The organism is Streptomyces sp. NPDC019443, assembly GCF_044389785.1.
In the GTDB taxonomy this organism is placed as follows: domain Bacteria; phylum Actinomycetota; class Actinomycetes; order Streptomycetales; family Streptomycetaceae; genus Streptomyces.
In genome coordinates this window covers 1,252,684-1,310,095 of the sequence record NZ_JBIRYJ010000001.1, presented here as the reverse complement: position 1 = coordinate 1,310,095, position 57,412 = coordinate 1,252,684, and the positions used below count along the sequence as shown (strand labels likewise).

The following is a 57,412-nucleotide window of genomic DNA, read 5'->3' as shown; positions in this document are numbered from 1 at the left end:
GCCGAGATCGCCGAGTGCGTACGGCGTTTCGGAGCCCGCCCACCCGGAGCCGGGCCGCCACCCCTGGCCGCCGGCCCGGTGCCGGAGCGGCCTTCCGCCGGGCACGCACCCGCGTCGGTACGGGCCGTGGGCGTGGACGTCGTCGACGTCCCGCGTCTGGCGCGTCTGGGCCGGCGATGGGGCGACTCCCTCCTCGCCCACCTGTTCACCGAGGAGGAGCGGCGGGCCGCCCAAGGCGGCAGCGACCGCTACCGCTGGGAGTCGCTGGGCGGCCGGCTCGCTGCCAAGGAGGCGGTGAAGAAGGTGCTCGGATCTCAGGGCGAGGCCGCCGCGTGGCGGGACCTGGAGATCCTCAAGGGGCGCCACGGCCAACCGGTGCTGGCCCTGCACAACGGCGCGGCCGTGGCTGTCGAGCACGCCGGATGCACCCACGTCCACCTCAGCATCACCCACGAGGCCCAGCTGGCCGTCGCCGTCGCCGTAGGCGTGTGAAGAGGTCCGCCCCGGACCGCGACGGCACCGACCGTACTGATTCCTACCGCTTGTTACCGCCGATCCCGACCGCAGCACCCCCCGAAGGAGGACCCATGTCCATCCGCGACGACGTGGTGAAAATCATGAGCGACCTGGAGTTCGACCAGGGCAACCTTTCGGACCTCGCCCGGTTGCGGGAGGACCTGGGCGTGGACTCCACCGAGCTGGTGGAGGTGATCGTGGCGCTGGAGAACCACTTCGCCATCCGACTGGACCCGTCGGACTTCGACGGGCTGCTTACGCTGGGCGACGTGGTCGCCCACCTCGAGCGGGCCCTGGCCGACGGCTCCTCCGCCGGTGAGGTGAACCATGCCGCGCATTGAGAACGGGGTCCTCGTCCGAGAGACCCCGGTCAAGGTCTTCGCGCTGACCAACGATGTCAGCCGCTGGCCGGAGTTGTTCGCCGACTACACCGAAGCCCGGGTGCTGAGCGAGGAACCGGCCGGCCGCTTCACCAAAGTCGTCTTCGAGCTGCGTAACGAGGCCGGGCAGGCCTGGCGGTCCTGGCGTCTGCTGGACCACCAGGAGCTGACCGCGATCGCCGAACGGGAGGACCCGCTCTACCCGTTCCGGTACATGCATCTGAAGTGGACCTATCGGGCCGTGCCCGAGGGCACGTCGATGGTCTGGACCCAGGACTTCGAGGTCGACGAGCGCGTGGACATCTCCCTCGAGGAGGTGGTTCGGCGGATGAACGCGCACACCGTGGAGAACCAGCAGCGGATCAAGGAAACCATCGAAAGTCTGAGGGCACGGGAGCGCGAGTTGTCCAGGGAGGGCACGTGAGCGCCAGACGACTGCGCCTCGGCCCCCTGCTGATTCCCGTCGTGGTGGCCGGGCTGATCCCCGCGGCACTGCGCCTGCTGCTCCCAGGCGCCACGTGGCCGCTGCCGGTGGAGGTCCGCCTGGCAGCGGGTACGCCGATCGCCTCACTGGGCCTGTGGCTGCTGGCCGACTCGGTCGACCGGGTCTACCTCCGGCAGGCGACGCCGCTGGGGGACAAGCCACCGGAGTACCTCGTACGGGAAGGCTGGTACCGGCGCGTCCGCAACCCCATGGCCCTGGGCATGCTCGCCGCGCTGACCGGTGAGTCGCTGTTCATCGACTCCAGTGCCCTGCTCGGCTGGGCGCTCGTGGTGCTCCTGGTGGCCCGGCACGCGGCGGTCAAGATCGAAGAGCCCAGCCTCGCCCGTGCCTTTCCCCACGAGTACGAGGCCTACCGCCTGCGGACTCCCCGGTGGATCCCCACGCTGATCCGGCCGGGCACGCACGCGGCCTCCGCGCGTTCCGTACGACGTCCCTGAGAGGAACCTGATGTACGTCGACCTGAGCCTTCCGGTCCATCGGCACGCACCGGGCGTGGAGTTCGCGCAGTGGAGGCACGAGGACGGCGCGCGCCGTCTGTCCCGCAACACCCGTGCGCTGCCTGGTGACGGCCTCGGCCGCAGGATCGCCAACTACGGGCGGTGGCTCGCCGGATCCCGGCGCATTCGCCGCCGGGATCTGCCCGAGGGGTGCTTTCTGTCCAACGAGTTCTACCGGATGTCGGTCCACCAGGGCACCCATGTGGATGCACCGTTCCACTACGGACCGCGGTGCGAGGGCAGGCCTGCGAAGAAGATCACCGATGTGCCACTGGACTGGCTGACCGGTCCGGCCCTGATCCTCGACGTGCGGGACTGCGGGGGGACCGTCACGGCCGAGACGGTCCGCGCGGGGCTCAAGGCAGCGCTGGCGGAGACCGGAGCCGATCCCGGCCCGGGGTGGGTCGTGCTCTTCCGCACCGACTCCGACCTCAGGGTCGGCACCCCCGCCTACTTCACCCGCAGTACGGGCGTGGACGTCGGAGCCGTCGACGAACTCCTCGACCGGGGCGTCAAGGTGATGGGGACGGACTGTTGGAGCCTCGACGCACGGCCGGCGGAGATGGTGGAGCGCTTTCACCGCACCGGAGACGGCTCCGCCCTGTGGCCGACCCACATGCACGGAAGGCGGCGCGAGTTCATCGCCGTCGAGGGGCTCGCCCGCCTTCGCGACGTACCGGCCGGACCGTTCCGGTTCTCCGGCTTCCCCATCGCCCTGGCCGACGCCGGGGCCGCCTGGTGCCGGGCCGTGGCCAAGGTCGAGGACTGATGAAGGGCGGTATCGAGCGATGAGGACAGCGTCTGGACGGATGGTCCTTCGGTCGGAGGACGTCATCGCCGGCCACTACCCGTTGCTGCGGCAGATCGTGGGCCGGGTCCTTCAGCGGTGGCCGGAGCACAGCGGATTCCTTCGATCCCGCTTCGCCGAGGAGGAACCGGCTGCGCTGGACTGGTCCGAGACGGTGGCGAGGACGGTGTGGCCGCTGGTCGCGCAGGACCTGGACGGCGCGGTGGATGCCTATCGATGGCTGGGGGAGACGTTCTTCGCGGAAGACCTGCACTTCCAGCGGTACGGCAGGTATCGCAACTCCTCCTTCGCCGAGGTGGAGGCCGAGATCTACGCCGACAGCGGCTATATGACGCGCTACATGAAGGGGCTGCTCATGACGCAACTCCTGTGGACCAACCACGCACGGGTGCTGCACACGTACGCGCACGCGTTCCTCGCCTGCCGCGGCCATCGGGAGCACCTGCTGGAAGTCGGCCCCGGCCACGGGCTGTTCCTGGCCCTGGCAGCGGCGGCGGGCGTCCGCGACCTCACCGGTTGGGACATCAGCGAAGGCAGCCTGGAGTTCACCCGGGCGAGCCTGGAACGCCTGGGCCGTAACCGGGTTTCCCTCGCCCGGCGGGACGTCACCGACCGCTGTGCCGACGGCACATACGACCTGGTCGTGGCCAGCGAGATCCTGGAACACCTGGAGGATCCCGCCTTGGTGCTCGCCGCCCTGCGTGACCGGCTGGCCCCGGACGGGCTGATCTTCCTCAACGTGCCCGTGAACAGCCCCGCGCCGGACCACATCTACCTGTGGCGCAGCCCCGAGGAGTTCTTCGGCTTCGTCGCCGACTGCGGGATCCGGCCGGTGCGGACCTGGGCGTTCCCCATGACCGGATACACCGAGGAGCGGGCACGGCGCCGCAATCGCACCCTGTCCTGCGTCGTGGTGGGCTCGGCGGCCCCCCGAGAGCAAGGTGGCTGAAGCCATGGCGTCCGAGCCGGCCGACTTCGGCCGATGGATCCTGCGGCCCCGCCGGCCGGAGCGGGTGTCCGTGCAGCTGGTCTGCGCACCGTACGCGGGCGGTGGACCGGCCGCCTACCACGGGTGGGCCACGGGGCTGCCGGAGACCGTGGATGTGTGGCTGCTCCGCCTGGCGGGACGAGGCCGACGCAGGCGCGAACCGCTGCCGACCGACCTCGACGCCGTCGTGCGAGAGACAGCCGCGGCGTGCGCGCAGCGACTGCGCGAGCCCTTCGTCCTCTTCGGACACAGCCTGGGCGCCTTCACCGCCTACGAGCTGGCCAAGGAGCTGGCCCTGCGCCACGGTCTGCACGCGGCGCACCTTGTCGTGGCCGCCCGGCCAGCGCCCCACGTGGTGCCGCGTCACCCCCCGGTCCACACCCTGCCGACCGCGGAGTTCCTCAAGGCCCTGGACGCCCGCTATCAGGGAGTTCCCGACGCGCTGCGCGAGGATCCCGCGCTGGAACACCTGTATCTGCCGGTCCTGCGCGCCGATATGGCTCTCCTGGAGACCTACCGGTACCGCCCCGCCGAGCCGTTGGACTGCCCCATCTCGGTGTTCGGGGGTCGGCACGACCACCAGTCGCCCCAGAAGGACCTGGCCGCCTGGCGCGTGCACACACGGGCCGACTTCACCTTGCGGATGTTCCCGGGAAACCACTTCTTCGTGCAGTCACAGCGGACCCTGGTGCTCCAGGCGTTGACCGAGGGCGCACTCCGGCCCCATGTCGCCTGTCCGGCCGCCCCATGACGACGCAGTCGCACGGACGAAGTCACCGACGAAAGTCACCGACGAAAGTCACCGACGAATGGATGGAGGGGCGCATGTCCCGCTACGGGCGGACCAGTCGGGTGAGCGCGTCCGCGGAACTGGTCGATGCCTTCCGCCGGGCGAGCGGCGATGCCAGCCCGCTGCACGTCGACGCCTCCTACGCACGCCGCACCCCCTTCGGCCACCCCGTGGCGCACGGGGTGCTCGGGCTGCTCATCGCACTGGCGGGACTGGAGGACCGGCCCGGGATGCGGCTGGCCCGCCTCAGCGCCCGCTTCCCCGGTCCGATCTTCCCCGGCCAGGAGTACACGAGGGTGATCGAGCAGGACGCTGCAGACCGCGTGGAGGTGCGGATCGTTGACGGCTCCAGGCCCTTGCTGGAAGTGCGCGCCGCATTCACCCCCGCCGCCGCCCTCGCGCCAGCGGGAGACGTCCTCCCGCACCGTGCCGGGACACCCCCGGCGTTGCCCCGGGAGACGGAGGGACCCGTGTTCCCTGAGGACGGGCCCGTACGGGACCTGGCCATCGACGACATAGTGGTCGGCGAGTCGTTCGGCGCCGGATACGAGCCCCGATGGGCCAGGCTGCGGACCTTGGTCGACGATCTGGGGCTGCGCGGCAAGGGCATCGATGCGGAGGGCGTGGCGGTGCTGGCCTGGGCCAGCTGGCTCACGGGGATGGAGGTGCCGGGGCGTTCGGCTCTTCTGTCCAGGGTCACGGTGGACTTCACCCCCCGTCAGCCCTCGCAGAGCGGTCCGCAGTCCCAGTTCGACGCTCACGCGGAGGTCACCAGGAGGGTTCCCCGCTTCGGCCTGGTCCGCCTGAAGGGAACCGTGCGGACAGCTGTCTCCGGTGCGCAGGTGTCGATCAGCGCGTTCGCCCGGGCCCGATCCCGGCCCGCGTCCAGGCAGTGGCTGACACAGCTGTCGCCGACCGCTGAGAGGCTGACCGGCAGGGTCGCCTTCGTGGTGGGCGGCAGCCGGGGTCTGGGAGCTGCGATCAGCCAGGCGCTGGCCCTGCAGGGCTGCACTGTCTACGTCGGCTTCCAGCACAGTTTCCCCGAGGTGGGAGCCATGCGGGATGCCCTCGGCCCTGCCGGGGGCCGAGTGCATTCGATCGCTGGGGACGCTGCCGATCCTGCGTGGAGCCGCCAAGCCCGCGAGCACATCGTGGGAGAGAGCGGCCGACTGGACTTCCTCGTGCTGAGCGCCTGTCCGCCGCTGCAGCCACTCGGCCTCGACAGCGCGGCCACCGAGCGTGCGGCGGACTACGTGGCACACAGCCTGAAACTCGTTCACGGCCCCTTCAGTGCCTGCGCCGCGGACCTGGCTGCCGCCGCCGGGCAGGTGGTTCTCCTCTCCTCAGCGGTGGTCGACCGGCCTGTTGTGGGCTGGTCGCACTACATCAGCGCCAAGCACGCGGTGGAGGGCCTCGCCCACGCCGCGGCGGAGGAGTATCCGGCCGTCTCCTTCCTGACCGTCCGTCCGGAGCGGCTGGCGACCGACTTCGCCGCCACACCCACCTCCACTGCCTCGGCACGGCCCGTTGAGCCGGTGGCCGCCGCGATCGTCCAGAGCATGGCCACCGGTAGCCGGCCCGGCCACGTCGCTGTGCTCGACCGGTTCCCCCACGCCACGGAGCGGGCCGAGGCGCCCAGCGGGGAGGAGGCGAAGACCGCCGCTGAGCGCCGCCCCGGCACAGCGCTCGACCGGGCCGCTGCGGACACCGCGCCCTGCCCACCGGACCGGCGCGGCCGTACCACGGCACCCGCCGCCCCGGAGCCGGCAACCAGCCCGGAGAACCGGCACAACCGCGGGGTCATCGCCCTGGCGGCGACCTTCACCGCCAGCGCGCAGCGCGAGGTCCTGACCTACTGGAACACGGCTCTCGCCCTCGGTCTGGACGTCGTCCTGACCTCGTACGGACAGGTCTTCCAGGCCCTGCTCGACCCCGTCGGAGAGTTCGGCACCAACCAGCACGGCTGCAACGTCGTCCTGCTCCGGCTGGAGGACTGGCCGGTCGGCGAGGACGGTGAACGCACCGTCGACGAGTTCGGCAGGGCCGTGGTCACCCATACCTCCCGGGCCCGGGTTCCGCTCCTGGTCTGTTTCTGCCCGCCCTCTCCACCCGTACTGGCCCAGCCCCGACGGGCCAGGGAGCTGGCCCGGTTCGAGAACCGGCTGGTCAACTCGCTCGCCGGCACCCGCGGCCTGCACATGGTGCGCAGCGACCAGTGGAGCGACGGCTACCGCGTCGACCAGTACCACGACGCCCGGCGGGAGGAACTGGCGCACATCCCTTACACGCCTCTTGCCTCGACAGCCCTGGGCACCACGGTGATGCGCTGGGTGCACGGCCTGCTGGCCGCCTCCGCCAAGGTCCTGGTGCTCGACTGCGACAACACCCTGTGGCGGGGGGTGTGCGGCGAGGACGGCCCCCACGGCGTACGCGTGGACCAGGCCGCCCGGAGCGTGCAGCAATGGGCGGCGGATCTGCAGGCCCGTGGCGTGCTGATCTGCCTGTGCAGCAAGAACAAGGAAGCCGATGTGGACGCGGTGTTCCGGGAACGGCCGGACATGGTGCTGCGCCCCGAGCACCTCACCGCACGGCGGATCAACTGGGATTCCAAGGCGGACAACCTCCGCGCGCTCGCGGCCGAACTGTCCCTCTCCCTGGAGGCGTTCGTCTTCCTCGACGACAACCCCGTGGAGGTGGCCGAAGTGGCGGCCGCCTGCCCCGGAGTGCTCGCGCTGCTGCTGCCCCCCGACGCGGCCGAGGTCCCCGCCTTCCTGGACCGGGTGTGGGCCTTCCCCACCGCCGAGGTCACCGCGGAGGACCGGCAGCGAACCGAGTTCTACCGCAGTCGTCTCGCCCGCAACAGGCTTCGCAGCTCGGCGACCACGTTCGCCGACTTCATCCACGGTCTCGGTCTGGATGTGCACGTCAGCGAGGCGGTACCGGCGCAGCTGGCCCGGGCCGCACAACTCACCCACCGTACGAACCAGTTCAACCTGTCCACCGTGCGGCGCACCGAGAGCGAGCTGCGGGCCCTGCTCGACGACAGGCACACGCGCTGCTGGGTGGCGCGGGCCCGCGACCGGTTCGGGGACCACGGTCTGATCGGGGTGGGCATCGCTCGGCTCGAGAACGAGGTCGCCAACCTGGACACCTTCCTGCTCAGCTGCCGCGTCCTGGGGCGCGGCGTCGAGCACGAGTTCCTGGCGCACCTGGGGCGGTCCCTCGTGGCGGACGGCGCACGCACGGTGGAGGCGACGTACCGGCCCACGGCCAAGAACACCCCGGTCAAGCAGTTCTTCGATGCTGTGGCCGCCCCCTATGCCGATCCGCATCCGGGCGAAGAGGGCCAAGTCGTCGTGTACCGCATCCCGGCAGAACGCATGGCGCGGATCGTCTTCCGCCCCGAGGAGGTCGACAAACACCACGAGGTCCAGCAGCCGACGGCTCAGGCGGTCCCCTTGGCATCCGGAGCAGTTGCGCGCCGGGTGACCACGCTCGCCCGGATCGCCCATGAACTGGACAGCGTCGAAATGATCGACCGCCTGATCAGGGGAGGTGAGAGCTGAACCGGCCGTCGAGGCTGCCGCTGCCTGCCGCGACGACCCTCCTACCACTCCAACACCCCTGTGGCATACCCCAGATGGGAGAACTCCCGTGCCCCGCCGCCTGTTCACCTCGGAGTCCGTCACCGAGGGCCACCCCGACAAGATCGCTGACCGGATCAGCGACACGATCCTCGACGCTCTCCTGACGGACGACCCGGCCTCGCGGGTCGCCGTGGAGACGCTGATCACCACCGGCCTGGTGCACGTGGCCGGCGAAGTGACCACGAAGGCGTACGTCGACATCGCGACACTCGTGCGCAACACGATCCTCGAGATCGGTTACGACTCCTCGAAGAAAGGCTTCGACGGCGCTTCCTGCGGCGTCTCGGTGTCGATCGGCACACAGTCCCCGGACATCGCCCAGGGCGTCGACGCGGCGTACGAACAGCGGGCCGGCGGTGCCACCGCAGGAGAGCCGGGGGACGAGGTGGACGCGCAGGGCGCCGGCGACCAGGGCCTGATGTTCGGCTACGCCTGCGACGAGACGCCGGAGCTGATGCCCCTGCCGATCGAGCTGGCCCACCGGCTCTCCCGGTGTCTGTCGGAGGTCCGCCGCAACGGGACCGTGCCGTACCTTCGCCCGGACGGCAAGACGCAGGTGACCGTCGAGTACGACGGCGACAAGGCCGTACGGCTGGACACCGTGGTGGTCTCCTCGCAGCACGCGAGCGACATCGACCTTCACTCGCTGCTCACGCCCGACATCCGCGAATTCGTCGTGACGCATGTGCTGGGCCGGCTCTCCGAGGACGGCATCAAGCTCGACACCGACGGCTACCGGCTGCTGGTCAACCCCACCGGGCGGTTCGAGATCGGCGGGCCGATGGGCGACGCGGGTCTGACCGGCCGGAAGATCATTATCGACACATACGGTGGTATGGGGCGGCACGGCGGCGGTGCCTTCTCAGGCAAGGATCCGTCCAAGGTGGACCGCTCGGCTGCGTACGCGATGCGCTGGGTCGCCAAGAACATCGTCGCGGCCGGCCTGGCCACCCGGTGCGAAGTCCAGGTCGCCTACGCGATCGGCACGGCCCGGCCGGTGGGTCTGTTCGTGGAGACCTTCGGGACCGAAACCGTGCCAGTCACCCGGATTCAGAGCGCTGTGACCGAGGTCTTCGACCTGCGCCCCGCCGCCATCATCCGCGACCTGGACCTGCTGCGGCCCATCTACGCCGAGACCGCAGCGTACGGCCACTTCGGGCGCACTCTGCCGGAGTTCACCTGGGAGCGCACCGACCGGGTGGACGCCCTGCGGACGGCCGTGGCCGCGCACCCGGCCACCCCCGTGCGCGGTGAGGCCGCTCATCCGGAGCGTGTGGGGTGGAGGCGTCCATGAGCATCGTCGGCGGCACAGGGGTGACCGAACACCTGCTCACGGTGGAGGCCATCGGCCCCTCGCGGGCCGCGCGCAAGCGCCGGGAGGAGGCCGCCGCACACGGCCCTCAGACCCGGCAGCGGGTCGCGGAGCTGGCCAGGCTGAGGCAGCACGTGGAGTGCGGCCCGGATCCGCGGGCCACCGAAGCCCAGTACGCCAAGGGAAAGCTGACGGCCCGTGAGCGCATCGGACTGCTCTTCGACCAGGACACCTTCACCGAGGTGGAGGCGCTGCGCCGGCACCGGGCCACGGGCTTCGGCCTGGAGGACCGCAGGCCGCACACCGACGGCGTGGTGACGGGCTGGGGCCTGGTCGACGGCCGGACCGTCTTCGTGTACGCCCATGACTTCCGGATCTTCGGGGGCGCGCTGGGCGAGGCGCACGCCGAGAAGATCCACAAGATCATGGACATGGCCGAGGCCGCCGGGGCTCCGATCGTCGGCCTGTGCGACGGGGCCGGGGCGCGCATCCAGGAGGGCGTCACCGCGCTGGCCGGCTATGGCGGGATCTTCCGGCGCAACGTCCGCAATTCCGGGGTGATCCCGCAGATCAGCGTGATCATGGGGCCTTGCGCGGGTGGGGCCGCGTACTCCCCGGCGCTCACCGACTTCGTGTTCATGGTGCAGGGCACCTCGCAGCTCTTCCTGACCGGACCTGACGTGATACAGGCGGTCACCGGTGAGAAGATCAGCCACGAGGGGCTCGGCGGGGCGGACGCGCATGCCTCGGCCTCCGGGGTCGCGGCGTTCACCTACGACGACGAGCACGCGTGCCTGGCCGACGTCCGTTTCCTGTTGTCCCTGATGCCCTCCAACAACCGTGAGCAGGCCCCGGCGGCGGCGGCGGACGATCCCGTCGCGCGCCGTACCGAGGCGCTGGTGGACCTCGTGCCGGCGGATCCCCAACGCTCCTACGACATGGCGCAGGTGATCGAGGAGATCGTCGATGACGGGGAGTTCCTCCCGGTGCACGAGCGCTGGGCACCGAACATCGTGTGCGCACTGGCGCGGATGGGCGGACACGTCGTCGGCATCGTCGCCAACCAGCCCGCTCACATGGCCGGGGTGCTGGACATCAGCGCTTCGGAGAAGGCTGCGCGGTTCGTCCAGCTGTGCGACGCCTTCAACATCCCCCTGGTGACCCTGGTGGACGTGCCCGGTTTCCTGCCAGGCGTGGACCAGGAGCACGGGGGGATCATCCGGCACGGCGCCAAGCTGCTGTTCTCCTACTGCAACGCCACCGTGCCGCGTGTCCAGCTGATCCTGCGGAAGGCCTACGGCGGCGCCTACATCGTCATGGATTCGCGCTCCATCGGAGCCGACCTGTCCTTGGCCTGGCCCATCAACGAGATCGCGGTCATGGGCGCCGAGGGCGCGGCGAACGTGGTCTACCGGCGCGAGATCGCCGCCGCCGACGACCCTGAGGCCGTACGCGCCCAGCGCATCAAGGAGTACCGGGAGGAGCTCATGCACCCGTACTACGCCGCGGAGCGCGGCCTGGTCGACGACGTCATCGATCCCGCCGAGACGCGGTCCCGGTTGATCGGGGCGCTGTCCATGCTGCGGACGAAATACGCCGCGCTACCCAGCCGCAAGCACGGAAACCAGCCTCTGTGACCGCCGGCGAGGCCGCACCCGGCGTGATCCGGATCCTTCGCGGCGGTGACCTTCGCCCCGAGGAGGTGGCTGCGCTGACCGCATGCCTGCTGACGGCTGTGGCGCGCTCTGCGAGCGCAGCGGCAGTCGGGCGCGAGCAGCCGGCGCAGTGGGCGCGAGGGCACACGGGTCACGGCTGGACAGGAGCCTGGAGGGCTGCCGCCTTCCCGGCCTGGCGGCCTTGGACCTCGCTGCTGCGCTGATGGACTCCCGTGCGTGATTCCCATGAGCGGCTTGGTGCCCGTGCGCGGCGGCGCCACGGCAGCCCGCCGGACCTGGGTGGCCTGTGCCGCCTCGGTCTCCCCGCCGACACCAGGATTGAGGAGGAAGTTTCGTGCGTATCGCGGTGACCGGCTCGATCGCCACCGATCATCTGATGGTCTTCCGGGGGCGCTTCGCCGACCAGTTGATCAACAGCAAGCTCGACCGAGTGTCGCTGTCCTTCCTCGCCGACCACCTTGAGATACGCCGTGGAGGTGCGGCCGCCAACATCACCTTCGGGCTGGGGAAGCTGGGGCAGCGGCCGGTCCTGGTCGGCGCAGCCGGGACGGACTTCGCCGACCACCGGGAATGGCTGCACGCGGCCGGAGTGGACACCGAGTCGGTGCTGGTCAGCCGCACGCGCCACACTGCTCGGTTCGTCTGCACTTCCGACGCCGAGCAGAACCAGATCGCCACCTTCTACGCCGGGGCGATGGCCGAGGCGCGGGAGATCGCCCTGGCTCCGGTGATCCGACGGGTGGGCGGCCTCGACCTGGTGGTGATCGCCCCCAACGACCCGCAGGCGATGCTGCGGCACACCAGCGAGTGCCATGACCTGGGCATCGCATTCGCGGCCGATCCCTCGCAGCAGTTGGCGTGCCTGGAGAGTGGGGAGATCCGGTGCCTGCTGGAGGGGGCGCGCCTGCTGTTCACCAACGAGTACGAGGCGGCCCTGCTGATGGAGCGGACTGGACTGACGGAACGTCAGGTACTGAGACTGGTGGAGACATGGGTGACCACGCTGGGAGCCGACGGCGCGGCCATCGCCCGCGCGCACGAAGCACCCGTGCGGGTGGCTGCCGTGCCGCCGGGCCGGGCGGTGGATCCCACGGGACTGGGCGACGCGTTCCGGGCCGGATTCCTGGCCGGCCTTTCCTGGGGGTGTACGCCCGAGCGAGCGGCCCAACTGGGATGCGCTCTCGCCGCGGTGGTGCTGGAGTCGGCCGGCGCCGAGGAGTACGAGTTCACAGCGGCAGACCTGGCCGCAAGGGTCGACCGCGTGCACGGCCGTGCGGCGGCCCGGGAGCTCGAAGCGCTCATCGCCGAAGTGTCACGAATCCCCATTGCAGGCGGCCGAGTTGGAGCATCTCGGGGGCGCACAGAGTGCACTTCCTCGAACCCCCTCACCTCCGCACGCCGGGACGACGGCGTGGACGGGGAGTCAGGGGAGGAGTACCTTCAGGAGCGTGTTGAATGAACGCTCAGTCAATTCCTTGTCCGGTGGCCGCCGCGAACAGGCCCATCAGCGCCGCGAGGAACTCATGGACGCCGCCCTGAAGGTTTTTGCGGACAAGGGGCTGGACCGGGCGACCGTCAAGGACGTGGCCGCCGCCGCTGGAGTGGCGCCCGGCCTCCTCTACCACTACTTCGACAGCAAGGAGATGCTGGTCGTCGCGATCGTGGAGGAGAGGGGATTCCTGCCCCGGCTGCGGCAGCTGCTCGGCGAGGCGGGGGACCGCAATGCGCGGCAGGTGCTGACCGACCTCGTCACCCAGTTCCAGACGCTGCTCAGTGAGAACGCCCCGTTGATGAGCCTGTTCTTCAGCGCGAGTCGCCACCCGGAGGTGGGGGGAGCTCTGCGGGCCTTCGTCGAGGAGGGTCAGGGGCTGCTGGCCGGATACCTGCACGAGCGGGTCGCCGCCGGCGAACTCCGTCCGCACGACACGCGCTCGGCGGCGCAGATGGTGCTGGCGTCCGTCGTCATCGGCCAGCTGACGCGCACCGGCGTGGAGCCGAAGACGGTGGTCGAGCTGCTGATGACCGAACTACCCGTGAAACCACCGTCAGAGCAACGCTGTTCCGATCCCGACTGACTGCCGCCCACGTCATCGGCAGGGGCGATTCGACAGGAGAACTCCCATGAAAACCGAGTTCGCAGACTGCTGCATAGCCGGGGGCGGACCCGCAGGGGTGATGCTCGGATACCTACTGGCCCGGCAGGGCCTGGATGTGATGGTCCTGGAGAAACACGGGGATTTCCTCCGCGACTTCCGTGGTGACACCGTTCATCCCGCCACGATGACGATCATGCAGGACCTGGGGATACTCGAGCAGTTCCTCAAGCTCCCCCACCGTCGGCTTTCCCAGGTCACCATGGAAGTGGAAGGTGAGGAGATCACCTTCGCCGACTTCAGCAAGCTGCGGGTCCCCTTCCCGTACATCGCCTTCATGCCGCAGTGGGACTTCCTGAGCTTCCTCGCCGAGGCAGGATCGGTCTTCCCCGGCTTCCGCCTGATGAAGCATGCCGAGGTCACCGGGCTCATCACCGAGGAAGGGCAGACGGTCGGCGTCAGAGCCATGACGGCACAGGGCTCCATGGAAGCACGGGCGCGCCTGGTCGTGGCCGCCGATGGACGCCGCTCCACCGTCCGGGCCGCTGCCTCTCTGGAACCGGTCGCCTACTCCGCGCCCATGGACGTGCTGTGGTTCCGGCTGTCGCGGCTGCCCGACGAGAACCTGGCGTTCTTCCGCGAAGGACCAGGCTTCGCTCTGGGCTGCATCGACCGGGGCGAGTACTGGCAGATGGGGTACGTCATCCCGAAGGCGGACTACGAGGTCGTCCGCGAAGAGGGCCTTGAGAGCATGCGTCGCAACATCTCCGGCGTCCTGCCCGAGTTCACCGAGCGGCTGCATTCCGAGATCCGCGACTGGGACCATGTCAGCCTGCTCAGCGTCAGCGTCGACCGGCTGCCCTGCTGGTACCGCAACGGGCTGCTGTGCATCGGCGACGCGGCGCACACCATGTCCCCGGCCGGCGGTGTGGGCATCAACCTGGCCATCCAGGACGCCGTGGCGACCTCGAACCTTCTCGGTCCGATGCTCGTTGCCGGACTGACCCCCACTCCTGCGGACCTGCGGCGAGTCCAGCGCAGGCGGCAGCTGCCCACCCGCCTCATCCAGGCCGCCCAGGTGCGCATTCTGGCGGATCTGTATCCCAAGAAGGCCGGGAGGCCGCAGAAGCGGAAGAAGCCGCCGGCGGTGGCCCGGTTGGCCAGGTCCGTGCCCGCCGTGCGTCACCTGATGGCGTACGGGATCGGCATGGGTATCCGTCCGGAGCGCGTGCGGCCGTGACCGGCAGATGCCCACCCCCACGCAACCGCGCAGCCGCGGAACAGCCAGGATCCCGCGGTCTCGACCGACTCGGCCTGTCCCCCGCCCGTGCTCGATCCGGGCAGGCGTGACCGCGCCTTTCGGAACCCCGGAACGCGCCGACGCGCCGCCCGCGCCCAGGCCGCAGCACCAGCCGCACACGCACGATGTCCCATCCCCCGACACCTCTGTGGAGTACCTATGACGTCCACCACCGCGAACACCGCCCGCCCGGCGACGCGCCACCGCTACCGCGCCCTGACGGTGCTGATCGCCGCCGCCGCCGCCCTCCTGGTATGGGTGGTGGCCGTCCCAATCGTCGGTCATGAACTGCTCGTGCCGCAGAGCGGCGACCAAAAGGCCTCCGAAATCACCGCTCCGTACGTGCTCGTGATGTCCCTGGCCGCCTCCCTCGCCGGCTGGCTTCTGCTGGTGATCCTCGAGCGGCACACAGCTCGCCCCCATGCCATCTGGACGGTCATTGCCTCCGTCACCTTGCTGGTCTCGTTCACTCCGCTCCTGACCCTGGAGCTGGCGACGGCAACCCGCATCTGGCTGGCACTGATGCATCTGGCCGTCGCCGCGATCCTGATCCCGGCCCTGCCCCGCAGCGCAGCGGGCCCACCCCCCTCCGCGTGACGTCTGCTCCCGCCGGTCATGCGGCGGACAGGCCCGGCGACGCCTGCCCGCCGTATGACCACTGCCGCGAAGGCCCCACCGGGCGCGGGACGTCCACCGCCGCCGGGCCGTGCCGACCCGCCGGAACGCGCGGCCGGACGCGGGCAAAGACGCGGGTGAATCAACCCTGCGGCAGGAGGCATTGAGCCAAGGACGAGACTCCTGCGACCTGGGTAGCTTGTCGTTTCTCTCGCGAAAGGAGTCGCAGGTCAACGGCCTCGCCCCGCCCCTGGCCGACCAGTTGGACAGTTCCTGACCAGCTACCCCAACGGGTGGTCCAACCACGGCCAGGCACTCCTCGGCATCCACGCCACCACCAGTCGTTCCCGCTTCTCAACCGAGGTGCGGCCCCTGTGCCGCCATCAGACGAAGAGCCTGCTGGTGTTGTACCTCCCGATATGGCTCGGCCTCTTCCAGGCCACCAGAGAAGGGTCCTGACCTGGGAGCTGGAGTACTAGGCGGAGGTGTCGTCCGCGCCCGCGAGCGTGCGCAACTCGAGCGCGGAGTGCGTGGCTGGGTCCGGCCTGTCACTCCCCAGCACCGATCCCAGCCATCCCAGGAGGAGGCCCAGGGGGGCAGAGACGATGGTCGGGTACTGCAACGGGAACAGGCTGAAGTCCATGTCCGGGAACAGCGCGGTCGGACCTCCCGAAACCGCCGGGGACAGCACGGCCAGGACCACCGAGGAGACCAGTCCGCCGTAGATGCTCCACAGCGCCCCAGTGGTGGTGAAGCCCCGCCAGTACAGGCCGTACAGCAGCGCGGGAAGAATCGCCGAAGCCGCGATGCAGAAAGCCAGCCCGGCGGCGAAGGAGACATTGAGGCGCTCGGCGAGCAGGGACAGGCCCACCGCCGCACAACCGATCAGCACGACCGCCCAGCGGGCGACCAGCAGTTCCTTCTCCTCGGTCGCGCGTCCCCGCTTGAGCACCGCACCGTAGATGTCGTGCGCCACGGACGTCGCGGCGGCGAGGGCGATGCCCGCCACCACGGCCAGGATCGTGGCGAACGCCACGCAAGCCATGACGGTGAGCATCCACGACCCGCCCAGGGAGTGGGCGAGCAGCAGGGTGGCCGTGTTCCCCGAGGGGCTCCCGGCGAGGATGGTCTCCGGGCCGAGCACCGCCGCGGCGCCGAATCCCAAAACCCCCGCGGTCACGCAGAACACGCACGTCAGAACCGCCGTCCACTGCACCGAACGCCGGGCAGCGCGCGCGGAGGGCACCACACACATACGCATCAGGATGTGCGGGAGTCCAGCGGCTCCGAACAGGGCTCCGAGCTGGAGGCTCAGTCTGTCCAGCGTTTCCATGCCGGTCCCCTGGGCGCGGGCGCCGGGGGCGAGGAAGTTCTCCCCAACGCCGCTGCGGCGGGCCGCGGTTCCCAGCAGGTCACTCGGGTTCCAATCGAACTTCGCCAGCACCAGCACCGCCAGGAAGATGCTCGCGACCAGGAGGACGGCCGCCTTGAGCAGTTGTACGAGCGTCGCGCCGTGCATACCGCTGATGGCCACATAGATGATCATCAGGACGCCGAGGAAGACCATCAGGCAGTTCTGGGCCGCCTCGCCGGATATGCCCAGCAGAGGTGCCGCGAGCGCACCGGCACCCACAAGTTGGGCGGTGAGGTAGAACAGCGAGATCACCAGCGTGGCGAGGCCCATGGCCAGATGGACGGGCCGCGGCCGCAGCCGGCGCGCCAGCGCGGCGCCCACCGTATAACTGCCGGTGTTGTGGAACGGCTCCGCGATCACCAGCAGAATGACGGCCCAGACCACGACGGGCCCCACCAGATACGGGATGCCGTCGAAACCGGCCAGCGCGATGAGCCCCGGAGTGCCGAGAAGCGTCGCCGCGGAGATGAAGTCGCCGAACAGGGCGATTCCGTTGCGCGCGGAGGGCAGTTCGCGGCCGCTGACGAAGAAGCGGCGGGGGGTGTCGCTGTCCGCCGCACCCCACAAGGCGATGAGGATGACGCAGACGACGAAGACCGCAAAGACGATCAGGGTTGTTCCGTTGTGCGCGATCTGGGTGGAAAACTGAGAGGCGCTCACCGACGGCTCCCCCTCGGTGCGAGCCCTGCCCGCACCCTCTCGGCCAGCGGATCCAGGGTGGTGCGGGCGTAACGCGCGTACCAGCGGCACACCACGAGCGTGGTGGCGCATTGCAGGAGCGCGAGGGCGAGCCCGATGTTCAGGTGGCCGACCAGCCTCACAGCCATCAGTTCGCCGGCCACGTTGGCCAGAAGGGCGTTGAGCAGATAGAAGCCGACCACGGCAGCGACAACGGGAAAGACCCTGGAACGGCGCTCCGTGTGCAACCGTTCGACGTCCGTCGGGACGTCCGGCTCCGCGTTGGGGGTGTGCGCGTAGGGGCTACGGACGTACGACGGTGGTCGTTGGAACGGCTCAAAGGGACTGGTCATGACGACATCAACTCCTCTTGGCTGCATGCCGCGGCGAGGGCGAGGCGTCACCGCAAGGGCAGTCGACCGGGTCGGTGTCTGCCAGGGCACGACTCGGTGTCCGAGCCGTGACGCAGTGACGTGCTCAGCCCTTGTGGGTCCTGATCTCCTCGATCAGCGAGGGATGTCGACCACGATCCTCAGGCTCACGGGCGGCCGCCGTGAAACCAGGCGAACAAGCGAAGGACACGCCGCGCGGCACCGACAATGCCGAACGACGTTCGGTTCGGGAGCTTAGAGGTGCCCAGCGTGCAGGACAAGACGTCGTCGGCGAGTCACGCTCCGCGTCCGCCCGAGGTCCGCTGCCGCGTTCCGCGCGGCGATCAGGAACCGGCCGGCTTCTGTGGTGCAGTGACGCGGGCGTGCAGAGCGGTGAGGCCGTCGAGGAACATCTCCAGGGCGAGTTCGAAGCTGTCCCGGTCGATCACGCCTGCGCGGCCGCGCAGGCGGTGGGCCCCCGCGAGGTGCGGATAGCGCTCGACGTAGACCTGGATGTCGTCCTCGAACCCCCCGGCGAACGAACTCATCGCGGACCCGACCACCAGGTACTTGGTCGAGGCACCGATCAATGTGGCATAGCGCGGCGGCCAGCCGGCGCCCACGAGGCCGCCATGAATGGCGTCGGCGCGCCGTAGGGAGGCTTCACGGCGGGCGGGGCCGTAGGCCAGGAACGGGACGATCTGGGGATGGGCAGCCAGCGCGGCGCGGTAGGACCGGGCCCAGGAGGCCACACCGTGTCGCCAGTCGCCGGTCTCGAAGCCGGAGACGTCCACGTCCTCCATGATGGTGTTGGCGACTTCGTGGAGGACATCGTCCTTGGTCTTGACGTGCTCGTAGAGCGAGGAGACCTGAACCCCGAGTTCCCGTGCGAGCCTGCGCATCGACAGTTCGGTGAGCCCGTCCCGGTCCACGATCGTCAGCGCCGTGGCGCAGATGCGCCCGCGGCTGAGAATCGGCTTGGTCGGTCGGCCCACCGATGCACCCCCACACCGTGAGGCGCCGCAGTCAGCAGCGCCCTGCTTCTGGCTTCACCTTACACGCACCCTCAATAACCGAACATCGTTCGGAAAGTCTTTACCCTGCGCGGATCGCCAGCGGTGGCGCGCCGGTCACCCGGGAGGTTTCGACAAGTGCGCCAGGATGCCGCAGACTTCCTCGATGATTTCCTGGGCCTCGGCCATGTCCGCGCAGTCGCTCAGCTCAATGGCGGCACCCCCGATCACCGTGGTCAGCACGACGCCCCTGACACGGCCGGTGCGCCGCGTCTCATCCACCTCGAGCAGTCTGGCGTTGCGCCGTACCCACGCGCGGTCCCACTGGCGCCGCAGTGCGTCGAACCCAGGAGGGCCGTCCTCCTGCTGCAGCAGCCTGCCGATGCGCCAGCGTACCCAGGCGCCCTCAAGATAGGCCCGCGCCCCCGTGAGGAACAGCGCGACCGGGTCGGTCACGCCCTGGCCGCGCGCCGCGGCGACTCCCGCCGCGGTCCGCTGCTCCTGCTCTTCCTGGAACTCCTCCCACAACGCCAGATACAAGCCCCTCTTGCCCCCGTAGTGGTGAAAGAGGCTGCCGACGGGGATGCCCGAACGCGCCGCGATCTCCGTCACGCTCGCGTTGGTGTAGCCGCGCTCGGTGAACACATCGAGCGCTGCGTCCAGCAACGCGCGTCGCGCCGAGACGTCCGCGGCGGCCGCGGCCTCTGCAGGAGTGCGCGCCGTCGTCTCCGCCGCGGCCTCCACCCCCTCCACCACGGTCTTCGCCGACGCTTCCGGTGAGTCGGCCGTCGGCTCCGGATGGATCTGGCTCACTGCACGTCCTCCGTTCCCCCGGCCGCGTCGCGGATGGCGAGAGCGACCAGCAGTTCCAGCAGATCGGCGATCCGGCGCGGGTTACGCCCGGTGCGTTCCTCGATGCGGCGCAACCGGTAGTGCGCCGTGTTGTGGTGCACCTGCAGCCGCTCCGCCGCCAGCCTCAGGTTCAGATCCGCCTCGGCGAACGCCCGTACGGTGGCCGCGAGCGCACCCCCGCGCCGGACGTCGTCATCCAGCAGGGCGCTGACCCGCGGGTCGACCAGCTGGCGGGCGATGGCATCCGCGCGCAGGGCGAGGTACTGGAACGGAGACAGCCGCGGTAGCGCCGCCACCCCTCCCCCGCTGGGTACCAACTCCAGGGCGGCTCTGGCCTCCTGGTAGGCCCGCGGCAGCTCCGCCGCGCCCCGGGCCACCGTGCTGATCCCCATCGCCAGGACCGTTCCGTCCCTGGCCAGGTGCCGCTGCACCTCTTCGAAGCGCGCGCATATCTCGTCCGGCTCGGTGCCCGTACGCAGCACCGGCACGGCCACGACCTCGCCGTGCCGCACGACCACCAGGACTCTGGCGGCACGCACGCCGGCGGCGGAGATCGCCGCGCTGGTGATGTATCCGCTCTCGGCGGCCGTACCCGCGCCCCCGGGCCGGGCGCCGTCGACGCAGACCGCCGCGACCACCATCATCGGCACCTGCGCGCCGAGGCCGTAGGCCTGTGCCGCGGCCATGAGAGGTCCCCGGGTCGGCATGTGGCCCGCGAGCAGTTGCTCGAGCAGGTCCCTGCGCTCGCGGTCCGCGTCGGCCACGACATGCTGCTGAAACTCCAGGTAGGCCTGTGCTGCCTGGGTGCTGGCGAAGTCCATGTACCGCATCAGCGGGGCGACCAGGGTGAGCACGGCATCCTGCCCGGCGGCCGACGGCCCCGCGCAGTCACGTAGGGCCTCCCAGAAGACCTGCCGGCCGACTCGGAACGCGCTGATGAAGTCCTCCAGGGCGAACCCGGCGCGGGCCCTGCGCATCGCCCCCGCCCGGCTGAAGGCCAACTCCTCGGAGGCAAAGCTCCGCTCGCCCCCGAGCAGCGCCAGCTGGACCCGGTAGTGCGAGAGCAGTTGGTGGCGCACGTCTTCGAAGAAGTACTCGTCCTGCACCGCGTAGGCGGGGATCTCGGCGCGCATCACCGCAAGCGCGGACTCCGCCACCTGCTCCACGCGCTCCTTCACGGCGCACAGGATCCGCAGCCGCTCCTGGCGCAGCTGCTCGGTCATGGGAGGCACGCTCGGCACGATCGCGTGAAGCATGACGGGATCGTCGCCCCCGAATCGTGACCAGTCAACAGGGCAGGGACCGGATGTTCATCTCGGACTGTGCGCGGCGCACAGGGTGACGGCCGCGAAGTTGAGTGCTCGCACCCAATGCCCGCGCCGAGGGGGCCCACCTACTGTGACGCTCGCCCACCCCCCAGGGACCTTGTCGAAAGGGCGGCGCGCATGCTCGCGGTCGACGGCATCACCATGCGTTTCGGCGGAATCACGGCTCTGGACGGCGTCGGATTCGCTGTCGAGCAGGGCACCGCCGTGGGCCTCATCGGGCCCAACGGAGCGGGAAAGACCACGCTCTTCAACTGCCTGACCCGGCGGTGCACGCCCGACGAGGGCACGGTGCGCTACGAGGGCCAGGACCTGCTGTCCCTGCCCCCGCACACCGTGGCCGGGCACGGCATCGCCCGCACCTTCCAGAATCTGGGCCTGTTCCAGCACCTCACGGTCCGGGAGAACGTGATGGTCGGCGCTCACCACCGAGGCCGCGCTGGGCATCTCGCCGCCGCGCTGCGGCTGCCGCGTGTGCGGCGTGAGGAAGCGCGGCTGGGCTCCCTTGCGCAGGAACTGCTGCAGCGGCTGGACCTGGCCGACGTAGCGGACCACCCCGCCTCCGGTCTGCCCTTCGGCACGCTCAAACGGGTCGAGTTGGCCAGGGCGCTGGCCGTGGAGCCCCGGCTGCTGCTGCTCGACGAGCCGGTGAACGGCCTCAGCCACGGCGAGGTCGAGGTCTTCGCCGACCTGATCAGGGCGGTGCGCGAGGACTTCGACCTCACCCTGGTCGTGGTCGAGCACCACATGGGGTTCGTGATGGGGCTGTGTGACCGCGTGGTGTGCCTGGACTTCGGACGCACGATCGCCGACGGGCCGCCGGAACAGGTGCAGCGTGACCCGGCCGTCATCGAGGCCTACTTGGGAGCGGCGGCATGAGCGAGCAGACGAAGGACTCTCCCGCCGACGAATCCGCGGCACCGGCCTTCCTCGAGGTTTCGGACCTGCATGCCGGCTACGGGCAGGCCCGCGTCCTGCACGGCATCGGCTTCTCTGTCAGCCGCGGCGAGGTCTGCGCGATCCTCGGGCCCAACGGCGCGGGCAAGACCACGACCCTGCGGGCGCTGAGCGGCATGGTCACGGGGCGCGGATCGGTCACGCTGGACGGCGCCCAGTTGCTGGGTCGCTCCCCCGAACAGGCCGCCCGGCTCGGTGTGGCACACGTACCCGAGGGCCGGGGCACGTTCAACGACCTCACCGTGGAGGAGAACCTGCGCGTCGGCGCGTATCTGCGCCACCGTCGAGGGCGCCGGGGCAGGAGCGAGCGGGCTGCGGTGACAACGGACCTGGAACGGGTCTACGGCTACTTCCCCAAACTGCAGGAGCGCTCCCGGCAGTCGGCGGGCAGCCTCAGCGGCGGCGAGCAGCAGATGCTCGCGATCGGCAGGGCGCTGATGCTCCGTCCTGCTCTGCTGCTCCTCGACGAACCCTCGCTGGGCCTGGCGCCCCTCGTCACCCGCGAGCTGTTCCGGATCGTCCGTACCGTCAATGAGGAGGAACACACGACCGTGGTCGTCGTCGAGCAGAACGCCCAGCTCGCGCTGGACATCGCGCATCAGGCGCACGTACTGGAGTCGGGCCGCATGGTGCTGTCGGGCCCGGCCGATCAGATCCGCCAGGACGGCCAGGTCGCCGAGGTGTACCTCGGCATCTCCGTCCAGGCCGGCAAGGCGGGCGGTGGCTCGTGACCGAGTTCCTCCAGCAGGTCGTGGAAGGACTGGGTGCCGGCTCGGTCTACGCGAGCCTGGCACTGGCCCTGGTCCTGATCCACCGGTTCACCGGCATCGTCAACTTCGCCCAGGGCGAGCTCGCCATGATCTCCACCTACGTGGCGTGGCAGCTGGTTGCCTCGGGGATGCCGTTCTGGCTGGCCCTGCCGGTCACGCTCGCGATCTCCTTCGCGGGCGGCATGCTCATCGAGCGCCTGCTCATCCGGCCGGTCGAGGGAGCGCCCGAGCTGACCATCGTCATCGTCACCGTGGGCCTGTTCATCTTCGTCAACGCGGCCGCGGGCCTGATCTGGTCGTTCACCGTGAAGGACTTCCCCCAGCCGTTCCCCGACGGCAGCTTCGCCCTGGCCGGGGTCGGCATCAGCTGGTCGACGCTGGGCGTCATCGGCGTCGTGGCCGTGGTGATGGGGCTGGTGTACCTGCTGTTCCAGCACACCAGGACCGGTCTGGTGATGCGGGCGGTCGCCGGTAATTCCGCCTCGGCCAGGCTCTCGGGCATCCGGGTGGGCCGGGTGCTGATGCTGGGCTGGGGGCTGGCCGCGACGGTCGGCGCGCTGTCGGGCGTCCTGGTCGCCCCACTGCTGTTCCTGGAACCCAACATGATGGGCGGCGTCCTCATCTACGCGTTCGCCGCGGCCACCCTCGGCGGCTTCGACAGCCCGGTGGGCGCGGTGGCGGGCGGCCTTGTCGTGGGTGTCGCCGAGACCCTGGCCGGGGCGTACGTCGGATTCGTCGGCGCCGACCTGAAGATCGGCGTACCACTGCTGATCATCCTCGTGGTGCTGCTGGTGCGGCCTCAGGGGCTGTTCGGCCGGGCGGCGGTGGAACGGGCATGACCACGGCAGAACTGATCACCACTCACGCGTCGCGCACCGCGCGCCGGGCACGTCCGCTCGCGGCGCTGGTCATAGCGGCCGCTCTGCTCGCGACGCCCTACTACTTCGCCCCGTTCCGGGTCTTCCAGCTGACCATGGTGCTGATCTACGCCATCGTGCTGGCGGGCCTGAACCTACTGGTGGGCTACGGCGGGCAGATCTCCCTCGGACACGGCGCGTTCTTCGCCGTGGGCGCCTACACGGCGGCCGTCATGCTCGACCGGTTCGCCATCGACCACCTGGCCACGCTGCCGGTCGCGGCCGCGGGATGCTTCCTTCTCGGTCTGGGCTTCGGGGTGCCCGCGCTACGGCTCCGCGGCCTCTACCTGGCTCTGGTCACCTTGGCGTTCGCCGTATTCCTCCCGCCGCTGCTGAAGCGGTTCGAGCACGTGACGGGCGGCTCCATGGGCCTGACCGTCCCCAAGCCGCAGCCGCCCTCCTGGACCGGCCTGGCCGACGACCAGTGGCTGTACTTCCTCACCCTCACCGTCGCTGCGGTCACGCTGCTGGTCGTCCGCAACCTGGTGCACTCGCGGGTCGGCCGGGCGCTGCTCGCCATCCGGGAAAACGCCACCGCAGCGGAGGTAATGGGGGTGAGGCTCTCCTTCCACAAGACGCTCGCCTTCGCCTGGAGCGCGATGTTCGCGGGTGTCGCCGGGTGCTTGTACACCTGGGTGATCGGCTTCGTGTCTCCTGACTCCTTCAGCATCAATCTGTCCATCACCCTCCTGGCCGGTCTGGTCGTGGGTGGCCTGGCATCGGTGTACGGGCCACTGCTGGGCGCGGCCTTCGTGATGTACGTGCCGAATCTGGCGCAGGACGTCAGCCCGGCCGCGCCAGGAGTCGTCTTCGGCCTTCTGATCATCGCCGTCATGTATCTGGCCCCGACCGGACTGGCCGGCCTGGCGGCCCGTGCCGGACAGGGGGTCCGGGGGCGTGTGGAGCGACGCCTGCGCCACACCCGCCGCCGACCGGAGCCGGCCCCTCCCCCGGAACCGCCCGGCGCCCCACAGCCCGACCACCAGCCCCTCACCGCACCGCCCACCACCGGAAAGGAATGATCCGGATGCGTCACACCACTTCCCTGCGGGCAGCCGCCGCGGGCATCGCCGCCCTGCTCACCGCGACCGCCTGCTCCAGTCAACGGGGACAGGAAGATGCAGCCGCCTCCGACGGCGCCTGCAAGGGCCAGCAGACCACGGGTATCACCGACAAGAGCATCAAGCTCGGCGGTATCTACCCTATGTCCGGACCAGCCTCCGCCTACGGCACCATCAGCAAAGGCGTCAGCGCCTACTTCAAGTACGTCAACGCCGAGAAGGGCGGTATCGGCGGCCGCAAGGTCGAGTTCGTGGTCCGTGACGACGGCTACCAGCCGCCGAAGGCCGTGGAGGAGGCCCGACGACTGGTGGAACGGGAGAAGGTCTTCGCACTGTTCCAGACACTGGGAACGCCCTCCACCTCAGCTGTGTGGGACTACCTCAACCAGCAGAAGGTGCCACAGCCGTTCGTGGCCACCGGCGCCTCCATGTGGGGGACGGACACCAAGCACCCGTGGACCATGGGCTGGCAGCCCAACTACGTCGCCGAGTCCCGGGTGTACGCCGACTACCTCAAGAAGGAGAAGCCGAAGGCCAAGGTGGCCGTGCTCTTCCAGAACGACGATTTCGGCAAGGACCTGCTCGGCGGCTTCAAGCAGGCCGTCAAGGGCAGCGACGTCAAGGTGATCGCGGAGGAGAGCTACGAGGTCACCGACCCGTCCGTCTCGGCCCAGATGACCAGCCTCGCCCGCTCCAAGGCGGATGTGCTGCTGAACATCACCACGCCCAAGTTCGGCAGCCAGACCCTGGCCGCGGATGCGAAGAACACCAAGTGGAACCCGCTGCACATCGTCAACAGCGTCTCGGCGTCGACCAGCGTGCTCAAGCCCGTCGGTTTCAAGAACGTCCAGGGCGTGGTCTCCGCCACCTACTTCAAGGATCCCGCCGACCCCCAGTGGGCTGACGACGCGGAAATGCAGACCTACCGCACGGCGATGAAGAAGTACGCCCCGGACACCGATCCCTCGATCCAGTTCAACGCCTACGGCTGGGCCGTGGCCTCAAGCCTGCACAAGGCGCTCGACGCCATGGAATGCCCGACGAGAGAAGGGCTGAGGGACTCCATCCAGAAGCTCAAGGACGTCAAGGTGGGCATGCTGCTCCCCGGCGTCTCTCTGAATACCGGCCCCAAGGACCGGTTCCCCATCGAGACCATGCAACTGGTGCGCTTCACGGGGGAACGATGGGTGCTGTTCGGGGAACCCCTCGACACCCGCGAGCAGTTCGGCCCCGTCACCGGCTGACGTCCGGCCGACCGGGAGGGACCGGCTCGCGCACACCGGCCGGCCCTCCCGTCCCACGCGGACCTGCCACGCCCGTCACCACTCACACGCCCACACCACCACGGGGGTGCACACCCCGTGGTTCGCGTGGGCACCTCATCCTGGAGACTCCATGCCGGAGCGAGACCCTGTACGGCACGGCAACGCCCTCCCGCGACTCGTGGCCCTGCCCGAGGACGGCTGGGATGCGCGGACCCGCGACCTGCTGGCCGCAGCCCCTCGGGACCCAGGGGGCCGGATCCCGAACATCTTCACCACGCTGGTGCGTCATCCCGACCTCTACGAGCGGTTCATGCCCTTCGGAGGCCAGTTGCTCCGCCGGGGCCGGCTATCGGGAAGGCTCCGTGAACTGCTGATCCTGCGCACGTCGTACAACACCGGCGCCCCGTACGAGTGGGGACGCCATGTCCCCCTGGCCAAGGCTGCGGGCGTTACCGATACGGAGATCGACCGACTCGTCCAGGGCGCGGAGGCCGGCGGGTGGAGCGACCTCGAAAGGTGCCTCATCCGGGCCGCCGACGAGCTGAACCGCGATGCGCGGCTCTGCGATGCCACGTGGGAAGTCCTGGCCGAGCACTTCGGCGACGCGGAAATGATCGAGATCACCATGCTGGTGGGTCAGTACCACATGGTGGCGTTCTTCTTGAACTCCGTCGGTGTGGCGCTGGACCCGGGCTTCGACAGCCCAGGCCTCGCCGGAAAGGAACGGGAACGATGAGTGAGGCGGAACGGGATCGCGTCGCCCGACGGCTCGCGGGCCGCAAAGTGCTGGTGGTCGGCGCGGGCACACGTCCCGACGACGCCCCGCAGGCGCCCGTCGGCAACGGCCGGGCGATCGCCGTTCTCGCCGCCCGCGAAGGCGCGGACCTGGCCTGCGCCGACATCCTCGGCCCAGCAGCCGCCGTGACCGCCGACCTGGTCACCGCCGAAGGCGCCCTGGGTGTTCCCGTGATCGCTGATGCCACGGACGCGGAGCAGTCGGCCGCCATGGTCGCCGAGGCGGTCCGCGGGCTGGGCGGGCTGGACGCGCTGGTGGTCAATGTAGGGGTGGGCCTCGGCTCCGGACTGGCGGGCTCGTCGCCTGAGGAATGGGACGAGGTTCTCCGCCTGAATCTGCGTGCGCCTTTCCTCGCCGCCAAACACGCCCTTCCGTCGATGGCTGACGAAGGCGCCGTCGTCTTCATCGGCTCGGTCGCCGGACTGCGTGCCGCGACCGGCTCTCCCGCCTACGACAGCTCCAAGGCCGGCCTCTTCGGGCTGACTCGCCATGTGGCGAGGGAGGGAGCGGCACGAGGCATTCGCGCCAACATGGTCGTCCCCGGCCTGATCGACACGCCGATGGGTCGCCAAGCATCGGCGAACCGGACTTCCCGGGCGGCCTCCTTCGCCCGCATTCCGCTCGGCCGTCAGGGCACCGCCTGGGAAGTGGCAGAGGCAGTCACCTTCCTGCTCTCCGATCGGGCCTCCTACATCACCGGCCAGAGCCTGGTGGTGGACGGTGGTCTCACCGCGGTGTGACAGCGGGTCGCGCGAGACAACGTCCTGGGCGCGGGGGCGGACAGCGGCGGCCGTCGTGGGCGGACGGCCGCGGCTGCCCCGTTCGACCACCCGGAAAAGGGATCATGGAACCGGCATGCGGATGGTCTCGGTCCTCGGATCTGAATCCGAGGCTCAAGAGAGGGAGTCGACCACCGCTCCGGTGGCGAGGTGCCATGGGGACGCATCCCGCCATCCCCAAGCCGCTCCAGCAACGCCCGCCGTCGTGCAGGCGACACTGGCCCTTCAGAAGCGCAGGCTGCCACTCAGGACTGGCTGTTGAGGAACCCGATCCCCACAGCCCCCCACCACCCCACCTGGGAAACCACGGCGGACATCGCTCCTCGCACCAGCAGCCGTCTCTCCACCTGCCCTCCCGCCTGCTCCGCGAGGGAGCGGTGCAGAGCGTGCGCGTGCACGCCGTTGAGAGCGACCAGGAGAACCAGTCCCAGCTTCACCCGGGTGGCTGCCAGTGCCAGGTCCGGGCCGAGGACGGCACCGCTGATCACCATGCCTGTCAGACCGGACCAGACGAGCACATGCAACGGCCTGGTGAAGTCCAGCACTTGACGCAGGCTGCGCCGCCCCAGCAACCAGAGCAGCCCGTAGTAGTCGATGGTCTGCACGGTGCCGAGCCCCAGGATCAGCGCTGCCAGGTGCACGAAGAGTGCCGCGGTGCGCAGAGCGGGGCCGGCTTCGAGTTGCAGCGCCACCCACACGCCGACCGCCCACACCAGACAGACCAGGGCGTCGGCCATACCGATCATCCAGCCGGGTACCGGTCCCCGGACCCGATCCGCCCCACGACCATGCGGCACTGATCAGTCCTCGGCCACCCAGCCGGCCATGATGCCCATGACGCCGCCGTGCGAGTGTCCTGCGCCCACGTACCTGCTGGTGATCTGCAGGACTTCACCCCGCTTGATGGTGCCGAGCGGCTCGCCGCTGCACGGCGGCATGTCCGAGATCTCCGTGTTGCCGTGGAGGTCGATGAATTCGGGGCTTCCGCCCTCCTCCGCCACGATGTTGCACAGCAGCTTTCCTGTGGTGAGGTTCTCCGTACGCACAGAACGGCCCCCGTGGTGCAGGTGGCCGCGCATGTGGACGAGCCTTCCGGAAATGGTGGAGCGCCACCGCCTGACCTTTTCGCTGGCGCCCTCCGGAGCGTCGTACGCACTGCCGAGACAGCCGCCCGCATCCATCCAGATCGGTGTCACAGGCTGGAGCCTCGAGCCCGCGGCGGGTTCATGGGTGAAGGTGAAGGTGATGTAGACGGTCTTGCTCTGGGGCGCATGGTTCATGAGGTCGTAGAGCATGTTCCAGCGCTCACCCCGACGCACTTTGATGCCGTATCCGGAGGGCAGGACACTTTCCACTCGCTCGTTCCCGGAGGCGAATTTCCGCTGGGGGCCGCGGCAGACGACGTCGCTTTTCGAGTGGGTGCCCAGCACCGCGTGGTGGAGCATCGGACCGGTGTTGACGTTCGCGTTCGACCCGTCCGGATATACGAGATTTGGCTTGAAGCCCGTGATGAAGCAGTCGTCGCACGGCTTCTGGACGTTCAGCGCAAGGCGGTTGCCGGTTTCACCGTGGTCGTGACCTGACGCGGCGGGAAGGGTGAACGGCCCGTAGCGCACGGTCGTTGTCGTCCTGGCCTCAGGGGCTCGGTGCACTGCAGACGTGGACGCCTGCTCCGCGGCGGGGACCGGGGCGGCTGCGGTGACGACCAGCGCCGCAGTGGTCCCCAATGCGGTAACGATCAGTGGGGCAGTGAGGGGCAGACTTCGCCGGGACATGTCTCTCTCCTTTTCGGATCAGGAGTTGGCTGCCAGACAGGCAAGGACCTGATGCGGAAATCGGTGCGGGATTCCTGGGCTGCCGAATCGATTTTCCCTCGATCGCATTCCAAAGAGGCGATCAGCTTTGCCGAAAGGAGAAATATCGGCCCTGGAATCGGGCGTCCGGTTCACGTGTGTACGGCCTTGCCGCGGCTCACCGGTAGAGTGACGTGCGCCTTTTGCAGTGTCAACACAGGCGGGGCGCAGCTAAAATCAGGTGACGCGCTCGTGATGCACTGACCAGCATTCTTCCTGCATTTTTGACCGCACTGAGCGGGGCAAGACCGGTGACTTCACTGATTCGTGGCCGTATCCCGCCGGTGATTGAGGTCGCCCTGACCGATCACGCGGCGCCGTGGAAGGCCCCTTCCCAGGTTCATTCGGCAGCGCCCAGCCCGGCGAACAGAACGTGCATCAGCGAGGTCCAGGCACCATGGTCCGGGCTGTCCGCCTTTACTGCGGCGAGTACGTCCACTCCCAGGGACACGCACAGCACAAGGCGGGCGCAGGCCGCTGCATCGATCAGCGGGCCGAACGTGCCGTTCCGCTGGGCGAGTTCAACCAGGTCCCTCAACTCGCTCTCCACCCGACTCAACGCGGCGTGGACCCTGCGGGCGACCTCGGCGTCCCGCCTGGCGGCTGTGAGCGCTTCACTGACCAGCGGCGCCCAGGTCTGCTGACGTGGATCGGAGAGATCTGTGACGATCAGCGCGAGGACATCGGCGGGTCCGGCACCGCTGCTCAGGGCCTGGGCGAGCTTGTGCGATGCCGCCGCCAGGCCGTAGTCGACCGCCTCGGCGAGAAGTTCGGCCTTGTTACGGAAGTTGCCGTAGATCGCCCCGGTGGAGAGGCCGGCTCGGCGGGCTATGTCCTGCACCCTCGCGCGGTCGTAGCCCTGCTCACCGAACTCCTGGACAGCAGCCTCGACCAGGCGTTCACGGATCACCGGCCTGGACGGCCTCGCAAAGGAATCAGGCTCTGCCACGCACCCAGCCTAGCCGCGTCATGCGGCCGGTCCCCTCGGGTCACGGCGGTCTCCCGCCGCTCGCTCTCCGCCTCGGCCACGGTACGGCCCAGGGTCCTCTCTTGCACTCCTGGCCGCGAATAATCATTATTCTTGACCCAGGGTCAGTCCATCCAGGAGGCGTACGTCATGACGTACGGCACCGAGCACACCATGGTCGGCAGACGGGCCGAACGTCGGCAACTCGTCGCGTGGATCGAGGCCTGCCGCAGTGCGAGGAAGGGTGGTGCACTGCTGCTGACGGGGGATCAGGGACTCGGCAAGACCATGCTGATCCGGCACGCTACGCACCTCGCGCAGGGGTTCCACACCGTACGCGCTGACGGAGTGCAGGCGGAGCAGGGCCTGGACTACGCAGCAGTACAGCGAATGGTCCGCCCCTTGGCCGTCGGCGTACGCCGCCTCCCGCCGCACTTGGCCGAGTTGCTGGAGAGGGTAGTTCTCGGCCTGGTGCCGCCGCCCCGGGAACGGCCGCTGATCTCCGTAGCGGTGCTGGCCCTGCTGTCGCGGAGCTCCGTCAGGCGACCTGTGCTGGTCACCGTCGATGACCTGCAATGGGTCGACGCCGAGTCACAGCACGTCCTCGGTCTTGTGGCCCGTCGGATCAGCGCCGAACGGGTCCTGGTCCTGGCTGGTGCAGACGGTGAGGAACCCATGCTGATGCCGGGTGTGCCGGTACTGCATCTGACGGGCATGAGCGACCGCGACTGCCTGCGGTTGATCGCACAGCACCACCCTTCAGCGGTGGCGCCCGCCGTATGCGAGGTACTCGTCCATGCCGCCAACGGCAATCCACTGGTCCTTCTCGAGCTCCTGCGGACACTGAACCCCGGTCAGCTGGCGGAGCTGCCACGCCTGCCTGATCCACTCCCGCTGGGGCCGCGACTGACCCAGCTCAGGCTCGCGCCGTTGGGCAAGCTCTCCGACGACTGCCGCCGGCTGCTCACACTGCTGGCCACGGAACCGCGCCTGGATCCCCCGACGCTGTACCGAGTGGCCCAACTGGCGGCGATCGACCCCGCGGCCTTGAAGAGCGCCGAGGTGGCGGGGCTCATCACTGTGTCGAGGACGACCGTGTCCTTTCGCGACGCCGCCCTCGCCCGGGCCATCCGCCAGAGTCTGGATCTGACCGAACGGCACTGGGCGCACGAACTCCTGGCGCGTGCGTTCGCCGCCGGCCACGACGACCGTCGCGGCTGGCACGAGGCCGCCCTGTCCACGGAAGCGGACGCGGGACTGGCCGACGAGTTGGAGCGCCAGGCTGCCCGGGCGCGTCGGCACGGCGAACCGTGCCACGCCGCTGTACTGATGGAACGCTCGGCGGAGCTGACCGGTGAGGACGGTCAGCGGGCCGGCCGCCTCGTCGCCGCTGCCACCTGCAGCAGCATGGCCGGGCGTCTGAGGCGTGCCGCCCGGCTGCTGGAGCAGGCGGAGGTGCTGGCCGGTACGCAACACCCGTCCCTGCAAGGGGACATCGCTCTTCTGCAGGGCGTGCTCTCGCTCCACCAGGGCACACCGGACGACGCCTACGACGCACTGCTGACCGCCGCGGACGTACTGGCGGACGGCAACACCCGTCTCGCGGCCAAGGCACTGGCCGCGGCAGGAGAGGCCGGCCTCTACGCGGGGAGCGAGGACTTGCCGGTACGCGCGGCCCGGCGGGCGCGGGCGCTGCTCGGTGGATCCGAGGTCTCGGACGAGCCCGACGCCCGTCTCGCCGCCCACTGCCTCCTCGGAGTCGCCGAGTCGTTACGGGGGCTGCCGACCGCCGGCATCCGGCTGCGCAAGAGCGTCGCAGATGCCGCGCAGTCGGAGGACCCGCTTCTGCTCGCCTGGGCGGCCCATGGAGCACTGTTCACCGCCGACGACGCCCACGCCCGTTCACTGGCAGCACGTGCGGTGGCACTGGCGCGCAGGGCAGGTGACATCCCGACGGTTGCGCACGCCATGCAGTACCTCGCCTATTCCGAGTGCTGGCTGAGCGGACCGGACTCGGCGCGGCTCATCGCGACCGAGGCGCTGCGGCTGGCCCGCGGAACAGGCCAGCTCACCTGTGTACGCAATCTGATGGGGATGCTGATGCTCGCCGCCGGGCTCGCCGGTGACACCGAGACGTGCGAGCGGTACGCGGACCGGGTGGTCGACGAGGCGACGGAACACGGAAACGGGCTCGCCTGCGCCCTCGGTCTGTGGGGCCTGGCTCATGTAGATCTCGCCTCGGGACGCTGGGACGAGGCGGCTGCGAAGCTGCGTCGGATCACCCGCATGAAGCCGGGGCACCCAGGTGTCGCGCTCCAGGCGGTGCCCGCCTATGTGGAGGCCGCCGTCCGCGCCGGGCTCCGGCCCCGGGCGGAACGGGCCACCGCAGCGTTCGCGCGGTGGGCGGAGGGGGTCGGCCAGGGCTGGCCGACCGCGCTGGTGGCCCAGTGCCGCGCGGTCCTGTCAAGCGGTGACCCCGAGGAGTACTTCCGGCTCGCTCTACGCCTGCATGCGCCCGGTGACCGTGAACTGGAGCTGGCGCGCACCGCCCTCCTCTACGGCGAGTACCTCAAGCGCGAACGCCGGCGGGCGGAGTCGCGTGTCCAGCTCCGGGAGGCCGCGGAGATCTTCCGCAGGCATCGGGCCCGGCTGTGGCTCGACCGGGCCTGTGCGGAGTTGCGCGCCAGCGGCGGCAACGCGACTGCCGAAGCCGGGGACAGTACCCACGCGACTCACCCGGCAGGGACGGAGAGCCTGACCGCCCGTCAACGCGAGATCGTCCGGCTGGTCGCGACGGGCGCGACCAACAAGGAAGTGGCAGCGCGGCTCTGTCTGAGCCCGCGCACGGTCGACTACCACCTTCGCCGTGTCTTCCAGCAGTTGCACATCACGTCGCGCGCCGAACTCATCCGGTGGTTCGGCTCCGAGTCCGTCCGGAGCCGGTGACTCAGCTCGGTCCGCCGGACACTTCCGGAGCGAGCAGGGTTGCGTCGGAGAAGCCGTCGTCACCGCTCTCTGTGTCCGCCCGAGAACGACGCGTTCAGAGGGTGCTGCGGATCGCCCGTCCGGCGCGAGGCCGCGACCGGACCCCCGTTCCGGTCGCGGCCTCGCTGGTGTGGTGGCCGGTGTGTATGACTTTGGTTTCCGCCGTGCAGGATTGCCACTTCAGGCTGGACTACCGGCATGGCTGCGTCGACTCGTTTCGGTTTGGCCCGAAGGAAGGCCACGCAAAAGAATCACAGTGTGGCGCTGCGCATTCCCATCACAGCCCAGGACCTGGCCCGCACTCACCTGGCCTCAGGCCCCGTCCGCTGCTTGAGCTCGACATCGGGATCCGGCTTCTGCAGGAGGGATCACACCCCATGCACTTCGGTGCCTGGCGGCAACGTGCGGCCAAACACCTCCACCCACGCCTGCGGCCCCTCTTCGAGCTGATCCCGCCGACCGGCCTTGGGGTGGACTTCCTCAGCCTGGCCGACGAAGTCAACCCGGCCGATCCTCTGGAGCAGCTGCGCTCCACAACCGGCCCGTGGACGAACACCGTGCCGACGAGAAGCGGTACCAGGTGGTCCGGGGACTCCACTCACCCCGCTCCGTGACCAGACGTGCGCATAACGTGATCGATATGGCCTGAACCCTTCTTGAGCCGACGGGGGGAGCGGCAAAAGACTTCTCCTGCGCCAGAGACGGACACGCGCCCCGCCGGGGCTCCGTCCACATCAGTCCTGCTCGCAATCTGAGGAGACGGCCAAATGCCCGACGCCGGGCCTCGAAGGACCGCACACCCGATCACGCTGACCGACGGCACTGACACCCGGACCCGGGAGCTGACCGACGCTGACCTCGGCCTCATCCAGGCGCTGCACCACCGTTGCTCGCTGGGCAGCCGCGCCCTGCGCTATCACGCGGGTAAAGTCGAGCTGTCTCGGACCGGATGGAAGATGCTGTCCGACCCGGAGCGCGGCACCACCTTGGTCACCACCACCACCCAGCACACGGACCGCATCATCGCCATGACCAACGTCATGCGCACCGATCAGCAAGGGGTCGGCGAACTCGCCGTGCTGATCGAGGACGCATGGCAGTCCAAGGGACTGGGCACCGCGCTGGCCGCGCACGCGGCCGATGTGGCCCGCCGGGCCGGCCACCACACCCTGACCGCGTCGGTCGCCGCGGTCAACGCACCAATGCTCCACGTCCTGGAGAGTCTGGATGCGCCGCCCACCCGCGCGACAGGGCCCGTCCTCGACATCCACATCCCGCTCTAGCAGACCCCGGGCACCGGTTCGAGCCGGCCTCCACCCGGGCAGCCTCGGTGGCCGACTCGGCAACAATTTGCCCTACCCGAGGTCCTGGGCTGCGCTCCGACTCCGAGCTCCGGCCCGCACTCCTTTGGACACGCCTCCAGGGTGGGATGCCCTTACCGAGGCCGAGCGGGCGCCCGCGCTCTCAAGAGCGACGGATACCAGGCGGACTTCACACCGCAAAGCCTGCGGGACATCGAGCGATTCATGGACGAGCACAGCGGCCACGGAGTGGCGGTGGCCGACGGGCTCCTCGCAGCAGAGCTGGGTCCACGGCTGTTCGCACTCGGCACCTACGTCGGCGAAATCGCCCGGCGCGCACGCCGAGCGGCGCCGGTATTGCACGGTGGTGGTCGAAACGCTCGTCGGCGCCGGCTCTGCGCCGAGTGAGCGGCTTGACGAGTCCGGCGGCACCGCCCAGCCGTTCGCCGGAAGCGCGACGGTGTCCCTCGGGCGTTGTTCACCCATCGCTTTCCTGGTCCGGGCCGCCAGTTCACGCCATGCCGGGACATTGGAAGGCCGTAAGACCACAGGAGGATGTGCGATGAGACCGTGGCGCCGTGCCGCATCGGCGGCAATTGCCTTGAGTGCGTTGGCCCTGGCTCTTTCGGCCGAGCCTGCGTCCGCCGGCCCCGAGGACCAGCCCTTCACCTTCGCGGTGATCGGTGACATTCCGTACGGCGATGCCCAGGTCGCCGAGTTCCCGAAGGTCGTCGCTCAGATCAACGCCGACCCCGACGTTCAGCTCGTCGGACACCTCGGTGACATCAAGAGCGGCTCGTCCGTCTGCAGTGACGAGTACGTCCAGCTCATCAGGTCGGAGTTCGACAAATTCAAGGATCCGTTGGTCTACACCCCCGGCGACAACGAGTGGACCGACTGCCACCGGCCGAGCGCCGGTCCGTACAACCCGCTGGAGCGACTGGCCGCGATCCGGAGGGTGTTCTTCCCGCGGCCGGGCTGGACACTCGGTCAGGACAGCGTCCGCGTGGCCTCGGGCGTCGGCTACCCCGAGAACGTGACGTACAGACGAGCCGGCGTAGCGTTCGCCGCCGTGCACATCGTGGGCAGCAACAACGGCATGGCGCCGTGGACCGGCAACACCGCACCCACCCCGGAGCAGGCCGCAGAGGTCAAGGGACGTACTGCCGCGGCCGTGCAGTCGATCCATGACACCTTCGACAAGGCCCGCCGCAACCACAACAAGGCGGTCGCCCTGCTCACTCAGGCCGACATGTTCGACCCGACAATCACGGATCCCGCGTTCGCCGACTACGACGCCTTCCAGCCGATCGTCCGTACGATCGCCGAGGAGTCGGCCAGGTTCAGTGGACCGGTATACCTGTTCAACGGCGACAGCCACGCCTACAACAGCGACAAGCCGCTGGACACCGGCTCCAAGTGGCTTTCCTTCTACGGCATCAGGACCGCGGCCCCGAACCTCTCCCGCGTCACCGTCGACGGGTCGGGCAACGGCACCAACTACCTGAAGGTGACCGTCCACCCGGGAAGCGAGCAGGTCCTGACCTGGACTCGGGTGCCGTTCGCATTCTGAGGGGTGCTGCCGCAGCCCGGCACGTACGCAGCCGCCCGGTCCAAGCCCGCCGAGGGCGAACAGCTGAGCCTCGCCGGCTCGCGGCACTGGCCCACCAGCGCTGCGGACGGGACCGGGAGCCGGATGCAGGGTGGCGATGCTTTCGGGCGGTACTCCCCGATGCCGGCCTCCTGCACCGCCTCATGCTCGGTCGGTCAAGAACCAGTCGAGCGCCGCGGTCAGCTCCGCCGGCTTCTCCACGGGCAGTTCGTGGCCGGCGTCCACGATCCGGACCAGCGCGTCCGGGTAGGCCTTCGCCATCCGCAGCATCTGCGCGACGGGCAACTGGATGTCGTGGTAGCCGTGCACCAACAGGGTGGGCGTGCGGATCTCGCCGACCCGGCCAAGGACGTCGAAGGACCGCATGGCGGCGTAGCACGTCATGACCACCTCCCGCGGCGTGGCCGAGGAGGCCCGGACGTACTCGCGGATCTCCTCGCGCGGGTAGCCGGGGGCAAAGGCCCGCTGGATGTTTGCGGCGACGAACACCTTGAACGGCATCAGCGTGGATGCCGCCATCAGCAGGCCCCGCCCACGGCTGTAGGTCATCCGGCTGATCGAATTCACCAGCACCAGGCGCTCGGTCCGCTCGGGATGGCCGAGGGCGAGGGTCTGCGCGATCATCCCGCCCATGGAGTGACCGACGAGCACGAACCGGTCGACCTCGAGGTGGTCGAGGAGGGCGAGGACGTCCACGGCCAGCTCTTCGATCGTCTGCGCCCCCGACCCGCTGCTTTCGCCGTGCCCGCGCAGGTCGAGCCGTATGACCCGCCGCATCGGTGCGAAGTGCGCCATCTGGTGGTCCCAGCGGTGCCGGTCGGCCGTCCAACCGTGAATGAACACCACGGGCACGCCGTCACCATCGCGGGGGCCCTCGTCGTCGTACGTCAGTGCTGCGCCGTCGACAGCGAGGTGCGGCATGGGTCGTGGCCTCCTGGAGCGTGGTTCGGGTACGGCCGGGTACTGGCGCCGACCGCCTTGGAGGCCGTCACCGGCGCTTGCCGAGCAAGTCGGGGATGTGCCCGAAACACGTCGAGGGCGGCCTTCCGGCCGAGGAACGTGTCGAGGTGACCGTAGCCGGGAATCTCGGTGTACGCCACGTCCAATTACGGCTGCCGGTTGGCGAGTACCTCGTGGCACGGCTTCTGGGAATCCAGCCACAGGCCGTTCTCGCTGCCCGCGAGCAACAGGACGCGCGTACACCGCCGCGTCGGCCATGGTCGTCGCGGCCGTCGGCATGGGTATGTACGCCCCTTCCCTCACCGTGCTGTCACTCACCCACAGCCCGCCCGGCCGGCAGGGCTATGCCAGCAGCGCGATGCAGACCACCCAGAACCTGGGCCAGATAACAGTGTTGGGCGTCTCCTCTGCCCTGTTCAACGCCTGCCTGGGCGCCGGCTCGACCGACGCCGTCGGCTACGGCGCCGCCTTCGGCCTGCTGCTCGCACCTTGCACCCTGGCCGCCCTGCTCGCCGCCCGCGCCCGCAGCGCGTGGGTGGAACCGCTTCCCACGCCTGCCTGCGCGGCTTCTAAGCCGCAGCGAAGTCCACTTCGGACGCGGGCAGCACCCGGATGCTCCGCCCGGGGAAGTCGATGTGCCGGAAGATCTCGTTGTGGTGCGCGATCGACTGCTTCGGGGAGGCGTACTCACCGGTGTCGGACCGGTGGGACGTGGTGTGCCCGTCGGCGACCAGCACCAGGTCGTAGCGGTGGCTCAGCGCCTGCCGTGCCGTGGTGTCCACGCAGATCTCAGTCGCGAACCCGGTGACGACCACCTCGGTGACTCCCAGCACCTTCAGGGTCTTGTCGAGTTCGGTGTCGAGGAAGCTGTCCGCGCTGGTCTTGTGGACGACCGCCTCGTCGGCGCCGGGCGCGAGTTCGGGCACGATCCGCCAGCCCTCGGTCCCCGCCTCCATTCCGTCACCCTGATGCTGGATCGTCACGACCGGTACGCCAGCGGCTTTGGCTCGTTCGCGGAGCCCGGTGATCGCGGCGACAGTCTCGGCGGCCCGGTGCGCGATGGCCACCAAGGCGTTCTGCATGTCGATGACGAGGAGCGCGGAGGCGTGTGGCATGGGCTCACGGTAGTGGCCGCCTTCTGGGCAGCAGCGACCCACCCCGATTCCGCTCGTGCCGGTTGCGTCGGAATGAAGGAGCGCCACTCACACCGTCCCTTCCACGGCCCGGCATGCGCGAGGACCGGCCCGGTCCGTGGGCATTCCGCCGCACCCTCGTCTCGACTCAGTCGTCATGCATCCCCAAGAAGTGGAAGCCCGGCCGGGGGTGCATGAGGAAGTCGTGGTGGGAGATGTTCCACGCGTACGCGCCCGTCAGTGCGAACACCACGCGGTCCCCCGCCCGTAGGCCCGCCGCCGGGACCTGACGGGAGAGGACGTCTTTGGGGGTGCACAGCTGGCCGGTGAAGGTGACCCGTTCCTGTTGCGCCACGGAGCGCGGCCAGGGGTGGGGCCAGGGCTGCCGCGACGGAAGCACCGCGCAGGGCTGGTCGTGGCCCTTCGTCGCTGGGGTGCGGAGATGGTGGGTGCCACCCCGCACCACCGCGAACTCCTCGCCGTGGCTGTGCTTCACGTCCAGCACCTCCGTGGCATACCAGCCGCAATACGCGGTGAGAGCGCGCCCCGGCTCGATGCGGAGCACAAGGTCGGGGTGGGCGTCGGTGAGGCGGCCGAGGCCCGCGCCGTACGTCGCCCAGTCGAAGCGGGAGTCCGGTGCTGCGTAGTCGACCGTCATGCCGCCGCCGACGTTCACCTCGGCGAGAGGGATCCCGTGGCGCTCGGTCAGCGCAAGCGACCAGGTCACGATCGACTCGGCCACCGCGAGCTGTTCCGGGGCGTCCAGGCCGCTGGCCAGGTGGGCGTGGATGCCACGCAGCTCCAACTGCGGGTACGTACCGTCGGTGAGGAGGCGGACCACGTCGTCCGCCTGGGACGGGTCGAGGCCGAACGGGGTCGGCCGGCCCCCCATCGCCAGGGAACTGCCCTCCAGTGAGCCGGCGGACAGGGGGAGGTTGAAGCGGAGCAGGACGGCAATGCGCGCATCCGGGGCCATGCGGGCTGCCAGGCCGGCCAGCATATGGAGTTCGTATTCGCTCTCCACATGGAAGCGCTCCACGCCCAGTTCGATTGCGGCCGCGATTTCGGCCGGCGTCTTGCCCGGACCGCCGAAGGCCAGCGGGCGGCCGGGCACGACCTTGCTGACATGGGCCAACTCGCCGCCCGAGGAGACCTCGTAGCCGTCCACATACGGGCCGAGCACCGCCAGGACCTCCGGCTCCGGGTTGGCCTTGGCGGCGTAGTACAGCTCCACCCGCGGAGGGAGTGCTGCCCGTACGGCGGCCGCGTGGCCGCGCAGCGCAGACAGGTCGTACAGGTACGCGGGCAGCTCGTCCGAGGCGAGGGTGAGGGCGCGATCGCGCACCAGAGGAGTCATCAGGCGCTCCAGGAGTCGTCGTTGCGGGCGCCGCCGGTCAGCACGTGTTCGGCGAGCGGAAACGGGGAGGGGAGCCGGACGTAGCCGGCCTCGCGGTCGGCCTTCCGCTCCCAGCGGGTGAGCAGGTTCGCCTTGGCAGGCAGCGGTACGCCGGCCAGCAGGGCGCTGAGCCGCGGCGGGCAGCCGTGCTCGTCGGCGTACGCCTGGATCGTGGCCCGGACCTCGTCCCACAGCGCCGCCTCGGTCTGCGGGTACAGGTCGGCGAGGGCGGCGAGCATCTCGGCGACGTGGTTGATCAGCAGGCAGTAGACGACCCGGTCCCAGCCGCGCTGCGCGTCGTATGTCATCGGGCCCGCGACCTCGGCGGGCAGAGCGGCCAGGGTGTCGGTGTGGTACTCGGGGACGAGCTTGGTGCCTTCCAGGTCGCGGAAAAGGACCTGGGCCGGCATGCCGTCGCCGTCGACGCAGACGAGGACGTTCTGAAGGTGCGGCTCCAGCACCAGGTTGTGGTCGAAGTACGCAGCGAGGACGGGCGGGAGGAGCAGCTTCAGGTAGGCCCGCCACCAGTCCAGGGCGGTCTGCGGGCCCGCGCCGTCCAGCAGCCGGGAGATGTGGCCGGGGCCGGTGGGGTACTCGTCGGCGACGGCGCCCGCGAGCAGCGGGGTCGTGCCCGGCAACAGCCGGTGCGACAGGCCCTCGCGGACGATCACGCCGAAACCTTCGAGCAATACGAGGTCGGGGCGGCCGTCCGGCCCGGGCAGAGCCAGGCTGCGGTAGGCCGGCTCGCTGAGCACGGCGCTGCCTGGGAAACGGGCGGCCAAGTCGGCGAGGGCCGGTTCGAGGACGCGGGTGAGGGCGACCGCGCCGGACAGCTCGTAACTGGAGTTCTTCCGGAGGCAGTTGGTGATGCGGACGTTGAGGCTGAACTTCAGGAAGATGTCGCCGTCGTACAGGGTCCGCACGGAAGCGGTGGCGGCGAAGGGCGCGGAGCCGGTCCCCAGGTCGAGGACGTCGCCGCGCTCCAGGGCGGCACGCAGCTCCGGGTGCTCGTGCAGCAGTTCGTACTGCCAGGGATGCACGGGCAGCAGCCGGTAGCCCTCGGGAACCGGGTGCAGCCGGTCGAGCGGGGCGGCCGCGCCCGGCTCGGCGCTCTCCTCGGCGATGAGGTGCTCGCGTATGGCCAGGCAGCGCAGCGGGAAGACGGCACCGGCCTCGGGCGCGTACGCGGACCAAGAAGCCAGGTCGCCGCTGCGGGCCTTGGGGGTGGGGTGGAAGCGGTGGCCGAGCAGCAGCGACTGCTCGGATTCGAGGTAGGTGGTGAGGCAGTCATCGGACGGTTCCGTGGAGGGGGCCCCGGTCCGTGCGGCCAGAGCGGCGGAGACCCCCTGGTGGCTGGAGACGATCTGCTCCAGGAACTCCTCGTTGCTGACGCCCGTACGGAGCGACAGCTCGGCGTGGGTGTACTCGGCGAGGCGCAGCCAGCCCACCTCGGCCCAGTCCCTGCCCCCGTCGCGGTGCTCGGTCACCGGCCCGGTGAACCGGTGTGCGCCGAGCAGGGACGTACGACGCAGCGCCACCCGGAGCAGCACTCCACGGCGCGGCAGGCGCAGCAGCAGGTGGCCGTCGTCGACGGCGGTCTGGTGCTCGGGGCCGGACACCTCCCGGAGGAGGCAGTTGAGGAGGGTGTGCGCCACAGCCAGGTCGGCCGTGGGCAGCCCGGTGGGGGCGGAGGAATGGGCAGGGGCAGTGCCGGTGGGCAGTGACATCAACGGCTCCAGCGGATGCGGGGTGAGCGGCGGAACAGGGCGGGGAGGGCGGCGGCCATCGCCGAGCTCCGGCAGGATCGCGGTGAGGTACGGGGGCAGGCCCAGGGCGGCAAAGGACGCCACGAAATAGCAGGCGGCCACGGCGTGCACCTGGCGGCGGCCGAACTCCGGCCTGCTGCCGGCACTGTTACCCGTCAGCCGGTTCTCGGGCGTTACGGTGGTCATCGCCGGTCACGCCCCCCGCAGCAGGTAGTTGGGACCGGTGGTGTAGTGCTTGTTGATGTCGGCCGCGCCCGAGCGCTCCTTGGTGAGGAGAGTGCCCGCGGTGACCATTGCCTTCACCGGCAGCCGGTCCGCGTCCAACACGTGCGCCCGCAATACGGCGCCGGGCCGGCCCGGGCCCGTGCCCAGGCGGTCGACGGCCTCGGTGAGCCGGTCCCGTACGAGCCGCAGCAGCCGGTCCAGCGGGGCGCGGCCGTGCCTGGCGAGCCCGAAGGCGTACGCGCCCGCGCACAGGTGGACGGTGACGGTGTTGAACAGGTCGGTGACCGGCCGGTCGCTCTCACCGAAGATGCGGGAGTCGTCGAACTCAGCCGGGTCCGGGGCGTCCGCGCCGAGGGTCTCGCGCAGTCGGGCGGCGTTGATGCGCGGCCCGTCGTTGTCCTTCAGCAGCAGCCGGATGCGCGGGTTGCCTGCGTGCCCGTCCAGCACCAGCGAGATGTTCTGCTGGTGGGACTCCAGCGCGATGCCATAGCCGAAGAGCGCGGTCTGCCAGTCGAAGAGCAGAGTGAGGGCGGCGTCGAGGAGAGCGGCCGGATCGCCGCCGTAGAAGCGGTCGGCGAGATGGTCGATCAGCAGTCGGCCACCGGGTGCCCGGCTCAGCAGCGCGGCCATCGGCACGACGAGGGCTTCGTCGAGACCCCCCGGGTAGCGGCGGGAGAGTACGGCGAGGAGTTCGTGTCCGGCGTGCGCGAAGCGGCTCTCGTCGGCGTGCAGCACGGTGTCCCGGAAGCGGGGCTCGCGGGTGATCACCGTCTCCAGCAGGCGTTGGCCCGCCGCGCCGTCGACCAGCGTTCCGGGCTTGATGGTACGTCGGTTGCGCAGGCCCAGGGTGGCGGTGGCCAGCGGCAGTTTGAGGTGGAGGGCCGGGTCCGAGGCGAGAGCCACGGTCCGCATCGACAGGGTCGGTACGGCCTCCAGGTACGGTCGGTCGGCCAGGACCGCGCGGTCCTCGAGGCCGGTGGCACGCAGCGCGTCCCGCAGTGGTGCCCCGAGAGTCAGCGGGTGGACGGGAAAGGCGATGTGGCTGCCGTCGAGTTCCGGCAGCCCGATCACAGCGGGCGAGGGCCACAGGCCGAACAGTTCCGCGTCGCCGTCCGGGCGGTGCATGGTCACCGCTTCCCGAGGCAGGGCGAGCCAGCGCAGCGCGAAGCGCGGGTGGAACTCGGGTGCGTACGAGCGCAGTTGGTTCCCGGTCAGGCCGGAGCGGCCGCGCGCGGTCGGGTAGACCGGGTGGTCGAGGTGGGCTGCGAGGGTGTCGTGCGCCAGGGCTCCGCCGAGACCGGTCCAGTCGGCGGGGTCGGTGCCGTATCCGGCGGTGAGCCGGGCGGTGACCTCGTCGTGCGACTCGGCGTGCAGCCGTATGGTGGCCAGGGTCTGCCTGCATTCCTCGGCGAAGGCGTAGAAGCCGCCGAGGTCGGCGGGGTCGGCGAGGGCGCGCAGCGCGGCCAGGGCCTCGTCCGGGCTGGTCAGTTCGGCTCCGTCGGACTCCCGCTCCAGCAGGGGCAGTCGTGCGGCGGACTCGCACTGGAATCCGTCCTCGCGAACCGGCATCAGCAGTGCGTCGCCGTCTCCGGTGTCCAGGCGCAGCCACGGCCCGTCGGTCCGCTCGACCTGTGTGCTGCGCGTGCGAAGGCCCACGACGTCCTCGCGCAGCAGCGCGCTGAGCACGCGCAGCAGCAGGTCGTCCGTCTCGGTTTCCAGGGCTGTGGTTGTCGCCGTCACGGGGCGATCTCCCAGCGCTGCGCGGCAAGGAAGTCGGCCACGACCCGGTCCACCGTCTCCTGGCCAGTGCCGGTGGCCCGGAGGATACCGACGTAGTCGCGGTTCGTGCCGTACAGCGCATGCCGTTCGCCGACCTCGCGCAGCGGCCGGTACGTCAACGTGACGCCGTCCACCGTCAGATCGGCTGCGCCAGGGGCGACGCTGAGCGTCCCGGCACGGTCGGCGCAGGGATATTCGAGCAGGGCCCGGCCGTCGGTGCGCGCCCCGAGGTCCGCGGGCAGCGGCTCGCCCAGATGCGTACGGAGGATGTGCTCGAAGAGCGGAATGTCCAGCAGCTGCGCCAGCAGCAGGTCGCACTGGTCGCCGATGGCCCGGTAGTTCACCTCGATGATGCGGGCGCGGCCGTCGTGCACCACGAACTCGGTGTGGCAGGCGCCGAACCCGACTCCGAGCGCGTCGAGCTGCGCCAGCACCTGCTCGACAATCGGCTCCGGATGCGCGGGGACGAAGGTGAGGCGCTCCTCGATGAAGTACGGGGGCGGGGACAGCTTGGTGTGGAACCCGCCGAGCACATGGCGGATGCGGCCGTCACCGAGCGTCTCCAGCGTGTAGAGCTCGCCGGCGAGATATTCCTCGACGACCAGCGCGGTCTGCGGCCGCCGCGCCTGGATCTCCCTGCAGCGCACCACGAGGTCCTCGGGGCCGTCGACCAGGACGACGTCCTCACTGGCCACGCCCTCGCGCGGCTTGACGACGCAGGGGTACGGCACGTCGAGGGCGACGAGCGAGCCCGGGTCCTGGTCGGCCGGGAGTTCGGTGGACCACACGGTATCGGCGCCTGTGGCGGCGAGGTGGCGGCGCATGTGCGCCTTGTCCTTGGCTCGCAGCGCTGCCTGCCAGTTCTTGGCGGGGAGGCCGAAGTAGTCGGCGGCCAGGGCGGCCTGGGTCTGCAGGTGGTCGCTGTTGGTGAAGACCGCGTCGGGGGTGTGGTGGGTCGCGATCCGAGTGATGACGGTGCGGAAGTCGCGTACGTCGCACTCCAGGATTTCGATGTCCGGGTACACGCGCCGGTGGGCCTCGGGCTGGTCGGTGAGCACGGTGACGTCGAGGCCGAGCCGAGCGGCGGCGGGGAGGAAGCCTTCGGTGACCGAGTCGGTGGGGTTGAGGGCGAGCAGGTAGAGCCGCATGGGCAAAGACCCCTTCCGAGCGAAGAGTTGCGGGGACGGCGAGCAGGGCCCCGGCGACTCCGAGCGCGGCGCCGACCGCCAGACCGACGACGGTACGCGGCAGCCGGAGCCCGGTGACCACGATGGCGTCCCGGCCGTGCCCGTCGCTCAAGAGGGCGTCGACCACGGTGGACAGCGGTACCGATCGGGCACCCAGGGGCAAGGGTCAGAGCGGCGCACAGCGTCAACGCGCCGAGACCGGCGAGGAGTAGCGGGATCCGCCGTGCGGATGGGCCACTTGGGTGGGTGACCGGCTCGTTTTTGGACATGATCGACAAGCTTAAGTTAGGTATACCTAACCCTTCAACCTGGTGCCGCGCCACGGGATCCGCTTGATTGCAGACGTGATCCATGTAGGTAAGGTGAGCCTTGCCTTGCTGTACCCACTGTCCGATGTGGTTGAGGAGTGCCGATGACTCTGACCCCGGCTTTCCCGGTGGTCGGACCCGCCGTGAGCGCCTCCGCTCTGCTCGCCGCGACCTACCGGCGCCTCTTCGCGCACTGCGAGTCGCTGCACATAGAGGTCACCGCCCCCGGATCGGGGGCGGCCCAAGGCTGGGTCGACGGCGCGGAGCTGGCGGACTGTGCAGAACTGCGCGACGCCTTCATCGAGGCCGAGGCCGCGCGCATCCAGGAGCGTTACGAGCACACCGCCCGTCCGGACGTCTCCGCATCCCGCGCGCTGCACGACTACCTCTGGTCCATCTGCCTGCTGATGAGCGGCGCATGGTATCTGGAGCGGCGCGTGCCGCGAATTCGCCCGCGGGATGTACGGATCGACCTGGTGACCGGAGAGTTCGAGGTCGTCTCCGGCAGCTTCGCCTGCCTCCCCGACGACCCGGCGGCCCGGCTCCCCGGGGTGCGGGTGCTGGTGCGCGAGGAGGCGCTGCGCGCCGAGCTGCGCGCCGCGGTCGCCGACCACGTACGGCCGCTACTGGCCGCGATCGGCCCGCAACTGCAGCGCGGGCCCCGGGCGTTGTGGGGCATGGTCGGCGACGACCTGATCTCCGGCATCTGGTACCTCGGACGCATGCTCGGGCAGGAGGAACAGGCGATGCGGTCAGCCGGGGAGCTGCTGCCCGGTCCCATCCCGCCGTTCCCCGGTGGCGCCGACTTCCGGCAGCTGGCGGGCCGCGACGGACAGCCGTACCCGACCCGTACCCGACTCGGCTGCTGCCTCTACTACACGATCCGGCCTGCCGAGGTGTGCATCACCTGCCCCCGGACCTGCGACGCCGAGCGGCTGCGCCGGCTGGAGGGCGACACGCCCGCCTAGCCGTCGGCTCACGGCCGCAGAACGAGCACGAGCCCACCGCGCAGCACCAACACGCCGAGAGGTCCGCCGCCGCGCCGCCCGCCACTCCCCGCAGCAGTACCCGCCCGCCCTCCCCGTCCGCAGCCTCCCCGACGCCCTCCGCCGCCTCAACCGCACCGGCCCAGGCGCAGGCCGCCCCCGACACCCAGCCCGCCGCCACCGCCCCCCTACGGCCACTGCTGCTCCTCACCGGAGCCGTCGCCGGAGTCGCGGTGCTGTGCCTGCTCCTGGTGGGCTCCCGCTCGGCAGCCGCACGCCGGACGGAAGGGAGCGAAGACGTGTGAGCCACCTGGTGGTCGTTGCCATTCCGGATGTGAAGTAGAGGCCCTCTGCCTGCGCCGGGGAGCGGAGGGCGGGGACGTCCCCCGCAGGATTGGGCCCGCCATATGATCCAACTCTAGGCTTGCGTATGGCAGTCAAGGGGAATAACCCTTGCTTCTCAGGGGGAACAAGGGGGGGCCTGCTCATGACTGCGGGGGATCCACAAAGCCGTATTCCGGCATATCCGGGCGTCGAGCGCTTCATCGACGCGTTCGACAAACTGGTCGTACAGCCGCGGCGCAGCCGCAGCAGAGTGCCGGTCGTCCTGCTCAGTGAGCCGGGCGGCGGCAATGCGGGACGCCAGATCGTCACGGGGCTCCGCTCGCGGATGCGCGGCCGCAGTGAGGTCCTCGCCCCGCACGCGTACATCCCACAGATCCCGGACGGGACCGACCCGCCGCCGCTCGAGCTCTTCGAGCATCTGACCCTTCAGCTCGCCGAGACCATGCCGCCCGGCACCGGTGAACTACGGCTGCACAGCTACCGGTTGCTGCGCTCCGTCGTCACCGCGCCCGCCATCGAAGGACTCATGGAGCGCCGCCACGCCGAGCTGCGCAACCACTGCTACGCGGAGCACCGCAACTGGTCCCGTACCGCCCAGACCCTGTGGTGGCTCGGCGGCCGCGACCAGGCCAGCGGCGGCACGCTCCTCGAGCTGCTGTGGAACTTCATCGCCGGCCCGCTCTTCCAGCGGCTGCCGCGCGCCTTCTACGGCTGGCGCGCCAACCGCCGCATGCTCGGGCGGGCCCGCAGCCGCAGCTGGTACGCGGAGTGGGTGCGCCGTCAGCACGGCAGCCCGCCCACCGACTTCTTCCGCTCCGCACTCGACCTCGTACACGGCGAGCCCGCCAATGAGCCGGAGCGCATGGACCGAGTGCTCATGCACGCTCTGCTCGCCGATCTCGACCAGGCGTGCCGGACCCGTCTCTTCAACCCCTGGCGGCGACGCCGCACATCCCGCTTCGTGCTTCTCTTCGACGAGGCAGGGCCCGCCGACTCGCGCGTCCAGCGCTTCCTGCGTGAACTCCGCTCCGCCATGGAGGACTTGCGCTGTACCTCGGTGTTCGCGGTGGCGGGCGGCGTACGCTCGCTGGCCTCGCGCATCCCCGACATCGAAGCGTCGGGCCTCGCCCTCGCCGGCGCCGAGCTGATCAACATCGAGCGGCGCGGGATGGAGCCGGGCCAGCCGACCGGCATCGTCGTGCCGGTGGCCGAGGGACCCGAGGACGACCAGGCGGCGATCTACTGGCTCGGCCGCTGGCCTACGCTGGTCACGCCGTCGCCGCGCTGGGGTCCGGGCGCCGAGGTGGCCGGAGTGCTCGGCATTGGAACGCTCGCGCTCGCACTCGCCGCCGGCCTCGTCCTCGTACCGGACGTCATGAGCCGCGAAAAGGACGACCCCTGCCAGGGCTCCACCTTCCTGGGCACCGACGGGCAGTGCGTCGGCGTCGCCGAAGGCGCGGCCGGCTTCGGCAAGGAGCCCACGGAGCAGGCCGTACGGGCCGTGCTCCAGCAGATCGAGCGGCAGAACGAGGAGGTCGACAAGGAACTCGCGGGCCGGCCAGACGACGACCCGCGCCCCGGTCGCCGCACCATCGTCTACTTCGGCCCCCTCACCGGCGGCAAGGACGCCGAAGACCCGGTGCGCGGCGGCACGTTGGCGGAGCTGCGCGGCATCGCGCTGGCACAGCAGCACATCAACGCCCAGGCGCTGCGTTCCGGCGAGCGCGTCCCGCTGCGGGTGCTCGCCGCCAACGCGGGTGACCGTTTCAAGGACGCACCCGCCGTCGCCGACCGGATCGCGGAGCTCGCCGCGAGCGATCCGTCCATCGCGGGCGTCGTCGGTTTCGGGCAGAGCCGCCGCAATACGTACGACGCGATACGCGCCCTCGACAAGGCCGGGATCCCGATGGTCGGCACCTCGGGCACCGCCGATGAACTCCTTCGCCAGGGCGAGCACTACTACCAGACGGCCCCCACCGATGCGCGAGCCGCCGAGCTGATGGCGGCGTTCGCTTCGAGCGCCGGGATGACGACGGGCGGGCAGAAGGCGCGCCGGGTGAGTCTCGTCGCCGACGCCACCGACGCCTACAGCAACAGCCTTGCCGCGTCCTTCCGTGCCTCGTACGGGCCGCGGCGCACCGACGTACTCCTCTACACCCCCACCGACGCACCGGAACCGGGACCGGTGCCGGGTGCGCTCGGCGGGCGGCCCGTGCCGACCGTGGAGGACCTGGCCCGCGAGATCTGCCGTGCCGTGAGTGAGGAGCCGCGGACTGCGGTGGTGTGGTCGGCGCGGGCCAGCCAGTTCCAGCTGTTCCTGGCCGAGATCGCCCGTATCTCCGGCGACTGCCCAAAGATCAGCGTGCTCGGCGGCGACGACGTCACCAACACGCTGACGGAAGAGCAGCGCCCCTGGGACGACTTCAAGGGCCTCACCCTCTTCTACGTCTCGCACGGCTACGCCCCCACGCTGGCGGCACGGAGCCCGGAGGCCGCGGCCTTCCTCGCCGCGTACGACCGTGCGTACGGCGGCGACCACAGCGCCAGGACGAAGGCCATGCGCGAGGACGGCCATGTCGCGCTCGCCTGGGACGCGTTGCGCTATCTCGCCGAAGGCATCGACCAGGCCTGGCGCACCACGGGCGGCCATGACGACCGCCTCGACCGCGGGCTGCTGCAAGGCGTGCTCTACCAGGGCCTGGGGGGCGGGGGCTTCGACGGCGCCACCGGCCGTATCGACGCGCACGGCGCGGCGGGCGGGGGACGGCTGACGGAGGACAAGCTGCTTGCGGTCCTCCGGGGCAGCAGTGCCGAGCCGGCGACCGAGCTGCTGTGCGGCACGGTGGCGCGCGGCGACGAACGCACCAAGTGGGGGCCGAAGGGCGAGGAGCACCCGTGTCCGTAACCGCGTCGGCTCACGCGCAAACGCGCAAACGTGGCTCGAGGGGAGGGACACAATGCCGGTCCCGGCCGCCGCATGGTGGGCGTCTGGCTCACAGGTCGCCGAACAGCCGCCCTGCGTTGCGCAGCGCGTGGGTCGCGACGCGCTTGCCGAGGGCAAGGCCCGCCTTGTCGGCGGAGCGGGGGCGACGGCGGTGACGGTGGCCGGCAGCGGATCGGCCAACTTTCGGAGAGTCGCCATGCGATGCGGATGCCCGGGCCCACGCTGGGCATGCCCGACTTGAACGTCCGTCGGCACATCCGTGCGGAGGGGCAACCGGACGGTATGCGACCGACAAGCGATCATGACTCGTGCACTGATCGCACCGACCGATGCGAAGGAGTGGACGGATGCCGAACGAGCGCGCGGGACAGCCGGCACGGCCGGAAGACCTCATCGATGTGCCTCGGCTGGTGACCGCGTACTACGCCTTGCACCCCGATCCGGCCGAACCCGCCCAGCGTGTCGCCTTCGGCACGTCGGGACACCGAGGATCCTCGCTGGCCACCGCCTTCAACGAGGACCACATCACCGCGACCAGCCAGGCGATCTGCGAGTACCGGGCCCAGCAGGGAACCGACGGACCTCTGTTCCTCGGCGCCGACACCCATGCGCTCTCCGAACCCGCCCGGGTGACCGCCCTGGAGGTCTTCGCCGCGAACGGCGTCACCGTGCTCATCGACACCGCCGACGGCTACACCCCCACCCCGGCCGTGTCGCACGCCATCCTCACCCACAACCGAGGGCGCATCTCTGGCCTGGGCGACGGCGTGGTGGTTACGCCCTCGCACAATCCGCCGGCCGACGGCGGCTTCAAGTACAACCCTCCGAACGGCGGACCCGCCGGTTCCGAGGCGACCGGCTGGATCCAGGAGCGCGCCAACGAGATCATCACGGGCGGCCTGAAGGATGTACGGCGGCTGCCCTACGCCAGGGCGCTGGCCGCGCCGACCACTGGACGGTACGACTTCCTCGGCGCCTACGTACGAGATCTGCCTTCTGTACTCGACCTGGACGCCGTGCGCGCCTCCGGTGTGCGCATCGGCGCCGATCCGCTGGGGGGCGCGTCCGTCGCGTACTGGGGCCGCATCGCCGAGGAGCACCGCCTCGACCTGACTGTCGTCAACCCGTACACCGATCCCACGTGGCGGTTCATGACGCTGGACTGGGACGGCAAGATCCGGATGGACTGCTCCTCCCCTTACGCGATGGCGTCGCTGATCGAGCGCCGCGACCGCTTCCAGATCGCCACCGGCAACGACGCCGACGCCGACCGGCATGGCATCGTGACCCCCGACAGCGGACTGATGAACCCCAATCACTATCTCGCCACCGCCATCGCCTACCTCTACACCCACCGCGACCAGTGGCCCGACGATGCCGGTGTCGGCAAGACACTGGTGTCGTCGAGCATGATCGACCGGGTGGCGGCCGACCTCGGCCGCGAGCTGATCGAAGTGCCTGTCGGTTTCAAGTGGTTCGTGGACGGGCTGGCCGACGGCACCCTCGGCTTCGGCGGTGAGGAGTCCGCCGGGGCCTCCTTCCTGCGCCGTGACGGCTCGGTGTGGACCACCGACAAGGACGGCATCATCCTGGCCCTGCTCGCGTCCGAGATTCTGGCCGTGACGGCTCGGACGCCGAGCGAGCACTACGCGTCGCTCACCGCCCGGTTCGGCGAACCGGCCTACGCCCGTGTCGACGCCCCCGCGACCCGCGAGGAGAAGGCCGTACTGAGCCGTCTCTCTCCCGACCAGGTGACGGCGGACACCCTTGCCGGGGAAGCGATCACCTCTGTGCTCACGCAGGCTCCGGGCAACGGGGCGGCCATCGGTGGCATCAAGGTGACCACCGCCAACGCCTGGTTCGCCGCACGCCCCTCGGGTACCGAGGACGTCTACAAGGTGTACGCCGAGTCGTTCCTCGGACCCGACCACCTGGCGCGCGTACAGGAGGAGGCCCGGTCCGTCGTGGCGGCCGCATTGAACAACTGACCCGGCCCGTTGGAACCCTGCCGGCTACGGCACCGAATTGTCGGTGTGCGCGCATTCGTCCTTGATGGTTTCCATGGTGATCGAGGCTCGCGGATATCCGATGTAGCCGGCCAGCAGCGCGGTCAGCGCGGTGAGTGCGTCTTGGTCAAGTCCGTGGCGCATACCCAGCCGAACGTGGGTGCGCAGGCGCTTGTCGGCGACACCCTGGCAGGTCAGAGCCGTGATGATGGCGATGCTGCGGTCCCGTGCGGTGAGCGCCGGGTGCCACCATCCGGCCCCGCCGGCGGCCTGGAGAGCCTCCTCGGCGAATTCCGGTCCGACGAGCTCGGCGAAGGCCGCAGGCACATCCCGCTCGGGCAGGGCGAATATCCTGGCGTAGGCCGCGATGCCGCGGTCGCGCCTGCTCACGGTGGACGGCGTGCTCTCAGCGTCGTTCGTCTCGTGCATCTGGCAGCCTTCACTGGTCGTGACAGACGTCGTGGCAGACATGGACTGGCGGCCCGTCATGCGGGGTGCTCGGAGCACAGGCACCCGACACCTTTCTCGATCCACTCCCGGCCGACCCACTCCGGGTGCCGCTGGATCATCAGAGCCGAGATCTCTTCGACGATCGTCTGCTCACTGACCGTCGATTCGCGGCGGACCCACGTCTCGTCCCGCAGGAGCTGAAGGTAGTCGCGCACGTCTGCCAGCAGCTGCGGGCCACCGACCTCACCATGGCCGGGCACCACGACGCGTGGGCCCTCGGCTGCCAGCCGCTGCATGACCGCGAGCCAGCGGGTTCCTGAAACGTCGGTGTCGTGCGGCGGGAACCACGGGAAGATGGCGAACTGCCCGGCTTCCACGAGGTCCCCGGTGAACAGGAGATCCGCGTCCGGCACCTTGACCACCTGGTCGCCCCTGCTGTGTGCCCGGCCGGTGGCCCTCAGCTGCACCACCCGGCCGCCCAGGTCCAGGTCGTACGCCTGGTCGTAGACGACATCGGCCTGCGCCAGTTCTACGCCCTCAAGCTGACGTGCGACCGGCTCGCCGAGCCCTCGGAACATATCGAGATAGCCCGGGCCCTTCCCCTTCAGGTCCTCGGCCTGATCCCGGTTGACCAGGAACGTCGCCTCACCGGTGAAGACCTGCGCCCCGAACGCGTGCTCCGGGTGAAAATGCGTCGTGGTCAGGTACAGCTTGCGCCCTGCGGCGTAGTCGGCCGCGAACTCCAGCACCTTCTCGGCGTTACGCGGGCCCATGCCGGTCTCGACGACGAGAACGGAATGCTGACCGCCGATGATGCCGATGTTCGGCACGAGCTGCACCCGCCGGTCGGGGATGACCACCACGTCGCGGGCAAGCTCCTGAACACCCGCGATGTGCACGACGGGCTCCGGCATCACGTGTTCAGCCATGGCGACTCCTCAGCATTGCGGTGATCGCAACCTGCCGACATCCCGCCCGCCAAGCGGGCTCGTACGGCGGCAGATCGGGTTGGGCCGCCAGTCCATCGCGGGACGCCCCGGGGCGTCCAAGACCGATCCCGCACGCCCGATACCGTGCAGGTATCGTTGCTGGTCATGGAGCTACGCATGCTGCGCTACTTCGTGGCGGTCGCCGAAGAACTCCACTTCGGCAGGGCCGCCGCGCGACTCCAGATGACCCAGCCTCCACTGAGCCGGGCCATGAAGCAGCTGGAAACCGACCTCGGCTGCGAACTGCTTCGCCGCTCCCCCACGGGGGTGGCCCTCACCCCTGCCGGGGCCCTGCTCCACGACGAGGCACGCACACTGCTGGCGCGGGCCGACCAGGCGCGTGCCCGAGTGACCGCCGCGGCCGGTACGGCCACCCTGACCGTCGGCACCCTCGCCGACAGCGCCGAGCAGGTCGGAACACGACTGGCCGCTGCCTACCGGCAACACCACCCCGGCATACGTGTCCGCATCCGCGAGGCCGACCTGACCGACCCGACCACCGGACTGCGGACCGGCCTCGTCGACGTGGCCCTGACCCGGGCACCGTTCGACGACACCGGCATCACCACCCGCGTGCTGCGCTCGGACCCGGTCGGCGTGGTCCTACGCGCCGACGACCCGCTTGCCGACCGCGACAACCTGCACCTGGACGATCTCGCCGACCGCCGATGGTTCCAGTTTCCAGACGGCACGGACGCAGTGTGGCGGGCCTTCTGGACGGGCCCGTCGGACGCCGGCCGACGTCGTGACGGTCCCGTCGTCCGAACAGTCCATGAATGCCTCCAGTCCGTCCTGTGGAACAACACGGTGGGGCTGACACCGCTCGCCCACACCCTGCCCGAAGGCCTCACCGCGGTCCCCTTGACCGACACGCAACCCAGTCACCTCGTCATCGCCTGGAACAGCGCCAACACCACCCCGCTCATCCGCTCGGTCGTACGAATCGCCACAGCCATCTATCGCCCGGCCCGCACCACGCCGGCCCCGTAGCAGCGCGGCCAGGCCCTCGTCCGCCGGTGTGCGTGGATGTTTTCGGTGGTACGGCAGGCCGAGGTCGGCGCCGCCCAGCATGCCGACGCCTCCCAATGCCTGCTCGGACCGATCCATCCGCAGGTGGAGGCTCTGCCCGGAATCCACGGATGAGGGACGCCGAGGCTACGACCGGCGGCGAGGTTTGCCGCGCTTGGCGCCCTTGGGGCCGCCGGAACCGCTCCGTGGGCTCTTGCCGCCCGACTTGCCGGCTGCGGGCTTCCGCTGTGCGCCGCCCGTATCGGAGCGCCTACGCTTCGGCTGTGCCGGGGTCGGGGGGCGACCACGTGTGCTGTTGACGGTCCGCCCGCGGACGATCCCGATAAATTGCTCCACCAGGTCGGTGGTTTCGTCCTGCGGCCACGACAGTGCGATGCGCGACTCGGGGGCGTCCGAGACCGGCCGATACGTGAGGTCCTTACGGTGGTGCAGGCGGGCGAGTGACTGTGGGACGACGAGTAGTCCCACTCCTGCCGCCACCAGTTCGATGGCATCCGCCGTCGTGGCGGGGCGCTCGATCGCGGGCCGTCCCGGCAGACGCTCCCAGTCGAGGACGTCGTCGAGGGGATGCAGCACGACTTCGTCGGCAAGATCCTCAGCGGACACCTGGTCGACCGCTGCCACGACGTGGTCCTTCGGGACCACGACCACCGTCGTCTCGGAGTACAGGGGGATCGCGCTGAGGTCCGTCCGGTCGATCGGCAACCGCACGAAACCCGCGTCGGCGCCGCCGCTCCGCAGCACGTCGAATGCCTCAGCGGCGGGGACCGCGATGAGGTTCAGTGGGACTTCGGGCAGCCGCTCGTTCCAGATCCGTACCCACTTCGTGGGCGTCACTCCCGGGACATACGCCAGCCGGAACGAAGGGGATACTTCCGAGCCTGTCACTCAGCCAGGTTACCGGTCGTGGTCGGAGGTAGCGCACACGCTCGAATACCCTTGACCCATGACGTCGCACCAGACCGCCCAGACGATGAAGCCCGCAACCGCGGCAAAGAAGCTGGGTGTGTACCTCGAGGCCACCCCCGCCGAGTTCCAGGAGGGTGTCGTCTCGCGCAGCGAGTTGAACGCGCTGCAGGCCGATCCACCCGAGTGGCTGCTGGAACTGCGACGCAACGGCCCGCATCCGCGGCCGGTAGTCGCGGCGAAGCTGGGCATCTCCATCTCAGGTCTCGCGCGTGGCGGAATCACGGACGCCCTCACCACGGAGCAGATCGACGCGTTGAAGAGGGACCTTCCCGAGTGGCTGCAGAAGGAGCGCGCCACCCAGGCCGAGGTCCGGAAAGAAGCGGCGCGCATCAAGGAGAAGGACGCGGCGCGCGGCGATCAACCCCGTCGGCCGCGCTCCTGACCTTCCTCCCTCGCGTGGACGGGTTCGACAGGGGCAGCCTGAACCGCCTTGCTCGTGCCGTCGGCGTCCTCTTCAAATTCAAAGACCTGCATCGTGCGCGGAACGTAGCGCGCTGACGCGGTAGACAGCCCTCCGCAGCAACATTTTCCTGAGCTCGGCTTCTTCCAGGAGCGACGAAGAGGCGCCTGACTGGGGCTGATGCCCGTCAGGCGCCTCTCTTACAGGCGCCGCCTCTTCGTCTGGCGGCCGCCAGGCTCTGACGCAGTTCACGACGTCGCACATCATCCTCCTGCGCCTGCTCGGGTGCTCGGGTGCTCGGTTCACCGTCGCGCACCGGCCGAAATTCGACCATGGAGTACCGGCCATCGGACAGGCGGCGCAGATCGCGGTGAGGCCGTCGGCACATCTGGGAGGCCGTCGCCGGAATGTGCGGCTCCGGCGCGCACGGGCGACGCAGGATCGGTGCCGAAATGGCACGGAGCATTGGGAGACAGGCCGAACGGGCCGCGGAACAGCAGCCGGTCATCGCCCCGAAGGCCGACGTGTGACCCGCGCGGTCCGGCAGTCGGAGCCGGGGTCGCCACCGTATAAACAGCGCGCGAACTTTTGAGCCATCTTCCCGGTCGGCGTTGACCCACCCATGGCCAACGCTTAGCGTCTCGATATATCCATTCTGATCTTGCACGCCACGCAGAAGTCCGAGCGGGTAGCCGGCACTGCGCACGGCTGTTGCCGAAACACCACGGGAAGACCAAACAACGGGGGAAACATGGCTACTGCTGCCACTGAGGACTTCGACACAACGAAACACGATTTCCCGGGCCACACATCCCTTCCTGACCTACTCAGGGAACAAGTCGGTGAACAGCCCGACAACACTGCGGTGGTGTGCGGCGACCAGCGCCTTACCTACCAGGAACTCCTACAGCGCAGCTCCGACCTGGCCGTTTACCTGCGGCATCTCGGCGTGGCACGGGACGACCGCGTCGGCCTCTTCGTGGAACCCTCACTCGATCTGATGGTTGGCGCATGGGGCATCCTGTTCTCCGGCGGCGCTTATCTCCCGCTGTCGCCGGAGTATCCCGAAGAGCGGCTGCGTTACATGCTCGAGGACGCCCGCATCAACGTTGTCGTCTCCCAGGAGCACCTCAGAGAGAAACTGGCGGAACTGGCCCCGCAGGGAACGAGAATCGTCACCCTGAACGAGCTTCGGACCTTCACGGAATCCACTTCCGACGACTTACGCCGGAATCCCTTACCCGGACCTCGCCCGGACGATCTGGCCTACATCATTTACACCTCCGGCAGTACCGGAAAGCCGAAGGGTGTGATGATCGAACATCGTAGTATCGTCAATCAGATGCACTGGCTGAGGACGGCGTACGGCCTGAACCGGGAAAAGGTCGTCCTGCAGAAGACTCCGATGAGTTTCGACGCCGCGCAGTGGGAAATTCTCGCGCCCAGCTGCGGCAGCGAGGTCGTGATCGGCAGCCCCGGCGTCTACCGGGATCCCGAAGGACTGATCGAGGCCATCACCGAGTACGGGGTCACCACGCTGCAGTGCGTGCCGACTGTGCTGCAGGCACTGGTGGACACGGAGGAGTTGGACCGGTGCACTACGCTCAGGCAGGTTTTCAGCGGGGGCGAGGCGCTGTCCAGGAATCTGGCCACGCAGGTGCTGGACACGCTTCCGGGCTGTGACCTGATCAATCTGTACGGGCCGACCGAATGCACCATCAACGCGTCCGCCTTCACCGTGGACCGGGCCGGGGTCGGTGAGGGCCCCAACGCGGTGTCGATCGGCTCGCCTGTCCACAACACCCGGTACTACATACTCGACGAAACCCTGTCGCCGGTGGCCGTGGGCGAGATCGGCGAGCTGTACATCGCCGGCGTGCAGCTGGCACGGGGATACCTCCACCGACCGGAGTTGACCGCGGAACGGTTTGTCGACAACCCGTCCGGCGGGGACACCGGGGACACCAGGCTGTACCGGACCGGAGACCTGGCCTACTGGAATGCCGACGGAACCGTGCAGTTCACCGGCCGCGTGGACAATCAGGTCAAGCTGCGGGGCTTCCGGGTCGAGCTCGACGAGATCAGGCTGGCGATCGAGACCCATGACTGGGTCAAGAACACGGCGGTGATCGTCAAGGACGACCCTCGCACCGGCTTCCAGAACCTCATCGCCTGCATCGAGCTGAGTCCGAAAGAAGCGGCGCTGATGGACCAGGGCAATCACGGCGCCCACCATCAGTCGAAGGAGAGCAAGCTCCAGGTCAGGGCTCAGCTGTCGAACGCGGGCTGCCGCGACACCGCGGAGATCGCCGGCCGGACGGCGGTGGACCTTCCCGGCAAGGAGCCGACCCCGGAACAGCGGCGGCGCGTGTTCGCGCGCAAGACGTACCGTTCCTTCGAGGACGGCGACCTCACCAGGGCCGACATTCTCCGGCTCCTCGACCGCACACATGCCGCCGACGCGCGGCCCCGGAGCCTGGCACAGCTGACCTTCGCC

49 protein-coding genes and 1 pseudogene (2 of these 50 running past the window's edge) are annotated in these 57,412 nt (G+C 69.7%); 32 read left to right on the top strand and 18 right to left on the bottom strand.

All coding sequences use genetic code 11. The features are described from left to right. From ACH492_RS05935 to ACH492_RS05865, 15 genes are all read left to right on the top strand, one after another. Window positions 1–492: the 3' portion of a holo-ACP synthase gene (locus tag ACH492_RS05935; protein WP_398983147.1), read on the top strand. The gene continues 36 nt to the left of window position 1, outside the view; 492 of the gene's 528 nt are visible here — the last part of the coding sequence; its start codon lies beyond the left edge, outside the window; its stop codon occupies window positions 490–492. A gap of 95 nt (window positions 493–587) precedes the next feature. Further along, on the top strand, window positions 588–857 hold the full coding sequence (locus ACH492_RS05930; RefSeq protein ID WP_398983145.1) for an acyl carrier protein: 270 nt from the start codon (window positions 588–590) through the stop codon (window positions 855–857). After that, window positions 844–1,320 carry an SRPBCC family protein gene (locus ACH492_RS05925; RefSeq protein ID WP_398983143.1) on the top strand — a complete coding sequence of 159 codons (477 nt, stop codon included), beginning with the start codon at window positions 844–846 and terminating at the stop codon, window positions 1,318–1,320. Before ACH492_RS05930 ends, ACH492_RS05925 begins: the two co-directional genes overlap by 14 nt. Then, window positions 1,317–1,838, top strand: coding sequence for a methyltransferase family protein (locus ACH492_RS05920; protein WP_398983141.1), 522 nt, complete (start codon window positions 1,317–1,319; stop codon window positions 1,836–1,838). Before ACH492_RS05925 ends, ACH492_RS05920 begins: the two co-directional genes overlap by 4 nt. A 10-nt stretch (window positions 1,839–1,848) precedes the next feature. After that, entirely contained in the window at window positions 1,849–2,667 is an 819-nt protein-coding gene (locus ACH492_RS05915) for a cyclase family protein (RefSeq protein WP_398983139.1), read from the top strand. A gap of 40 nt (window positions 2,668–2,707) precedes the next feature. After that, window positions 2,708–3,655: a class I SAM-dependent methyltransferase gene (locus ACH492_RS05910; protein WP_398983137.1), complete on the top strand. Its 948-nt coding sequence runs from the start codon at window positions 2,708–2,710 to the stop codon at window positions 3,653–3,655. Window positions 3,656–3,659: 4 nt separating this feature from the next. Then, the gene (locus ACH492_RS05905) at window positions 3,660–4,445 is read left to right on the top strand and encodes a thioesterase II family protein (RefSeq protein WP_398983135.1); all 786 of its coding nucleotides are present in this window, start codon (window positions 3,660–3,662) and stop codon (window positions 4,443–4,445) included. A gap of 74 nt (window positions 4,446–4,519) precedes the next feature. Further along, window positions 4,520–8,050, top strand: coding sequence for an SDR family NAD(P)-dependent oxidoreductase (locus ACH492_RS05900; RefSeq protein ID WP_398983133.1), 3,531 nt, complete (start codon window positions 4,520–4,522; stop codon window positions 8,048–8,050). An 88-nt stretch (window positions 8,051–8,138) separates the two neighbouring features. Next, the gene (gene metK / locus ACH492_RS05895; RefSeq protein ID WP_398983131.1) at window positions 8,139–9,425 is read left to right on the top strand and encodes a methionine adenosyltransferase; all 1,287 of its coding nucleotides are present in this window, start codon (window positions 8,139–8,141) and stop codon (window positions 9,423–9,425) included. After that, window positions 9,422–11,080: an acyl-CoA carboxylase subunit beta gene (locus tag ACH492_RS05890; RefSeq protein WP_398983129.1), complete on the top strand. Its 1,659-nt coding sequence runs from the start codon at window positions 9,422–9,424 to the stop codon at window positions 11,078–11,080. The genes metK and ACH492_RS05890 overlap by 4 nt, the downstream gene beginning before the upstream one ends. Continuing rightward, window positions 11,077–11,322, top strand: coding sequence for a hypothetical protein (locus ACH492_RS05885; RefSeq protein ID WP_398983127.1), 246 nt, complete (start codon window positions 11,077–11,079; stop codon window positions 11,320–11,322). Before ACH492_RS05890 ends, ACH492_RS05885 begins: the two co-directional genes overlap by 4 nt. A 131-nt stretch (window positions 11,323–11,453) precedes the next feature. After that, window positions 11,454–12,578, top strand: coding sequence for a carbohydrate kinase family protein (locus ACH492_RS05880; protein ID WP_398983125.1), 1,125 nt, complete (start codon window positions 11,454–11,456; stop codon window positions 12,576–12,578). Continuing rightward, window positions 12,568–13,194: a TetR/AcrR family transcriptional regulator gene (locus ACH492_RS05875; RefSeq protein WP_398983123.1), complete on the top strand. Its 627-nt coding sequence runs from the start codon at window positions 12,568–12,570 to the stop codon at window positions 13,192–13,194. The genes ACH492_RS05880 and ACH492_RS05875 overlap by 11 nt, the downstream gene beginning before the upstream one ends. Window positions 13,195–13,240: 46 nt before the next feature. Continuing rightward, the gene (locus ACH492_RS05870) at window positions 13,241–14,452 is read left to right on the top strand and encodes an FAD-dependent oxidoreductase (protein ID WP_398983121.1); all 1,212 of its coding nucleotides are present in this window, start codon (window positions 13,241–13,243) and stop codon (window positions 14,450–14,452) included. A gap of 219 nt (window positions 14,453–14,671) precedes the next feature. After that, a complete protein-coding gene (locus tag ACH492_RS05865; RefSeq protein WP_398983119.1) occupies window positions 14,672–15,109 on the top strand; it encodes a DUF6069 family protein in 438 nt (145 codons plus the stop codon). A 493-nt stretch (window positions 15,110–15,602) separates the two neighbouring features. Here the strand turns inward: ACH492_RS05865 and ACH492_RS05860 are convergent, their stop codons facing one another. The 5 genes from ACH492_RS05860 to ACH492_RS05840 form a co-directional block, all read right to left on the bottom strand. Then, entirely contained in the window at window positions 15,603–17,201 is a 1,599-nt protein-coding gene (locus ACH492_RS05860) for a cation acetate symporter (protein WP_398983117.1), read from the bottom strand. Beyond that, window positions 17,198–17,572 carry a DUF485 domain-containing protein gene (locus ACH492_RS05855; RefSeq protein ID WP_398983115.1) on the bottom strand — a complete coding sequence of 125 codons (375 nt, stop codon included), beginning with the start codon at window positions 17,570–17,572 and terminating at the stop codon, window positions 17,198–17,200. The genes ACH492_RS05860 and ACH492_RS05855 overlap by 4 nt, the downstream gene beginning before the upstream one ends. Before the next feature lie 362 nt (window positions 17,573–17,934). Beyond that, window positions 17,935–18,585: a TetR/AcrR family transcriptional regulator gene (locus ACH492_RS05850; RefSeq protein WP_398983113.1), complete on the bottom strand. Its 651-nt coding sequence runs from the start codon at window positions 18,583–18,585 to the stop codon at window positions 17,935–17,937. A 135-nt stretch (window positions 18,586–18,720) separates the two neighbouring features. Beyond that, complete coding sequence (locus ACH492_RS05845) at window positions 18,721–19,416, bottom strand: TetR/AcrR family transcriptional regulator (RefSeq protein WP_398983111.1); 696 nt, start codon at window positions 19,414–19,416, stop codon at window positions 18,721–18,723. Further along, window positions 19,413–20,678, bottom strand: a complete 1,266-nt coding sequence (locus tag ACH492_RS05840) for a PucR family transcriptional regulator (RefSeq protein ID WP_398983109.1) — start codon at window positions 20,676–20,678, stop codon at window positions 19,413–19,415. The genes ACH492_RS05845 and ACH492_RS05840 overlap by 4 nt, the downstream gene beginning before the upstream one ends. Window positions 20,679–20,900: 222 nt before the next feature. Between ACH492_RS05840 and ACH492_RS05835 the strand changes: the two genes are divergently transcribed. The 7 genes from ACH492_RS05835 (at window position 20,901) to ACH492_RS05805 (ending at window position 27,286) form a co-directional block, all read left to right on the top strand. Next, window positions 20,901–21,659, top strand: coding sequence for an ABC transporter ATP-binding protein (locus tag ACH492_RS05835; protein WP_398983107.1), 759 nt, complete (start codon window positions 20,901–20,903; stop codon window positions 21,657–21,659). After that, on the top strand, window positions 21,656–22,468 hold the full coding sequence (locus ACH492_RS05830; protein WP_398983105.1) for an ABC transporter ATP-binding protein: 813 nt from the start codon (window positions 21,656–21,658) through the stop codon (window positions 22,466–22,468). The genes ACH492_RS05835 and ACH492_RS05830 overlap by 4 nt, the downstream gene beginning before the upstream one ends. Continuing rightward, window positions 22,465–23,346, top strand: a complete 882-nt coding sequence (locus ACH492_RS05825) for a branched-chain amino acid ABC transporter permease (RefSeq protein ID WP_398983103.1) — start codon at window positions 22,465–22,467, stop codon at window positions 23,344–23,346. The genes ACH492_RS05830 and ACH492_RS05825 overlap by 4 nt, the downstream gene beginning before the upstream one ends. Continuing rightward, on the top strand, window positions 23,343–24,446 hold the full coding sequence (locus tag ACH492_RS05820; RefSeq protein ID WP_398983101.1) for a branched-chain amino acid ABC transporter permease: 1,104 nt from the start codon (window positions 23,343–23,345) through the stop codon (window positions 24,444–24,446). The genes ACH492_RS05825 and ACH492_RS05820 overlap by 4 nt, the downstream gene beginning before the upstream one ends. Window positions 24,447–24,451: 5 nt before the next feature. Continuing rightward, on the top strand, window positions 24,452–25,729 hold the full coding sequence (locus ACH492_RS05815; RefSeq protein WP_398983099.1) for an ABC transporter substrate-binding protein: 1,278 nt from the start codon (window positions 24,452–24,454) through the stop codon (window positions 25,727–25,729). Window positions 25,730–25,880: 151 nt separating this feature from the next. Next, window positions 25,881–26,486, top strand: a complete 606-nt coding sequence (locus ACH492_RS05810; protein ID WP_398983097.1) for a carboxymuconolactone decarboxylase family protein — start codon at window positions 25,881–25,883, stop codon at window positions 26,484–26,486. Further along, entirely contained in the window at window positions 26,483–27,286 is an 804-nt protein-coding gene (locus tag ACH492_RS05805; RefSeq protein WP_398983095.1) for an SDR family NAD(P)-dependent oxidoreductase, read from the top strand. The genes ACH492_RS05810 and ACH492_RS05805 overlap by 4 nt, the downstream gene beginning before the upstream one ends. Before the next feature lie 284 nt (window positions 27,287–27,570). Here the strand turns inward: ACH492_RS05805 and ACH492_RS05800 are convergent, their stop codons facing one another. The 3 genes from ACH492_RS05800 to ACH492_RS05790 all read right to left on the bottom strand — a co-directional run bounded on the left by ACH492_RS05800 (window position 27,571) and on the right by ACH492_RS05790 (window position 30,127). Beyond that, the gene (locus ACH492_RS05800; protein ID WP_398983093.1) at window positions 27,571–28,062 is read right to left on the bottom strand and encodes a hypothetical protein; all 492 of its coding nucleotides are present in this window, start codon (window positions 28,060–28,062) and stop codon (window positions 27,571–27,573) included. Window positions 28,063–28,125: 63 nt separating this feature from the next. Next, complete coding sequence (locus ACH492_RS05795; RefSeq protein ID WP_398983091.1) at window positions 28,126–29,100, bottom strand: hypothetical protein; 975 nt, start codon at window positions 29,098–29,100, stop codon at window positions 28,126–28,128. A 418-nt stretch (window positions 29,101–29,518) separates the two neighbouring features. Continuing rightward, window positions 29,519–30,127 carry a TetR/AcrR family transcriptional regulator gene (locus tag ACH492_RS05790; RefSeq protein ID WP_398983089.1) on the bottom strand — a complete coding sequence of 203 codons (609 nt, stop codon included), beginning with the start codon at window positions 30,125–30,127 and terminating at the stop codon, window positions 29,519–29,521. Between the two features lie 132 nt (window positions 30,128–30,259). Here ACH492_RS05790 and ACH492_RS05785 point away from each other — a divergent pair, with 132 nt between their 5' ends. From ACH492_RS05785 to ACH492_RS05770, 4 genes are all read left to right on the top strand, one after another. Next, the gene (locus ACH492_RS05785) at window positions 30,260–33,091 is read left to right on the top strand and encodes a LuxR C-terminal-related transcriptional regulator (protein ID WP_398983087.1); all 2,832 of its coding nucleotides are present in this window, start codon (window positions 30,260–30,262) and stop codon (window positions 33,089–33,091) included. 416 nt (window positions 33,092–33,507) lie between these two features. After that, window positions 33,508–33,744 (top strand): hypothetical protein, encoded by a 237-nt coding sequence (locus ACH492_RS05780; RefSeq protein ID WP_398983085.1) that lies wholly within the window; start codon window positions 33,508–33,510, stop codon window positions 33,742–33,744. Between the two features lie 153 nt (window positions 33,745–33,897). Beyond that, on the top strand, window positions 33,898–34,413 hold the full coding sequence (locus ACH492_RS05775) for a GNAT family N-acetyltransferase (protein ID WP_398983083.1): 516 nt from the start codon (window positions 33,898–33,900) through the stop codon (window positions 34,411–34,413). Between the two features lie 580 nt (window positions 34,414–34,993). Beyond that, window positions 34,994–36,004, top strand: coding sequence for a metallophosphoesterase (locus ACH492_RS05770; RefSeq protein WP_398983081.1), 1,011 nt, complete (start codon window positions 34,994–34,996; stop codon window positions 36,002–36,004). A gap of 180 nt (window positions 36,005–36,184) precedes the next feature. On the opposite strand, the gene ACH492_RS05765 is transcribed toward ACH492_RS05770, so the two are convergent. The 7 genes and pseudogenes from ACH492_RS05765 to ACH492_RS05735 form a co-directional block, all read right to left on the bottom strand. Continuing rightward, entirely contained in the window at window positions 36,185–36,964 is a 780-nt protein-coding gene (locus ACH492_RS05765; protein WP_398983079.1) for an alpha/beta fold hydrolase, read from the bottom strand. Window positions 36,965–37,572: 608 nt separating this feature from the next. Then, entirely contained in the window at window positions 37,573–38,118 is a 546-nt protein-coding gene (locus tag ACH492_RS05760) for an isochorismatase family protein (protein ID WP_398983077.1), read from the bottom strand. A gap of 166 nt (window positions 38,119–38,284) precedes the next feature. After that, complete coding sequence (locus ACH492_RS05755; RefSeq protein ID WP_398983075.1) at window positions 38,285–39,493, bottom strand: type III PLP-dependent enzyme; 1,209 nt, start codon at window positions 39,491–39,493, stop codon at window positions 38,285–38,287. Beyond that, a complete protein-coding gene (locus ACH492_RS05750) occupies window positions 39,493–41,259 on the bottom strand; it encodes an IucA/IucC family protein (RefSeq protein ID WP_398983328.1) in 1,767 nt (588 codons plus the stop codon). The genes ACH492_RS05755 and ACH492_RS05750 overlap by 1 nt, the downstream gene beginning before the upstream one ends. A gap of 231 nt (window positions 41,260–41,490) precedes the next feature. Then, window positions 41,491–43,263, bottom strand: a complete 1,773-nt coding sequence (locus tag ACH492_RS05745; protein WP_398983073.1) for an IucA/IucC family protein — start codon at window positions 43,261–43,263, stop codon at window positions 41,491–41,493. Further along, the gene (locus ACH492_RS05740) at window positions 43,260–44,450 is read right to left on the bottom strand and encodes an acetyl-CoA carboxylase biotin carboxylase subunit family protein (protein WP_398983071.1); all 1,191 of its coding nucleotides are present in this window, start codon (window positions 44,448–44,450) and stop codon (window positions 43,260–43,262) included. The genes ACH492_RS05745 and ACH492_RS05740 overlap by 4 nt, the downstream gene beginning before the upstream one ends. Window positions 44,451–44,472: 22 nt before the next feature. After that, window positions 44,473–44,758: pseudogene (locus ACH492_RS05735) on the bottom strand (iron chelate uptake ABC transporter family permease subunit); the annotation flags it as partial. A 143-nt stretch (window positions 44,759–44,901) separates the two neighbouring features. Here ACH492_RS05735 and ACH492_RS05730 point away from each other — a divergent pair. From ACH492_RS05730 to pgm, 3 genes are all read left to right on the top strand, one after another. Next, window positions 44,902–45,765: a (2Fe-2S)-binding protein gene (locus ACH492_RS05730; RefSeq protein WP_398983069.1), complete on the top strand. Its 864-nt coding sequence runs from the start codon at window positions 44,902–44,904 to the stop codon at window positions 45,763–45,765. A 505-nt stretch (window positions 45,766–46,270) separates the two neighbouring features. Further along, on the top strand, window positions 46,271–49,033 hold the full coding sequence (locus tag ACH492_RS05725; RefSeq protein ID WP_398983067.1) for an ABC transporter substrate-binding protein: 2,763 nt from the start codon (window positions 46,271–46,273) through the stop codon (window positions 49,031–49,033). Window positions 49,034–49,419: 386 nt separating this feature from the next. Beyond that, window positions 49,420–51,060, top strand: a complete 1,641-nt coding sequence (pgm, locus tag ACH492_RS05720) for a phosphoglucomutase (alpha-D-glucose-1,6-bisphosphate-dependent) (RefSeq protein WP_398983065.1) — start codon at window positions 49,420–49,422, stop codon at window positions 51,058–51,060. A 24-nt stretch (window positions 51,061–51,084) separates the two neighbouring features. Here pgm and ACH492_RS05715 read toward each other — a convergent pair whose 3' ends face one another. Together ACH492_RS05715 and ACH492_RS05710 are read right to left on the bottom strand one after the other, a co-directional pair. After that, window positions 51,085–51,507, bottom strand: coding sequence for a carboxymuconolactone decarboxylase family protein (locus ACH492_RS05715; protein ID WP_398983063.1), 423 nt, complete (start codon window positions 51,505–51,507; stop codon window positions 51,085–51,087). A 56-nt stretch (window positions 51,508–51,563) separates the two neighbouring features. Continuing rightward, on the bottom strand, window positions 51,564–52,457 hold the full coding sequence (locus tag ACH492_RS05710) for an MBL fold metallo-hydrolase (protein WP_398983061.1): 894 nt from the start codon (window positions 52,455–52,457) through the stop codon (window positions 51,564–51,566). A gap of 165 nt (window positions 52,458–52,622) precedes the next feature. Here ACH492_RS05710 and ACH492_RS05705 point away from each other — a divergent pair, with 165 nt between their 5' ends. After that, window positions 52,623–53,507: a LysR substrate-binding domain-containing protein gene (locus ACH492_RS05705; protein WP_398983059.1), complete on the top strand. Its 885-nt coding sequence runs from the start codon at window positions 52,623–52,625 to the stop codon at window positions 53,505–53,507. A gap of 165 nt (window positions 53,508–53,672) precedes the next feature. Here ACH492_RS05705 and ACH492_RS05700 read toward each other — a convergent pair whose 3' ends face one another. Next, window positions 53,673–54,434 (bottom strand): LysR substrate-binding domain-containing protein, encoded by a 762-nt coding sequence (locus tag ACH492_RS05700; protein WP_398983057.1) that lies wholly within the window; start codon window positions 54,432–54,434, stop codon window positions 53,673–53,675. A 58-nt stretch (window positions 54,435–54,492) separates the two neighbouring features. On the opposite strand from ACH492_RS05700, the gene ACH492_RS05695 reads away from it, so the two are divergent. Both ACH492_RS05695 and ACH492_RS05690 read left to right on the top strand, forming a co-directional pair. Then, the gene (locus tag ACH492_RS05695; protein ID WP_398983055.1) at window positions 54,493–54,897 is read left to right on the top strand and encodes a DUF5997 family protein; all 405 of its coding nucleotides are present in this window, start codon (window positions 54,493–54,495) and stop codon (window positions 54,895–54,897) included. A 769-nt stretch (window positions 54,898–55,666) separates the two neighbouring features. Beyond that, window positions 55,667–57,412, top strand: the 5' end (the start) of a protein-coding gene (locus tag ACH492_RS05690) for an amino acid adenylation domain-containing protein (RefSeq protein ID WP_398983053.1). Its footprint extends 2,403 nt past the window's final position; only the first 1,746 of its 4,149 coding nucleotides appear in the window; it begins with the start codon at window positions 55,667–55,669; the stop codon falls past the right edge of the window.

What these genes read in the sequence shown, in the direction of transcription:
- ACH492_RS05930 (WP_398983145.1), top strand. Translation starts at nt 588, where the DNA reads ATGTCCATCCGCGACGACGTGGTGAAAATCATGAGCGACCTGGAGTTC.
- ACH492_RS05925 (WP_398983143.1), top strand. Translation starts at nt 844, where the DNA reads ATGCCGCGCATTGAGAACGGGGTCCTCGTCCGAGAGACCCCGGTCAAG.
- ACH492_RS05915 (WP_398983139.1), top strand. Translation starts at nt 1,849, where the DNA reads ATGTACGTCGACCTGAGCCTTCCGGTCCATCGGCACGCACCGGGCGTG.
- ACH492_RS05910 (WP_398983137.1), top strand. Translation starts at nt 2,708, where the DNA reads ATGGTCCTTCGGTCGGAGGACGTCATCGCCGGCCACTACCCGTTGCTG.
- ACH492_RS05905 (WP_398983135.1), top strand. Translation starts at nt 3,660, where the DNA reads ATGGCGTCCGAGCCGGCCGACTTCGGCCGATGGATCCTGCGGCCCCGC.
- ACH492_RS05900 (WP_398983133.1), top strand. Translation starts at nt 4,520, where the DNA reads ATGTCCCGCTACGGGCGGACCAGTCGGGTGAGCGCGTCCGCGGAACTG.
- ACH492_RS05890 (WP_398983129.1), top strand. Translation starts at nt 9,422, where the DNA reads ATGAGCATCGTCGGCGGCACAGGGGTGACCGAACACCTGCTCACGGTG.
- ACH492_RS05870 (WP_398983121.1), top strand. Translation starts at nt 13,241, where the DNA reads ATGAAAACCGAGTTCGCAGACTGCTGCATAGCCGGGGGCGGACCCGCA.
- ACH492_RS05865 (WP_398983119.1), top strand. Translation starts at nt 14,672, where the DNA reads ATGACGTCCACCACCGCGAACACCGCCCGCCCGGCGACGCGCCACCGC.
- ACH492_RS05855 (WP_398983115.1), bottom strand. Translation starts at nt 17,572, where the DNA reads ATGACCAGTCCCTTTGAGCCGTTCCAACGACCACCGTCGTACGTCCGT.
- ACH492_RS05840 (WP_398983109.1), bottom strand. Translation starts at nt 20,678, where the DNA reads ATGACCGAGCAGCTGCGCCAGGAGCGGCTGCGGATCCTGTGCGCCGTG.
- ACH492_RS05835 (WP_398983107.1), top strand. Translation starts at nt 20,901, where the DNA reads ATGCTCGCGGTCGACGGCATCACCATGCGTTTCGGCGGAATCACGGCT.
- ACH492_RS05830 (WP_398983105.1), top strand. Translation starts at nt 21,656, where the DNA reads ATGAGCGAGCAGACGAAGGACTCTCCCGCCGACGAATCCGCGGCACCG.
- ACH492_RS05820 (WP_398983101.1), top strand. Translation starts at nt 23,343, where the DNA reads ATGACCACGGCAGAACTGATCACCACTCACGCGTCGCGCACCGCGCGC.
- ACH492_RS05815 (WP_398983099.1), top strand. Translation starts at nt 24,452, where the DNA reads ATGCGTCACACCACTTCCCTGCGGGCAGCCGCCGCGGGCATCGCCGCC.
- ACH492_RS05810 (WP_398983097.1), top strand. Translation starts at nt 25,881, where the DNA reads ATGCCGGAGCGAGACCCTGTACGGCACGGCAACGCCCTCCCGCGACTC.
- ACH492_RS05805 (WP_398983095.1), top strand. Translation starts at nt 26,483, where the DNA reads ATGAGTGAGGCGGAACGGGATCGCGTCGCCCGACGGCTCGCGGGCCGC.
- ACH492_RS05800 (WP_398983093.1), bottom strand. Translation starts at nt 28,062, where the DNA reads ATGGCCGACGCCCTGGTCTGTCTGGTGTGGGCGGTCGGCGTGTGGGTG.
- ACH492_RS05795 (WP_398983091.1), bottom strand. Translation starts at nt 29,100, where the DNA reads ATGTCCCGGCGAAGTCTGCCCCTCACTGCCCCACTGATCGTTACCGCA.
- ACH492_RS05780 (WP_398983085.1), top strand. Translation starts at nt 33,508, where the DNA reads ATGCACTTCGGTGCCTGGCGGCAACGTGCGGCCAAACACCTCCACCCA.
- ACH492_RS05775 (WP_398983083.1), top strand. Translation starts at nt 33,898, where the DNA reads ATGCCCGACGCCGGGCCTCGAAGGACCGCACACCCGATCACGCTGACC.
- ACH492_RS05770 (WP_398983081.1), top strand. Translation starts at nt 34,994, where the DNA reads ATGAGACCGTGGCGCCGTGCCGCATCGGCGGCAATTGCCTTGAGTGCG.
- ACH492_RS05765 (WP_398983079.1), bottom strand. Translation starts at nt 36,964, where the DNA reads ATGCCGCACCTCGCTGTCGACGGCGCAGCACTGACGTACGACGACGAG.
- ACH492_RS05760 (WP_398983077.1), bottom strand. Translation starts at nt 38,118, where the DNA reads ATGCCACACGCCTCCGCGCTCCTCGTCATCGACATGCAGAACGCCTTG.
- ACH492_RS05755 (WP_398983075.1), bottom strand. Translation starts at nt 39,493, where the DNA reads ATGACTCCTCTGGTGCGCGATCGCGCCCTCACCCTCGCCTCGGACGAG.
- ACH492_RS05750 (WP_398983328.1), bottom strand. Translation starts at nt 41,259, where the DNA reads ATGTCACTGCCCACCGGCACTGCCCCTGCCCATTCCTCCGCCCCCACC.
- ACH492_RS05740 (WP_398983071.1), bottom strand. Translation starts at nt 44,450, where the DNA reads ATGCGGCTCTACCTGCTCGCCCTCAACCCCACCGACTCGGTCACCGAA.
- ACH492_RS05730 (WP_398983069.1), top strand. Translation starts at nt 44,902, where the DNA reads ATGACTCTGACCCCGGCTTTCCCGGTGGTCGGACCCGCCGTGAGCGCC.
- ACH492_RS05725 (WP_398983067.1), top strand. Translation starts at nt 46,271, where the DNA reads ATGACTGCGGGGGATCCACAAAGCCGTATTCCGGCATATCCGGGCGTC.
- pgm (WP_398983065.1), top strand. Translation starts at nt 49,420, where the DNA reads ATGCCGAACGAGCGCGCGGGACAGCCGGCACGGCCGGAAGACCTCATC.
- ACH492_RS05715 (WP_398983063.1), bottom strand. Translation starts at nt 51,507, where the DNA reads ATGCACGAGACGAACGACGCTGAGAGCACGCCGTCCACCGTGAGCAGG.
- ACH492_RS05710 (WP_398983061.1), bottom strand. Translation starts at nt 52,457, where the DNA reads ATGGCTGAACACGTGATGCCGGAGCCCGTCGTGCACATCGCGGGTGTT.
- ACH492_RS05705 (WP_398983059.1), top strand. Translation starts at nt 52,623, where the DNA reads ATGGAGCTACGCATGCTGCGCTACTTCGTGGCGGTCGCCGAAGAACTC.
- ACH492_RS05695 (WP_398983055.1), top strand. Translation starts at nt 54,493, where the DNA reads ATGACGTCGCACCAGACCGCCCAGACGATGAAGCCCGCAACCGCGGCA.